Below are 55956 nucleotides of genomic sequence, written 5' to 3'. Positions count from 1 at the left end.
AGCATAAGCGCACTCCACGGGCATTTCCCTGCCGATCCGGAGACTGCCTACGTTTCCGCACCGGACTACCCGCTACCTGAAGGGAGCTGATCGCCGGTGCGGAGGATCTGGCTGTTGATGCTGGGGGCCTTCACCTTGGGGCTCGACGCGTACGTGATGGCGGGCCTCCTGCCCGTGGTCGCGGACGACCTGGACACCACCGTGTCCCTCGCCGGGCAGATGGTCACCGTCTTCACGCTGGCGTACGCGGTGAGCGCGCCGCTCGTCGCGGGCCTGTTCGCGGGCGCCCGGCCGCGCGTGCTGATCATCGCGGCGCTCGCCGTGTTCACGGTGGGCAACGCCTTGACCGCGTTCGCGCCCGGCCTCGCGGTGCTGCTCGTCTCCCGTGCCGTGGCGGGCGTGGGCGCCGGGGTGTACTCGGCGCTGTCCACGGCGGCCGCCGCCGCGCTCGCCGGACCGGAGCGGCGCGGCCGGGCGCTCGCCCTGGTGATGGGCGGGATGAGCTCGGGCACGGTGCTCGGCGTGCCGCTGGGGGTGCTGCTCGCCGACCACACCTCGTGGCGCTCGACCATGTGGCTGGTGACGGGGCTCGGCGCGGTCGCCCTCGCGGGCCTCGCGGCGGGCCTGCCCGAGATCCCCGCGCCGCCCGCCGTGCCGGTGCGGGCGCGGCTCGGGGCGCTCACCGACCGGGCCGTGCTGCCCGTCGTGAGCGTGTCCTTCCTGGGGGCCGTGTCGAGCCTTGGCCTGTACACCTACCTCGCCCCGGTCCTGGACGCGGTGGGCGGCGTCGGCGAGGGCGAGGTGGCGCCGTACCTGTGGGCGTGGGGGATCGGCGGCGTGCTCGGCAGCGTGCTCGCGGGGCCGCTCGTGGACCGCACGGGCCGGGTGCTCGCCCTCGTGACGGGCGTGACGGCGCTCCTGGTCGTCTCGGAGTCCTCGCTTCCGCTCCTCGGGGCGGCGGCCTTCCCCGCGCTCGTGGTCTGGGGCGCCGCGGGCTGGGCCTTCCAGGTCCCGCAGCAGCACCGCCTGTTGGCGCTGAGCGCCGAGCGCGGCACGGTGGCCCTCGCCCTCAACAACTCCGCCCTCTACCTGGGCAGCGCGGTGGGCTCCGGCGTCGCGGGGCTCGCCCTGTCGGCGGGCCTGGACGCGGGCGCGCTGCCGTGGGCCGCGGCCGGGGTCGCGGCCCTGGGGCTCGCCCTGCACCTGGTGACGGGGCGCGGTGCGCGCGGAGCCGACAGCCGCTGCCAGGACGCGCCGGGCGTGAGTACCCTTGGCACCTATGAGCACTCTTGAGCCCGAGCCCGAGCGCGGGGCAGGTACGGGGACCCTCGTAGAGCCGACGCCTCAGGTGTCGCACGGTGACGGCGACCACGAGCGCTATGCGCACTACGTCCAGAAGGACAAGATCATGGCGAGCGCGCTCGACGGGACCCCCGTCGTGGCGCTCTGCGGCAAGGTGTGGGTCCCCGGCCGCGACCCGAAGAAGTACCCCGTCTGTCCCATGTGCAAGGAGATCTACGAGTCCATGGGCGCCGGCGGCGACAAGGACAAGGGCGGCAAGGACGGCGGCAAGAAGTAGCCACCCGCCGACCCGGCTGACCACCGTGGGCCCCCGCCACGCCTGAGGGCGTGCCGGGGGCCCATGCACGTCCGGATCCGCGCGGCGGCACGGGCCGGATCCGCGCGGTGGCATGGGCGGTGCGGCACCCGAGCCCGTCCGGCGTTTGAGGACGAGGCGCGCAGCGCCGGTGGCCGTTCAAGGCCCAGGGGCCAGGCCCCGTTGCATATGCCGCAAAGGCTCTTTTGCCCCGCGCAATGCCGTGGCAGCCTCCTCCCCATGACCTTCGAGCAACTGATCCCCGCGCCCGCACGCGCCGAGAGCGCACCGGGCGGCACCGGCTTCACCGTCGACGGGTCGACCGCGCTCTGGGCGGGCCCGGGCACCGAGACCACCGAACGCTGGCTGCGCGCGACGCTGGGCGGCACGTTCCACCTCCCGCTCGCGCCGGGCGCGGAGACGGCGCCCGGCACCATCGTGCTGCGCGTCGACGACGAGGGCGGGGCGCTGGCGCCGGAGGCGTACCGCCTGACCGTCACCTCCGACCGCGTGACCATCGTCGGCGGCGGCTCGGCGGGCGTCTTCTGGGGTGCCCAGACGCTGCGCCAACTGCTCGGCCCCGAGGCGTTCCGCCGGGCCCCGATCGCCGCGCAGGGCACGCTCACCGTCCCCGAGGGCGTCGTCGAGGACGCCCCCCGGTTCGGCTGGCGCGGCATGATGCTCGACGTGTCGCGGCACTTCATGTCCAAGGAAGGGGTCCTGCGCTATCTGGACCTGCTCGCCGCGCACAAGCTGAACGTCTTCCACTTCCACCTCACCGACGACCAGGGCTGGCGCCTGGAGATCAAGCGCTACCCCCGGCTCACCGAGGTGGGCGCGTGGCGCTCGCGCACCAAGTGGGGCCACCGCCAGTCGGACTTGTGGAACGAGACCCCGCACGGCGGCTTCTACACCCAGGAGGACATCCGCGAGATCGTCGCCTACGCCACGGCCCGGCACATCACGGTCGTACCGGAGATCGAGGTTCCGGGGCACTCGCAGGCCGCCATCGCCGCCTATCCGGAACTCGGCAACGCCGACGTCATCGACACGAACGCGCTGTCCGTCTGGGACAACTGGGGCGTCACGCCGAACGTGCTCGCGCCCACCGACGGCACCCTCCGCTTCTACGAAGGGGTCTTCGAGGAGGTCCTGGAGCTGTTCCCGTCGACGTTCATCCACGTCGGCGGCGACGAGTGCCCCAAGGAGCAGTGGAAGGACTCCCAGGTCGCCCAGGAGCGCATCGAGCAGCTGGGGGTCAGCAACGAGGACGAGTTGCAGAGCTGGTTCATCCGGCACTTCGACAAGTGGCTGGCCGCGCGCGGGCGTCGGCTCATCGGCTGGGACGAGATCCTGGAGGGCGGCCTCGCGGAGGGCGCGGCCGTGTCCTCCTGGCGCGGCTACAGCGGCGGCATCGCGGCGGCCAAGGCGGGCCACGACGTCGTCATGTGCCCCGAGCAGCACGTGTATCTGGACCACCGTCAGCACGGCGGCGCGGACGAGCCGGTGCCCATCGGCTGGGTGCGCACCCTGGAGGACGTCTACCGCTTCGAGCCGGTGCCGGACAAGCTCACCGCCGAGGAGGCCCGGCACGTGCTCGGCACCCAGGCCAACGTGTGGACCGAGGTGATGGAGAACGAGGACCGCGTGGACTACCAGGTCTTCCCCAGGCTCGCGGCGCTCGCCGAGGTCGCCTGGAGCGAGCTCCCGCCGTCCGCCGAGCGCGACTTCGCGGCCTTCGAGGAGCGAATGACGGCCCACTACGCGCGACTTGACGCCCTCGGTGTGTCCTACCGTCCGCCGGGCGGCCCGCTGCCCTGGCAGCAGCGTCCCGGCGTGTTCGGACGCCCGATCGAGGGGGCGCCCCCAATCGTGTGAGGTCCGCCCCGCGCACGTGCTCCTGGCGGCCCGCCCTGCGACTGTGGGCCGCCAGGAGAAAGCCGTACAAGGCTCACCGAAGAGTGGCAATTCCCGCCGACCGGCGAGGGAGTGCGAAAACGGCATATCCCCCAGGTCTGCGGACGAACGTCTCCTAGCGGACCCCCGCGCCGGGGCCCGGTGAAGATGTGCCAGAGTTGCCACGTCCGGGTTGTGAGCACGTACCGTACGGCGGAACAGGCGTAACGGTGAGCGCGGCACGCAAGTGGCCGGGCCATCGGGAAGGGGCAGCCGGTTTTGACCACGCACGCACCGCGGGCGGCGCAGGGGGCGCAGTCTGTGTCGCTGCCCGCCACGCTCGACGAGGCCGTCGCGGCGCTCGCCGCCGTGCCCGCAGCCGTGCCCGTCGCGGGCGGCACGGACCTGATGTCGTCGGTCAACGCGGGCCTGCTGCGCCCCGCCGCGCTCGTCGGCCTCGGCCGCATCAGCGAGATCCGCGGCTGGCAGTACCAGGACGGGCACGCCCTGCTCGGCGCCGGGCTCACGCACGCGCGCATGGGGCGCCCGGACTTCGCGGCGCTCATCCCGGCGCTCGCCGCGGCCGCGCGCGCCGCGGGCCCCCCGCCGATCCGCAACGCGGGCACCCTCGGCGGCAACATCGCGTCCGCCGCGCCGACCGGCGACTCGCTGCCCGTACTCGCCGCGCTCGAAGCCGTGTTGATCATCGTGGGCCCCGGCGGCTCCCGCCGCGAGGTCCCGGTCTCGCACCTGCTCGCGGGCAGGGAGATGCTCCAGCCCGGCGAACTCATCGGATTTGTCCGCGTACCGATCCTGCACGCCCCCCAGGTCTTCCTGAAGGCCACGGGGCGCACCGGGCCCGGCCGCGCCATCGCGTCCGTCGCGCTGGTCCTCGACCCCGCGCGCCGGGGCGTGCGATGCGCGGTGGGGGCGATCGCGCCCATGCCCCTGCGCCCCCTGGAGGCGGAGCAGTGGGTGGCCGGGCTCATCGACTGGGACGGCGAGCGCGGGCTCGTGCCGGAGGCCCTCGCGGCCTTCGGTGACTACGTGGCCGCGGCGTGCATCCCGGACCAGCCGCCCGCCGAGGACGGCAGCGAGCGGCCGCACCCGCCCGCCGTACTGCATCTGCGGCGCACCGTCGCCGCGCTGGCCCGACGAGCACTGGGGAGGGCGCTGTCGTGACCGACGCTCAGAGGAACGGGGCGGGCAGCGGCTGGCAGCCGCACCCGCAGGGCGAGTACGACGCCGACGCCACGGCGTTCGTCCAGCTCCCGGAGGGCGCTGTCGACGCGGTGAGCACGCCGCTCGCCGCCCCCGGACACGGCTATGTGCCGCCGCAGATAACGGTCGCGCCGACCGCCGCGGACGCCACCGACCCCGCCGCCACGGGCGTGTGGGTGCTGCCCCCGGAGATCACCGGGGTCGCGCCCGCGAGTGGCGACGCCCCGGTCGCGAGCTGGCCGGACCCCGCCGCGCAGCCCGGACTCCCGGTCCACGAGGCGTACGACGGGCCGGGCCACGAGCCGCACCAGCCGCACGGTCCGTACGAGCGGCACGTCCAGGACGCCTACGACCCGCGCGCCACCGGCCAGTGGACCTTCCCGGACGCGGTGCCGCCGGAGCAGCCCGCTGCGGGGCATCCGCACGCGCCCGCGCCCGCCGCGCCCGCCGCCCACGACGTGACCGGGCAGTGGTCCATCCCCGTCGCAGATGGTGATCTTCCCGACGAATCGGGCGAGTTCACCACGTCGTCCCTCGCGCAGCAGTGGGGCGGTACGCCGCCCGCGACGCTGCCCGGGGGGGCGCCCGCGCCCTGGGCGTCGGCGCTCGCGGCCATGCCGGAGTCGATGGTTCCGCAAGCGCCGGAGGCCTTCGCCGAGCAGCCGCCGGTGGAGCAGCCCTCTCCTGAGCAGCAGCCCCCCGTGGAGCCGCCCGCCGTCGAGGAGACGCCCTTCGAGCGGACGGCCAAGCTGTTCGTCGTCGAGCGGCGCCCGGACGGGTCGCTCGGGCCGAGGGGAGGGGTGCCGGAGGAGGCGGCGGAGCCGCAGCCGCTGGTCGCCCCGGAGCCGGAGCCGCCGGTGGCCGCCGAGCCCGAGCCTGCCCCCGTGGCCGCCGAGCCCGAGCCGGAGCCCGGCCCCGAGCTTGAGCCTGAGCCCGAGCCGGAGCCCGCCCCCGTGGCGGCCGAGGTCCCTGCCCCGGTCGAACTCCCGGAGGCTCCGGCCCCGGTGGAGCCCGCCGCCGAGGAGCCCGAGGCCCCGGCCCCCGCGCCGGAGCTGGAGCCCGAGGCGGAGCTAGCGCCCGAAGCCGAGCTCGCGGACGACCCCGCCCCGGAGGCCGCCCCGGAACCCACCCCCGCGATCGAAGCGGAAGCTTCGCCTCCGGTCGAGGCCGGGCCCGATGCGGTGGCCGACGTCCAGGAGACGGCCACCGAGGCGGAGCCCGAGCCCCAGCCCGAGCCCCAGCCCGTCCACGACGAGCACCCCCTCGTCTCCTACGTCCTGCGCGTCAACGGCGCCGACCGGCCCGTCACCGGCGCCTGGATCGGCGAGTCGCTCCTGTACGTGCTGCGCGAGCGGCTCGGCCTCGCGGGCGCCAAGGACGGCTGCTCCCAGGGCGAGTGCGGGGCCTGCAACGTCCAGGTGGACGGCCGTCTCGTGGCCTCCTGCCTGGTGCCCGCCGCCACCGCGGCGAGCAGCGAGGTGCGCACCGTCGAGGGCCTCGCCGCCGACGGGCAGCCCTCCGACGTCCAGCGGGCGCTCGCCAACTGCGGCGCCGTGCAGTGCGGCTTCTGCGTCCCGGGCATGGCCATGACGCTGCACGACCTCCTGGAGGGCAACCCCGCGCCCAGCGACCTGGAGACCCGCCGAGCCCTGTGCGGCAACCTGTGCCGCTGCTCGGGCTACCGGGGCGTGCTCGACGCGGTGCGCGACGTCGTCGCCGAGCGCGCGGCCAAGGGCGCCGCCGAGCAGGAGCCGGACGGGCAGGCCGCCGGGCAGACGCGCATCCCGCACCAGGCGGGCCCGTACGGGCAGGACGGAGAGCAGGCGTGACCGGCGTGACCGACGAAGCCGTCACCACCCCCGGAGGGGCCGAGCAGCTGCCGCGCGGCATCGGCTCCTCGCTGCCGTCGGCGGACATCAGGGCCAAGACGGAGGGCACCTTCCCCTACGCCTCCGACCTGTGGGCCGAGGGCCTGCTGTGGGCGGCCGTCCTGCGCTCCCCGCACGCGCACGCGCGCGTGGTGTCCATCGACACCACCCACGCGCGCGAGCTGCCGGGCGTCCGCGCGGTCGTCACGCACGAGGATGTGCCGGGCGCGGCCCTGCACGGCCGGTGGAGCGCCGACCGCCCCGTCTTCGCCGCCGACGTCGTGCGCCACCACGGCGAGCCCATCGCCGCCGTCGCCGCCGACCACCCGGACACCGCCCGCATGGCCGCCGCCGCGATCATCGTCGAGTACGAGGCCCTCGACCCGGTCACCGACCCCGAGCAGGCCTTCGAGGCGCCGCCGCTGCACCCGGACGGCAATCTGATCCGGCACATCCCGCTGCGCCACGGCGACCCGGAGGCGACCGGCGAGGTCGTCGTCGAGGGCCTGTACCGCATCGGCCGCCAGGACCCGGCACCGATCGGCGCGGAGGCGGGGCTCGCGGTGCCGCGCCCGGACGGCGGCGTCGAGCTGTACGTCGCCTCGACCGACCCGCACGGCGACCGCGACCGCGCGGCCGCCGTCTACGGCCTCGCGCCGGACCTGGTGAAGGTCGTCGTCACGGGCGTGCCAGGCGCCACCGCCGACCGCGAGGACCCGGGCTTCCAGCTGCCGCTCGGCCTGCTCGCCCTGAAGACGGGCTGCCCGGTCAAGCTCACCGCGACGCGCGAGGAGTCCTTCCTCGGCCACGCCCACCGCCACCCCACGCTCCTGCGCTACCGCCACCACGCGGACGCCGAGGGCAAGTTGGTGAAGGTGGAGGCGCAGATCCTGCTCGACGGGGGCGCGTACGCGGACACCTCGCCGCAGGTGCTCGCGGCCGCCGTCTCCTTCGCCTGCGGCCCGTACGTCGTCCCGAACGCCTTCATCGAGGGCTGGGTGGTGCGCACGAACAACCCGCCCTCCGGCCATGTGCGCGGCGAGGGCGCCTTCCAGGTCTGCGCGGCGTACGAGGCGCAGATGGACAAGCTCGCCAAGAAGCTGGGTGTCGACCCGGCCGAGGTGCGGCTTCGCAACGCGATGGCGACCGGCGACGTCCTGCCCACGGGACAGACCGTGACGTGCCCGGCCCCCACGGCCGAACTGCTCACCGCCGTACGGGACTTCCCGCTGCCGGAGCTGCCGAAGGACACCCCGCAGGAGGAGTGGCTGCTGCCCGGCGGCCCCGAGGGCGCGGGCGAACCGGCCGCCGTGCGGCGCGGCGTCGGCTACGGCCTCGGCATGGTCCAGCTCCTCGGCGCGGAGGGCGCCGACGAGGTCTCCACGGCCACGGTGAAGGTCCACGACGGCGTGGCGACGGTCATCTGCGCGGCCGTCGAGACCGGCCAGGGCTTCGCGACGCTCGCCCGCCAGATCGTCCAGGAGACCCTGGGCATCGACGACGTGCGGGTGGCCCCCGTGGACACCGACCAGCCCCCGTCGGGCCCGAGCTGCCACGGCCGCCACACCTGGGTGTCGGGCGGCGCGGTGGAGCGGGCCGCGAAGATGGTCCGCACCCAGCTCCTCCAGCCCCTGGCGCACAAGTTCGGCATGTCCACCGAGCTGCTCCAGATCGCCGACGGCAAGATCACCTCGTACGACGGCGTCCTCTCCACGACCGTGGAGGAGGCGATGGAGGGCAAGGAGCTGTGGGCCACGGCCCAGTGCCGTCCGCACCCCACCGAGCCGCTCGACGCCGACGGGCAGGGCGACGCCTTCGTGGGCATGGCCTTCTGCGCGATCCGCGCGGTCGTGGACGTGGACATCGAGATCGGCTCGGTGCGGGTCGTGGAGCTGGCGGTCGCCCAGGACGTCGGCCGGGTCCTCAACCCCGCGCAGCTGCGGGTCCGCATCGAGGCGGGCGTCACCCAGGGCCTGGGCGCGGCGCTCACGGAGAATCTCCGCACCCCGCGCGGCATCGTCCGCCACCCCGACCTGACGGGCTACGCCCTGCCGACGGCCCTGGACGCGCCGGACATCCGCATCGTCAAGCTCGTCGAGGAGCGCGACGTCGTCGCCCCCTTCGGCGCGAAGGCGGCCAGCGCGGTGCCGGTGGTCACCGCCCCGGCCGCGATCGCCTCGGCGGTGCGGGCGGCGACGGGCCGCCCCGTGAACCGGCTGCCGATCCGGCCGCAGGCCGCGGTGGGGGCGGAGCTGGCCTGAGCCGCGTTCCGCCCACCGGAAAAGGAGAGGAGCTCCGGGCCCGCCCTGCGATACGTTCGCGCGCGTGAACGCACACACGGGTACGGACGGCGTCATCCTCATCACCGGCATCATGGCCGCGGGCAAGTCCACGGTCGCGCAGGCCCTCGCGGAACGCCTGCCGCGCGCGGCGCACGTACGGGGTGACGTGTTCCGCCGCATGATCGTCTCCGGCCGCGAGGAGTACGAGCCCGGCGCGGGCGGCGAGGCCGAGGCCCAACTCCGGCTGCGCTACGGCCTGTCGGCGGCCACGGCCGACGCGTACGCGGCCGCGGGATTCACCGCGGTCGTCCAGGACGTCGTCCTCGGCGCGGAGCTGAAGCGCTACGTGGACCTGGTGCGGACCCGCCCCCTGTACGTCGTCGTCCTCGCCCCGCGCCCCGACGCGGTCGCCGCCCGCGAGGCCGCCCGCGGCAAGACCGGCTACGGCGAGTGGACCGTCGAGGCCCTCGACGCCGGTCTGCGCGCCGCGACCCCGCGCATCGGACTGTGGCTGGACAGCTCGGAGTTGACGGCGGATCAGACGGTGACGGAGCTTCTCGCGCGCCTGGACGAGGCCGCGGTGGCCTGAGCGCGGAATGTCTCGTACCGGCGCCCGTACGGTAGCGAGGACGTTCCAGGCTCTCCATGACCGCATAAATCCCTTTTAATTCGGGCGAGTCGCAGGGCACCATCGAAGAGTCCCGAACCACTCACCACACGATCCGACTCGCTACGGGGGAGACACGTCATGGGGGATGACAACGACACGGGCTGGGGCTGACGGCCCCACACTCTGAAGACGCGCAAGGGGCGGCTCCGGTTGGAGCCGCCCTCATTCGTGCTCCGGCCCGCGGTCAGCCCGCGCCCAGGAGGGCCTGGTCGAGGAGGACTTCGGCCGCCGCCCGGGCGTGGCGGCCGTAGTCCGGGTCGTCGAGGACCATGGCGCGGCTGGCCGCGCCGTCCGCGAGGGTGGCCAGCTGTTCGGCGAGCCCGAGGGGGTCGCGGCAGCCCAGCTCCGTCACCAGGGCGGCGATCAGCCGCACCATGCGCAGCTTCTGCTCCCGGGCGTAGGAGTGCACCGCGCTCGCCGGGTCGGGGAACTCCGCGGCGGCGTCGATGAACGGGCACCCGCGCACCGGGGCCGCGCCCGCCGCCGACGGGTCCGCGTCCGTCACCGGCGGGTCGAACAGCGCGCGGATCCGCTCGCGCGGCGGGATGTCCTCGCGGGTCAGCACGCCCTCCAGGGTGGCGCCCGATAGGACGAGGCCCTGCAAGTGGGCGATGACCAGGTCGTTCTTGGTGCGGAAGTGCGCGTAGAGCGTCCGCTTGGACACCGGCGCTTCCTCCGCGATCTGCTCCATGCCGGTCGCGTTGATGCCCTGGGCCGCGAACAGCCGGGCGGCGGCGGCCAGGACGCGCTCGCGCCCGCCGCGCCCGCGCCGCGGGGGTGGTGTGGCGGTCGTACTCGCACTCATGGGGGAAGTATACGCACTCGTTTACTTCGGCCGGAGAGTCGCGTTAGGGTGACACCCGCATGTAAACGATCCCGTTTACATGCGCTCGCTGTCGCCAAGGAGTCCCATGAGCACGTTCGTCGCCACCGAGCTGAGCGGCTGTGCGGAGAAGTTGATACGAGGCCGTCGCGCGACCCGCGCGTTCCGTCCGGAGCCCGTGCCCGAGGACACGCTGCGGAGGATCTTCGCGCTGGCCGCCGCCGCGCCGTCCAACTCCAACACGCAGCCGTGGCAGGTGGAGGTGGTCAGCGGCGCGGCACGGCGGCGCCTGGCCGATGCCCTGCGGACGGCCCACGCCGAGGGGCGCACCTCGGTGGACTTCCCGTACGCCGAGGGGATGTACGCGCCGGTGCACCGGGCGCGCCGGTCGGCGTTCGGCGCCGAGCTGTACGGGGCCCTGGGCATCGGCCCCGACGACCGCGAGGCCCGCGCGGCCTACGACGCGCGGAGCCTGGCCTTCTACGGCGCGCCCCACGTGGCGTTCCTCTTCGTCCACGGCGACGGCGAGGCGCGCCTCGCCGCGGACGTCGGCGCCTATCTGCAGACGCTGCTCCTGGCGATGACCGCGTACGGCGTGGACAGCTGCCCGCAGGGGCTGTTGAGCTTCTACGCCGACACCGTCCGCGCCGAACTCGGCGTCACCGGAGGGAAGCTGCTCGTCGGCGTCTCCTTCGGCCACGCCGACGAGGCCGCGCCGGTGAACCGGGTGCGGACCGGACGGGCCCCGGTCGAGTCGACCACGGCCTTCCATCACTAGGGCCTGCGCGGCCGGACGGTACGCGGTGCGGGGCCTGAGTGTCTTGCTGGAAGTGCCGCGATGGGCCGTCGGTCGTCTGCGGGTACGTCGTGGCTGGTCGCGCAGTTCCCCGCGCCCCTTCGGGGCGCTGCCGAACCGCACCACACTTCCACAGGACCGCTTAGCGCCGCACCGTCACCACCGCGCCCGGCTCAAGGTGCTCGTACACCCAGCGCGCGTCGGCCGAGCGGAGCCCGATGGAGCCCTGGGTGGCGTCCCGCTCGCCGGGCGCGTCCTCCGCGTACGTCAGCGCGAGGATGAAGTTGGTCCGGCCGTCGGGCCCGCGCAGCTCCACCACCCACGGCAAGGACACGTCGTACTCCTGCCCCAGGCCCACCGACTCGCTGGTGAGCCGCTTCACGCGGTACTTGGCGACGACCGTCATCCGGCCCGTGGGCGTCGGGTGGGACTCCGCGCCGGAGGAGACGGGCACGCTCCGGCCGCCCAGGGCCAGCGTGCGCGAGCCGAGGTCGACGGTCGCGGCGGGCGCGGCGGCGGAGCGCGTGGCGGGCGCGGCGGGCGGCGCGGGCCGCGCGTCGGAGCCGTCGCGCACGGCGTGGGTGAGGCCGAACGCGAGGGCGGCCGCGGCGACGGCGGCGCCCCCCGCGAGGGCGGTGTGCCGACGCCGCCGCCGGGCCGTGGCACGGCGGCGGACCTGGGCACCGGCCATGGGCGCGGGCGCCGCACCGCTCCCGGCGAGCGCGCGGAGGGCGGCGGACAGCTCCGGAGCGGACGGTTCCGCGGCGGACAGCTCCGGAGCGGACGGGCCCGGGACCGTGGCGTCGACGGAGGACGGCTCGCGGGACAGGTCATCGGACACGGCCGGTCTCCTTCTCGCTGGGCGGCCCGCCGAGGGCGCCACGGGGCCCGCCGACGGCGCCGGGCCCGCCGACGACGTCGGCCTCGCTCGCGGTCAGGAGCTTCGCGAGCGCCGCGCGCCCGCGCGCGAGGCGGGCCTTGACCGTCCCCGTAGGGGCACCGGTCTCCGCGGCCACCTGGTCCACGCTGAGGTCGCACAGGTGGTGCAGCACGATCGCGAGGCGCTGGGCGTCGGGCAGCTGGCGCAGGGCCTCCACGAGGGCGAGGTGTTCGGGGCCCGGGCCCGGCGCGTGCTCGGGCGGCGGGGTGCGGCGCACGAGGTCGAGCCAGCGCCGGGCCCGCCGCCAGTGGCTGACGGCGAGGCGCAGGGCGACCGTGCGGATCCACGCCTCCGGGGCCTCGGTGGCGAGGAAGTCGCGCCGCCGGTCCCAGGCGCGCACGAAGGCCTCCTGGACGACGTCCTGGGCCTGCCCGTGGTCCCCGGTGAACGCGTACACCTGGCCGACGACGCGCGGGAACGCCGACGCGTAGAACGCGTCGAACTCGTCCTCCGTCATGCCGCCCCCGAGGTCCCGAAAAGTTTCTCGCACGGCATGCAACCCAGTGGCCCCCGGCGTGCGTACAGGTCGCGTACATCGAAGCACACCACACAGGGGGGCTCTGTTGAGCGGGGCGAGCACGGGAACCAGGGGACAGCGCGGGGCCAGGGGCAACGCCCGGATCTGGGGCCGCAGGGGAGCGGCGGCCGCGCTCGGCGCGCTGCTGCTCGCGGGCTGCGGGGTCGGCGGCGAAGAGGGCGGCGCGGGCGGCGCCAAGGGCGGCAAGCCCGCCGCGGCGGCCCCGGCCGCCAAGCCGTCCCCGCGCGCGAAGCCGCTGCCGGAGGCGCTGCGCGAGGGCGCCAAGGTCAACCTCGTCGACGGCCAGACGGTCGGCGTCGGCATGCCGGTGTCGGTGACGTTCGCCCGCCCGGTTCCCGCGAGTGAGCGCGCGGCGGTCGAGAGGCGCCTGAAGGTCACCACGGACAACGGCACGACCGGCTCCTGGAGCTGGGTCAAGGACCGCAACCTGCACGAGGGGCAGCGGATCGACTACCGCCCCGAGAGCTACTGGAAGCCCGGCACGAAGATCACCGTCCGGGCGGGCAGGGCCATCGACACGACGGTCACCGTGGGCCGCTCCCTGGTGGCCACGGTCGACGTGCGCGGCCACACCATGACCGTCGTGAAGGCCGGGGCGACGCGCCGCGTGCCGATCACGGCGGGCGCCCCGGGCATGGACACCTGGAACGGCACGATGGTCGTCTCCGACAAGCAGCGCCGCGTCCTCATGGACTCCCGGACCGTCGGCTACGGAGACGCGTACAAGGGCTACTACGACTACGCGGTGCACCTGACGACGTCGGGCACGTATCTGCACCAGAACCCGAAGGCCAACACGTTCGCGGGGAACAGCAACGTGACGCACGGCTGCATAGGCCTCGCCACGGACGGCACGGCGCGGCGCTTCTACGAAGAGGTGATCCCCGGGGACGTCGTCCGCGTCACCGGCTCCACGGAGACGGTGGCCGCGGGGAACGGGTACGGCGACTGGAACGTGCCGTGGGACCAATGGAAGGCGGGCAGCGCCCTGTAGGCGCCGCCCGCTCCGTCCTAGAGGCCGTGACCGGAATCGAACCGGTGTGCTTCGCTTTGCAGGCGAATCCCTAAACCACTCGGGCACACGGCCAAGCTGTGCTCTCTTGTCCTCGACCGTAGGCGGGGCCGCGACCTCCTTCAAGGCCGCGGCCCGCCTCGCAACGGGACCGCCATACGGCGTTCATGAACCCCGGGAGGGGCTACGGCGTGGGGCCGAGCTTCTTCCAGGGGCGGCTGCCGTCGGCTTCGGCCTTGCCCGGTTCGGTGGTGGTGTACCACTGGGCGTACCAGTAGAAGCCGTCGTGCTTGACGTAGGCGCCGGTGGCACGCTTGGGGTCGCCGGTCAGGATGTGGGTTTCGTGGTCGTTGTCGCCGTTGGCGGCCTCGGCCTCCTGTCCGGTGGCGGCGCGGAGCTTGAACAGCTTGCCGTGGCGTGGTCCGCCGGGCTGGCCCTCGGTGCCGTCGTCGTTCACGGGGACGAACCGCCAGCGCTGGTGCTCGCCGTCACCGCAGTCCCGGGTGGCGAGGTCCTCTCCTGCGTCGGTGGCGGTGAGGCACCTGTCGCCGTTGCCGATGGTGTACCAGCCGTCGCCCGCGTCCTTGACCTGCCAGAACTGGTTGGGGTTGGTCGTGGAGGGGGCCACGAGGTGGACCCGTGACTGGTCGGGGTAGTGGTCCATGTTCATCTGCTGGTACTCGAACTGCCAGCCCTTGTCGCCCTTGTCGAACGCGCCCCAGAGACGGCCCGCCGCGGGCGTGTAGGCCTTGCCGGGCTTCCAGTCGGCGGCGGGGCAGGTGCCCGAGGACGGGGCCGGGGGCTCCACGGTGTCGGTGCCCCGGCGCTTGTCACCGGTGATGCCGTACTCCTCGTCGCCGATCTTGACCGTGGTGTTCGCGGGGCCGGTGATCGGCAGGTAGTACTTGACGTCGATGTCCATGGATTTGCCCGGCGGTATGTCCTCGCAGTAGCCGAGTTCGATGGTCACGCGGTGGAAGTCGGCCTTCAGGCCGCCCTTGTTGGGGCCGGTGCGGCCGGGTTTGACGATCGGCATCTCCTTGTAGTCGCCGTCCTTGATGACGGGCGGGGCGGAGGTGGGGATGTCGAAGGAGATCTCGGTGCCCTGGCCGAGGGTCTGGCCGCTGTTGTTGGTGATGCGCAGCTTGGGCTGGAGGGGGTAGAAGTCCTTCTCGGCGGTGGGGAAGTCGACCAGGTCGACGTCGGCGTCGATGACCTTCCGGGGCAGGGTGCGGCCCGCGCCCGCCTTGGTCGCCCCGTAGGGGCCCGCGGCGCGCAGGGACTTGTCCAGGCGGGTCGTCAGGTCGTAGCCCATGCCGTACTCGCCGCCGGGGCGCTCGGCGTAGTCACCCGCCAGTTCCCACAGCATGACGCCGCCGATGCCGTTGTCCTTCACGTACTCGGCCTTGGCGTCGATGGACCGCTCGTTCTCGGTGGACAGGAACACCTTCTTGTCCGCGTTCCACAGCCACGGGGCCTCAAGATCGGAGCTGTACTTCTCCTCGTAGCGGCCGCGCAGCCTGTTCTCCTGCTTCGCCGTGTCGAGACCGTAGGACTTCAGATAGCCGGGGGTGGTGCCGCGCTGGAGGTTCTTGGCGTGCCACAGCGGGTTGGAGCCCGCGGCGACCTCCTTGCCGTCCTCGACGTCGTGCCAGACGTTGTCGATGCCGACGGCGCCCGCGCCGCAGTCCGAGTGGCCGCCCCGGCCGCCTGTGCCCAGCGGGCAGTCGCCCTGCTGGGGCAGGGAGGCGGTGCCCCACAGGCCGTCCTGGCCGCCCTGTACGTCGCGCCAGCCGCGCGTGTAGTAGGGCAGACCGAGGTTGATGCGGCCCGCGGGCAGCGCGCCGCGGTAGTAGCGGTAGGCCCAGTCGGTGTTGAAGTAGCCGTGCTTCTGGAAGTCCTTGGTGTCCGCCTTCTGGTCGTCGTAGATGCCCGCGTCGGCCAGCTCGTTGTCCTTGCCGTCGTCGTACAGCGGCGCCTGCGGGCCGACGTACTTGTTCCAGGAGCCGTGCAGGTCGTACGACATGACGTTGACGAAGTCCTGGTACTGCAGGGCCTGGCCGGAGTCGAGGCCGCGCACCAGGTAGCCGGAGGAGGAGCCCGCGGAGGTCAGCTGGAAGTACCGGCCCTTGTCGGCCCCGGCCCGGTCGAGCTTCTCCCGCAGGGTCTTCATCAGGGCGTTGTAGCCCTTGGTCAGGCCCTTGCGGCGCGGGTCGGAGACGTCCCAGTCCTTGGGGTTGCCGGTCTTGGGCAGCGCGGTGGGGTACTCGTAGTCGATGTCCACCCCGTCGAACCCGTACCGCTGGAGGAAGTCGACCACCGAGTCCGCGAAGGTGTCGATGCCGCCCTGGTTGACCGACCCGTCCGCGTTGGTGGCCATCGAGTAGAACTCGCGGGTCTCCGCCCAGCCGCCGACCGAGATCAGCGTCTTCACCGACGGGTGCCGCTTCTTGTACTTGTTCAGGAGGTTGAAGTGCCCCTTGTACGGCAGCGAGTCGTCCATCTCGGCGCGCGGGTTGCCCGGCCAGGTCATCCCGGTCGCCGGGTTCTTCGGGTCCGAGGTGTCCCCGACCGAGATCTTGTCGTCCTTCACGTGCGCGAACGCGTAGTTGATGTGCGTGACCTTGGTCCAGGGGATGTTGCCGACCAGGTACTTCGGGTCGCCCTTCGCGCCGGTGCGCCAGCCCGTGAAGTAGCCGACCACGCGCCGCGAGCGGCCGTTGCCGAGCCATTCGCGGCCCTGCTCGTCGTACACGTCGCAGTACGGCGTGTCCACCCCGGCCGTCTTCGCCATCCCGTCGGGGCGGCAGTCCCCGGAGGCGGCGGGCTTGTCGTCGCGCACCGGTTCCCCGTCGTCGTACGGGTCACCGGCGTCGCCGCCCTTGTCGTCGTCGTCCGGCTTCTCCGGAGTGACTCCGGGGGCCTTCCACCGCTGCCCGGCGTCGTCGGACGCGCAGTCCTTGAGGGCCAGCGTCTCGTCCTCGGTGGCGGCCGTCAGACACAGGCCGCCGTTGAGCAGGCGCGTCCAGCCGTCGCCCGCGTCCTCGGCCTGCCACAGCTGGCCCTTGTCCCCGTCGTCGTCCTTGGCGAGCCGGGCCTCGTGCTTGCCGGTGTCGTGCGCCAGGACGGGGGCGCCGTCCAGGGCGCTGATGATCTGCCACCCCTCGGGCGTGGCCCGCGCCCGCCACTTCTGCGCGGGGTGGTCCTTGGACGCGAGCGCCTTCACCCGGGTGCCCGGGTCCGACCACGCGTTGTCGACGTCCGCGACGAGGTCGTCCTTGGCGGACTGGAGGTGGCCGGTGCGGTGGGTGGGCTGGGGGCGGGGGGTGATCTTGATGTCGGCGTTCTTGATGTCCCACAGCTGGAACACGGAGGAGCCGCACGGTCGCAGCGAGCCCCAGAGGACGGAGCCGGGCTCGTAGGCCAGGCACCACTTCTCGTCATCCGCGGTGATGCGGAACGAACCGTTCTCCGGCTTGATCTTCCAGGTGCGAGGCGTGTCGGTGACGGACGCCCACTGCCACGATCGCCCGCCGTCTCCCTGCAGGTACTGCCCCGTCCGGTTCCTGATGGTCGTCTCCAGCTCCTGGCCCTCCTTCAGGTCACCGATGATGTACCACCGTCCCGTGTCGGCGTCGTCCGCGCCCGCGGACACCCACTTGGAGCTGGTTCCGTGGCGCTGCAGCACGCCCTGGGGCCCGGCGTCGCCGCCCACGCCCTGATTCTGGAACCAGGAGGAGATGCGCACGGAGTGCTCCGGCCCTACGCCGTCATTGCCCCTGCCCGGAGTGCCCACACACGTCGACGTCCGCGCCTGCCCCGACACACCCGACCGCGCAAACGCGGCCAGACACGTGCCGAGCGCCTTCTGCCCGTACGCGTTGGGGTGGATGGCCTCCTGCTTCGCTCCCTGGGACCCCCACAGCCAGTTCTGGGTGGTGTCGACCATGAACGGAATCCACCGAACCCATTCGGCGTCCTCGTCCGGCAGCGGATTGGCGCGCGAGTTGGCTTTGGTGGCCTGCTTGGTGCCCTGTCGGCACAGCTCGTGCCCGTTGAACGCGTTCTCCACGTTCAGCAGGGAAGCGGTGGCGTCCTTTGCCGCGCCGCGCAGCATGGAGGTGATGCCCGGCATGAGCTCGTCGCGAGCCCAGTTCACGTCGGTGTTGCGGAAGGGGCAGCCCCCGACCGAATAGCGTTCTGTACCTTCTTCATGGACGTCGTACTTCATCCGCGCGCTTTCGGGCAGTGGATTCGGATACGTGCTCAGTACCAGGTCGTACTCGTCGCGCGCGTACCCGGCGTCCGTCATGACGGAGCGGATCTTCTCCAGGGCCTTGACGACGTCGCCCCGCGTCGTGGCCAGCTTCTCCTTCAGCTCCGCGTTTGCGGAGTTCGTGTTGCAGGAGCCGCCGAGCGGCCAGCCCCAGTAGCGCCAGACGCAGTCGGTGATGATCTTGGAGAAACCCAGGTCGTTGCCGCCGATGGACACCACGATCATCTTGACGTCGTAGTCCTTCGCCAGCTGCGCGAGCCGCTCGGCTTGCGGCTCCTCGCCCTTGAACTTCTCCGAGGTGATGTGTTTCGTCTCGGCCCCGGAACAGGCGATGTTGAAGCGGCGCTCCCGGGGGATGCCGTCGATCGCGGCGCTCTTGATGGGCGCGACGTCGGATCGGTCGCAGCCGGTTCCGCCGTCGTACGAGGTCTCTCCGTAGACGCAGTCCTTGCCGTCCTGGCAGTCGGCCCTGCGGTCGGTGCCCCACACGTCGCCGTTGGGGCTGGTGTTGGCGTTGCCCGCCCACCGGCCGCCTTCACCGGAGATGTAGCTGTCGCCCATGGAGACGACGGCGTCCATGTTGTTCTCACAGGCGTCCCCCGCGGCGGCCCGGGCGGTTCGGCCCGCGGGGTTGTACACGGTGCTGGACTCCCAGCCGACTGGATTGCACAGGGCCCTGTCGGCGGGGGCGAACCGCACCGGCCAGTGGTCCGAGCCGCCGTTGGCGCTCCTGATGGACACGTTCAGGTTTCTGAGCTGGTCGTGGGCGACCATGAAGTCCAGGGCTCCCGCGTTCAACTGCGTAGGCGCGGCCGGACCGACAGGGTTTCCGTTCGTAGTGGCGTAGAAGGTGTGGTAGAGCGCCAGGGGAGGCGGCCCACCCTTGAAGGTGTCGGCCAGGCTGTTGAAGTCCCCCATGACCTGCCACGGCTCGCCCTGCTTCTCATTGCGGACGGCGTTCACGAGGTCGCGCGTGTGGGCATTGACGTTGCGCGCATTGCGGATCGACGCGGCGTGGATGTTGTAGTACCACGTACCCTCGACCTTGATTCCGAACGCGGGGCGAGACCTGACCCACCGATTGTTGCCCACGGTCGGCGTCACGAGGTCGAGGCGACCCCTTTCCAGCTGTTCGGTCGCGGCTTTTTCCTCGGCCACGGGCGCGAGGGGCTTGCGGACCCAGATCGCCATCGACTTCGGTGCGTTGCTGCCGGCGTCGGGGTCCTCGTCGGCGGCCCCGTTGTCGAGTCCCCACTCCTTCTTGTCGAGGATCTTCAGGTAGTACAGAATGCCCTGCACCCCATTGCGCTTCTGGTTGAGCGGCGCCGTGTACAGCCGGTACTTCAGGCTGGGCTGACCCCTCGGGTCGACCGCCGGATCCAGTTCATTGGAGGCCCACTCCAACTGGCGCGTGGGGGCGGGCGCCGGCAGGGTGGTCGCCTCCTGCAACACGATGATGTCGGCGTCGGGCATCAGGGACTTGACGGTGGTCCACTTGTTGCCGCCCTGCATGTTGAACGTGATGACACGCAACTGCGGGTCGGCCAGCGCCGCCGCTGGAGTCGGGCTCAGCAAGGTGATGAGTGAGCCCAGCAGGCCGACGAGTGCCGCTGTCACGGCCGACCGTCCCCAGCGCCCTCTCGGGCGGGCAGAGGGCAGGAACCCCCACCGTCTCGCACGGCTCCGGACAGGCGAGCCGCCGCGCGGCGGACGCGTACTCGGTGGTGATCTGTGCATGGTTCCTTCTCGGGTCGAAGAGCGGGCCTGGCCAGCCGAGAAAGGTATGCGGGGCGGATCAACAAGCGGTCAACACGCAGTGACCGGCCAGGCGGCGCCGCCCCTACCCGCCGCAGCCGAGCTCCGCCCAGACCGTCTTGCGTGGCTCCGGCCCCACCTCCGTGCCCCACCGGTCCGCGAACGCCGCCACCAGGGCCAGGCCCCGGCCCGACTCGTCGTCCGGCCCCGCCGCCCCCGGGGCGCGGGGCAGCCGCTCGGCGCACGTGTCGCTCACCTCCACCCGCAGCACCCCACTCGCCGCGAGCCGCAGCGTCAGGCGGAAGTTCCGCCCCGGCACGTGCCCGTGCCGCACCGCGTTGCTCGCCAGCTCGGCCACGACGTGCTCCGCCCGCTCGTACGGCCGCTCCCACGCCATGAGTTGGCGTACGACGGCCCGCCGGGCCAGGTGCGCCCCTCGCGGGCTCGACGGCATCAGCGCGGTGAACTGCCGTACGGGGGCCATGGCTTGTGTGGTCTCTGTGTTCATGCGCCTCAGCGTGGCGCAAGCCGCCTAGCCTGCACCGTGGTGCGACGCGCACGTACGGTGACTGTCCCGTCGCTGTCCGGTGCTGTCCCGGCTGTCCGGGGTGTCGTACGGGTACGGCTGCGCGTTGGAGCGGGGCGGCACTTCGGAGGTGGGCGTAGATGAGCGCGGACGGCGACAGTGTGGACGGGGCTGGCTGGGACGTCGAGCCCGAGGACGAGATCGCGTCGGCCGTGGAGGCCCTGGGCCACCAGCAGAAGCGCTGGCGCGAGGCCGCGGGCCTGAGCGCGGCGGAGCTGGGCGAGGCGATCGGCTACGGCGAGGACCAGGTGCGCAAGGTGGAACGCGGGGCGAGGATCCCGCGCCCCGAGTACCTGGACGCGGTGGATCGGGTCCTCGGCGCGAACGGCTTCATCTCGGCGATGAAGGAGGAGATGGCGAAGGCGAGGTACCCGAAGAAGGTGCGGGAACTGGCGAAGCTGGAGGAGCGGGCCGTTGAGGTGTGCCTCTACAGCAACCACAACATCCATGGGCTGCTCCAGACAGAGGAGCACATGCGGGCGCTGTTCGAAGGCTGGCTTCCCGCCTACACGGAGGAGGAACTGGAACGCGCAGTGGCTGGCCGCCTGGCGCGGCGATCGATCTTTCAGAGGAAGCCCGCACCGGCCCTCAGCTTCGTGCAGGAGGAGGTGACGCTACGCCGCCCGGTCGGAGGCACAATGGTATGGCGCCAGCAACTGGAACGCCTCTTGGAGGTGGGCAAGTTGCGCAACGTCTCGCTCCAAGTCCTGCCAACTGCAAGCGAGGAACACCCCGGAACTGGGGGCCTGATCGAAGTGCTGAAGTTCCCTGATGGGACGGCGTTGGGCCGCTCTGAAGGGGCGTTCGGCAGCCGACCGGTCTCCGACCCGAAGCAACTCCGGGTCTTGGAGTTGCGCTTCGGCATGATTCGGGCCCAGGCTCTATCGCCACGCAAGTCGCGCGCCTTCATCAAGCACATGCTGGGAGAAACATGATCCACACGCTCTCCGCTAGGGAAGCTTCCGATCTGGAGTGGTTCAAGAGCAGCTACAGCAGCAGTGGCGATGGCAACGACTGTGTCGAAGTCGCGCTGGAGTGGACCAAGAGCAGCTACAGCAGCAGTAGCAACGGTGAGGACTGCGTCGAGGTCGCCGCGACCCCCGGCACCGTCCACATACGGGACTCCAAGAACAAGCAAGGCCCCCGCCTTGCGTTCGCGGCGGGGGCCTGGTCGGCCTTCGTGGCGGGGTACGCGGCTCGATAGCGCCCCGAAGGGGCGCGGGGAACTGCGCGACCAGCCGCGACGAACCCGCAGGCGAAAATCGGTCCGTCGCGGCAGGCTCCAGCGGAGCGCTCAGGCGGCCACGTCGTAGGTGTAGTACCGCGTGTGGTCCAGCATGTCGGCCGGGGTCACGTTGGACCACGGGCGCATCGTGTCGTGGAGGTCGACGACGTCGCGGGTGCCCGCGGCGGGCAGGTAGGGCGCGTTGGGGTGCCGCGACTGCCACTGGGTCCACAGCTTGTCGACGTAGGCGTGGTGGAGCCAGAAGACGGGGTCGTTGGGGGAGGCCCCGGTGGCCATGTGGCCGCCGACCCAGACGTGGACGCGGTTGTGGAGGTTCACGCCGCGCCAGCCTTCGAGGTGGTTGCGGAAGCCGTCGGAGGCGCTGTTCCACGGCGCGGCGTCGTAGACGGGCATGGCGAGGACGGAGTCGACCTCGGCCTTCGTGGGGAGCTGGAGGCCGTTGGAGCCGAGGCTGCGGCGGAGGAAGTCGCGGCCGTCGACGCGGACGTTGATGCGCCAGCCGTTGCCGGAGGAGGCGAAGGCGCCGTCGGTGACCTGGCCGTCGCGGGGACGCCCGGTGCCGCCGAGGAAGTCGGGGGCCCACAGGGAGGCGGCGGGGGTGCGGTCGGTGGTCCAGTCCCAGTAGGGGAGGGCGACGGAGGGGTCCACGGACTGGAGGGCCTGCTCGAACTGTATGAGGAAGCGGCGGTGCCAGGGCAGGAAGGAAGGGGAGCGGTGGCCGACGCGGTCGCTGTCGTCGCGGTCGCTCATGATGAAGTCGTTGTGGGTGGAGACGAAGGAGTCGTAGCGCCCGTCGCGCTTCAACGCGAGCAGCGCGTTGACGAAGCGGCGCTTCTCGTCGGCGGTGAGCTGGGCCTGGTTCTTGCGTACGGTCATGGCGGCGGGGCTCCGGATCAGCGGGTGGCGGGGGCGAGCGGGACGAGGGCCGCGCCCTGGAGGTCGTCGACGGCGGCGCGGGCGAGGGCGCGGGGCGTGGCCTGCGGGTCGTAGTGGTTGATGACGCTGATCCAGGTGCCGTCGGCGTTGCGCATGATGTGGAGCTCGTCGCCGTCGATGCGGACGGAGTAGCCGCCGCCGTGGTCGGCGTGGTGGCCGCCGTGGCCTGAGGTGGGCCCGCCCTGGATGCGGCGGCCGAGGTAGACCTCGTCGAAGGAGCCGGGCTCGGCGCCGTGGCCGACGGCGACGGCGGAGCCCTGGGCGGCGCCGACACCGACGACGGCGGCCCCGGCGACGGCGCTCGCGGCGCCGATGGCCTGGCGGCGGGTGATTCCGGACATGCGTAAAACCCCCAAGTGTGCGTGGCGGAAAGGCGGTTCCGGTGGTCGGGCGGAACTGCCGGGACCATGCGTACAGGGAGGGAGATGTACGGCCGTAATCGACGCGAAGGGTTGCCCGTCAATACGGACACCTGCGGATAAATAGTGCATTCTTGAACGACGCCGATCCTGCGGCGCGTTCACCCGCGCGGGGCACGGACCGCAGATCCTGCGGCAGAAGTGACGATACCGTGAAAGATCTTCACGACCGCACCACGGCCCGTGCCCGGCGTCACAAGGAAAACGTGTCCGAAAAGCCGTGCCGCGTGAGTAGCCCCTGAGTACCCGTACTCAAGGCCGTTTCCGGGCTGTTGGTGACACTGGTGCGTATGACGACACCGCCCTCGCAGGCCCCGGTTCCCCCTCCGCCTCCCTACGCGCCGCCGCAGCCGCCGCAGCCGGGGCGGTCGGGGCGGTCGGGGCGGTCGCGGCGGCGGGGGATCGTCGCGGTCGTCGTCGTGGCGCTGGTGGGTGCCGGGCTCGGGGCCTGGTGGTGGAGCAGGGGCGGGGACGACGATCCGTTGGCGGGGCGGCCCTGGGAGACGGATCTGAAGGCCGGGGTCTCGTACCGGCTTCCCGAGGGGTGGAAGCGGGACAAGGGGGACCTCGTCGACGCCTTCACCAGCTCGATCCGGACGGAGGGCGAGACGGAGGGCGGCGACGGCGAGCGGTTCGGCATGGTCGTCACCGGGCGCGGGGGCGCCGTCGCGGAGTCGGACCTGAAGGCGCAGACGGAGCGCGCCGCCCGGTCCAACGCGGAGTTCTTCAACCCGGACGGGTCGGCGGAGCAGACCGAGTCCGAGGCGACCACGGTCGGCGGGCACCCCGCCCACACCGTCGTCCTCGTGATGAAGGGCGGTGAGGGCGGCGAGACCCGGCTGCGCCTGACGGTGATCAAGGCGGATGCCGCGCGGTCGGTGTTCCTCATGGGCATGGCGAAGCCGGGCGCGGGCGACGAGCAGGAGACGGCGGACGCGGTCCTGGAGAGCGCGAAGGTGCTGTGAGCCGGGCGGGCTGACCCGCCGGGCCTCGTTCCGGGTACCGAGAGAGCAGCCCCGCGACCCCCGTGGAAGAGGCCGGGGGCGTACGACCAAGGGACCAGGCGGGGCCCGTCCCAAGGCAGGCGTCACGTGTCAGTGGTCGCTCCTACGCTGACGGGCATGACCACCCACCACTCCCGCGATACCGATGTCGTCGCCGCGCAGGCCGCGCCCCCCGAGGTGCCCGAGGGCGGTGTGCTCGCGAAGCCGTATCGGGCGCTGAGCATCGGGATGGTCTCCGTCGTGCTGCTCATCGCCTTCGAGGCGACCGCCGTCGGCACGGCGATGCCGGTGGCGGCCCGCGAGCTCGACGGGGTGTCGCTGTACGCGTTCGGGTTCTCCGCGTACTTCACGACCAGCCTGTTCGGGATGGTCCTCGCCGGGCAGTGGGGGGACCGGCGCGGACCGCTCGGCCCGCTGACCACGGGCATGTCCGCGTTCGCGGCGGGCCTGCTCCTGTCCGGCACGGCGGGCGCGATGTGGCAGTTCATCCTGGGCCGCGCCGTGCAGGGCCTGGGCGGCGGCCTCGTCATCGTGTCCCTGTACGTGGTGGTGAGCAGGGCGTATCCGGAGCGGCTGCGCCCGGCGATCCTGGCGTCGTTCGCGGCGGCCTGGGTGGTGCCGTCCGTGGTCGGCCCCCTGGTGTCGGGCACGGTGACGGAGCACCTGGGCTGGCGGTGGGTGTTCATCGGCGTCCCGGTCCTAGTCGCCGCGCCCCTCGCGCTCGCGCTGCCCGCGATCCGCCGCGACGCCTCGGGCCCGCTGGACCCGGACGCCCCCGCCGAGCCCCTGGACCGCCGCCGCGTCCGCCTCGCCCTCGGCATCTCGCTCGGCGCGGGCCTGCTCCAGTACGCGGGACAGGACCTGCGCTGGCTGTCCCTGCTCCCCGCGGCGGGCGGCGCGGCCGTCCTGGTGCCGTCCGTGCTCGGCCTGCTGCCGCGCGGCACCTACCGGGCCGCGCGCGGGCTGCCCTCCGTGGTGCTGCTGCGGGGCGTGGCCGCCGGGTCCTTCGTCGCCGCCGAGTCGTTCGTGCCGCTGATGCTGGTCAGCGAGCGCGGCCTGTCGCCGACGCTCGCGGGCCTCTCGCTCGCGGCGGGCGGCGCGACCTGGGCCCTCGGCTCGTACGCGCAGTCGCGGCCGCGCCTGGAGGCCCACCGGGAGAAGCTGGTGGTCGTCGGCATGGTGCTCGTCGCCGCGGCCATCGCCACCGCGCCCAGCGTGCTGATCGACGCCGTCCCGGTGTGGACCGTCGCGGTCGCCTGGGGCGTCGGCTGCCTCGGCATGGGCATGGTCATCGCCTCGACCAGCGTGCTGCTGCTCCGCCTGTCGCCCCCGGTGGACGCGGGCACGAACTCCGCCTCGCTCCAGATATCCGACGGCCTGTCCAACGCCCTCCTGCTCGCCGCGGGCGGCGCCGCCTTCGCCGCGCTCGGCGGCGGCATGATCGGCGCCCACGGCTCGGGCACCGGGGCCGCGGGCTCGCACCCGGGCGCCTTCACCGCGGTGTTCCTGCCGATGGCGGCCGTGGCCCTCGCCGGAGCGTGGCTCGGCACCCGGCTGCGGGGGCCCGCCGCGAAGGCCTGACGCGCCCGGCGGAGGGGTGTGAACCGCGTCGCACCCCGGGGCGGACCCGAGCGTCAGCCCCGGAGTGCGGTCATCCCACCGGTAGGGTGGCCCGGTTGTCGTACGTACCCCAGCGTCAAAAACGGAGACCGTGACTACCACCGCCGCCTCCAACCACCACCTCTCGCCCGCCTTCCCGGGGCGCGCTCCCTGGGGCACCGCCAGCAAGCTGCGCGCCTGGCAGCAGGGGGCGATGGAGAAGTACATCCAGGAGCAGCCGCGCGACTTCCTCGCGGTGGCGACGCCCGGCGCCGGCAAGACCACCTTCGCGCTGACGCTCGCGTCCTGGCTGCTGCACCACCACGTGGTGCAGCAGGTCACCGTGGTCGCCCCCACCGAGCACCTGAAGAAGCAGTGGGCCGAGGCCGCGGCGCGCATAGGCATCAAGCTGGACCCGGAGTACAGCGCGGGCCCGCTCAGCAGGGAGTACCACGGCGTCGCCGTGACGTACGCGGGCGTCGGCGTCCGGCCCATGCTGCACCGCAACCGCTCGGAGCAGCGCAAGACCCTCGTCATCCTCGACGAGATCCACCACGCCGGTGACTCCAAGTCCTGGGGCGAGGCCTGCCTGGAGGCCTTCGAGCCCGCGACCCGGCGCCTGGCCCTCACCGGCACGCCCTTCCGCTCCGACACCAACCCCATCCCCTTCGTGACGTACGAGGAGGGGAACGACGGCATCCGCCGGTCCTCCGCCGACTACACGTACGGATACGGCAGCGCGCTCGGCGACGGCGTCGTGCGGCCCGTCATCTTCCTCTCCTACAGCGGCAACATGCGCTGGCGCACCAAGGCCGGTGACGAGATCGCCGCCCGGCTCGGCGAGCCGATGACCAAGGACGCGGTCTCGCAGGCCTGGCGCACCGCCCTCGACCCGCGCGGCGACTGGATGCCGAACGTCCTGCGGGCCGCCGACCGCCGCCTCAGCGAGGTCCGCAAGGCCATCCCCGACGCGGGCGCCCTGGTGATCGCCTCCGACCAGGAGTCGGCGCGCGCGTACGCCAAGCTCATCCGGGAGATCACCGGGACGAAGGCCACCCTCGTGCTCTCCGACGACACCGGGGCCTCGCAGCGCATCGACGACTTCAGCGGCAGCGACGACCGCTGGATGGTCGCCGTCCGCATGGTGTCCGAGGGCGTCGACGTGCCCCGGCTCGCGGTCGGCGTGTACGCGACGACGATCTCGACCCCGCTGTTCTTCGCCCAGGCCGTGGGCCGCTTCGTGCGCTCCCGGCGGCGCGGCGAGACCGCGTCCGTCTTCCTGCCCACGGTTCCCGACCTGCTCGGCTTCGCCAACGAGATGGAGGTCGAGCGCGACCACGCCCTCGACAAGCCGAAGAAGCAGGGCGAGGACGAGGACCCGTACGCCGAGTCCGAGAAGGAGATGGACGAGGCGAACAAGCAGCAGGACGAGGACACCGGCGAGCAGGAGCAGTTCTCCTTCGAGGCCCTGGAGTCCGAGGCCGTCTTCGACCGGGTGCTCTACGACGGTGCCGAGTTCGGCATGCAGGCCCACCCCGGCAGCGAGGAGGAGCAGGACTACCTCGGCATCCCGGGGCTCCTGGAGCCCGACCAGGTGCAGCTCCTGCTCCAGAAGCGGCAGGCCCGCCAGATCGCCCACAGCAAGAAGAAGCCCGCCGAGGAGGCCGACCTCCTGGAGCTGCCCGCGGAGCGGCGGCCCGTGGTCTCCCACAAGGAGCTCCTCGAACTGCGCAAGCAGCTGAACACGATGGTCGGGGCGTACGTCCACCAGAGCGGGAAGCCGCACGGTGTGGTCCACACCGAGCTGCGGCGGGTGTGCGGAGGCCCGCCGTCCGCGGAGGCTACCGCGGGGCAGCTGCGGCAGCGGATCGCCAAGGTGCAGGAGTGGGCTACGCGTATGCGGTAGCCCGCGCTGGGGTGGGGTTCGCCGTCCTTGTCTGCGGGTCGTTCTGGGTTGCTCGCGCCCACGCGGCGGAGCCGCATATAGATACAGCCCCGCGCCCCTGAAGGGGCGCTACTGCGGAGCCCCTTCGTTACCGGAAGGTCGGGAAACGTGCGCAGTGCGTGCAGGCATTGTGCGTTCCGCATACACATACGGGGGTGCGTATCAGGATGATCCGGACCGTCTTTCCGTCCCCTTGACCGGATTCTGGACGGAGTCTTCCGCTGAGCGGGACGCCCTCGCTACTGTCCCCGCTACACAACGCCCCGTGGCAGCGCCGCCCCGGAGCGCAGCCGGTGCCCGCCGCAGAGGGGGCCGTCGACCCTCACGACTAAGGAGTGGGCGTCGTGACCGCGGAGACATCTCAGACGCTCGACCGAGGACTGCGCGTCCTCAAGCTGCTCGCCGACACCGACCACGGCCTGACCGTCACCGAGCTGTCCAACAAGCTCGGCGTCAACCGGACCGTCGTGTACCGGCTCCTCGCCACCCTTGAGCAACACGCCCTCGTACGACGCGACTTGGGCGGCCGGGCCCGGGTGGGCCTCGGGGTCCTGCGGCTCGGCCGCCAGGTGCACCCGCTGGTGCGCGAGGCCGCCCTTCCCGCCCTGCGCTCCCTCGCCGAGGACATAGGGGCCACGGCCCACCTGACCCTGGTCGACGGCACGGAGGCGCTCGCCGTCGCCGTGGTCGAGCCGACGTGGACCGACTACCACGTGGCGTACCGGACCGGGTTCCGCCACCCCCTGGACCGGGGCGCCGCGGGCAAGGCCATCCTCGCCGCCCGGCAGGGGCACATCACCGACCCCGGGTACGCGCTCACCCACGGCGAACTGGAGGCCGGGGCCAGCGGCGCCGCCGCCCCCCTGGTCGGCGTGACCGGCCTGGAGGGCAGCGTGGGCGTGGTCATGCTCGCGGACTCGGTGCCCGAGCGGGTGGGGCCGCGGGTGGTGGACGCCGCCCGAGAGGTCGCGGAGGCCCTGCGCTGAGGAGATCTAGCCCGTCCGGCGATTGAGGACGAGCAGGCCGCAGGCCGCGATCCCCCGCGCCGCGGCTGAGCCATTACATTTGAGGCTGTGCTGTCCCGCCTCGCTCGTTTGAGCCGCCCCAAAGTCCTCGCCCTGGCTGCCGCGCCGGTCGTCGCCCTCCTGGCCGTTGCTGGGCTCGCGCCCCTCCCGTTCGCGGTGGCGCAGCCCGGCGGCACCGCGAACGTGCTGGGGGAGTACGAGGGCAAGCCCGTGCTCACCGTGACGGGGATGCCCACGCGGAAGACCGAGGGCCAGCTGCGGATGACGACGATCGTGGCGACGGGGCCGCGGATGACCGTGCGGCTCGGCGACGTGATCGACGGCTGGTTCCGCACGGACCGGGCCGTGATGCCCAAGGACTCGGTCTACCCGGACGGCGACGACGAGAAGAAGGTCGAGGAGCGCAACCTCGGCGACATGCGCGAGTCGCAGGACGACGCCACGAAGGCGGCGCTGCGCTATCTGCGCGCGGACGGCGTGGACGGCACCGACAAGGTCAAGGTCAACGCCGACCTGGGGAAGATCGGCGGGCCGAGCGCCGGGCTCTTCCTCGCGCTCGGCATCATCGACAAGCTGGACGGGAACGGCAGCGGCGGCGACCTGACCGGCGGCCGCACGATCGCCGGGACCGGCACGATCAAGGCGGACGGCACAGTGGGCGCCGTCGGCGGCGTCTCCCTGAAGACGCAGGCCGCCGCCCGCGACGGCGCCACCGTCTTCCTCGTACCGAAGGCCGAGTGCTCGGACGCCGAGGCGGAGAAGCCGAAGGGGCTTCAGCTGGTCCCGGTCACCACGCTGTCCGGCACGGTCGACGCGCTGCGGGCGCTGCAGAAGGACGAGAAGGTCCCGAGCTGCTGACAAGCGGGCCTCCGGGGCGGGGGCTACTCCGTCACGAACCCCTGCTCCACCATCCAGTCCTTCGCCACCTCGTGCGGATCCTCGCCGTCCACGTCGACCTTCGAGTTCAGGTCCTGCGCCACCTTGTTGTCGAGCTTCTTCGTGATGGGCGCGAGGACCTCCGCGATCTCCGGGTACTTCCTGAGGGTCTTGCTGTTGATCTCGGGGGCCGCGTTGTAGTTGGGGAAGAAGTGGCGGTCGTCCGCCATCGGTGTGAGGTTCATGGCCTTGATGCGGCCGTCCGTCGTGAAGACCTCGCCGTACGTGCAGGTGCCCTTCCGCGCCTGGGTGTAGATGATCCCGGTGTCCATCTGCGTGATGTTCCCGGCCGGGAGCTTCATCCCGTACGCCTTCTGCATGCCGGGCATACCGTCCGCGCGGTTGGCGAACTCGCCCTCCACGCACACCGTGACGGCCTTGGGGTCCTTCTTCGCCAGGGCGGCGACGTCGGAGAGCGTCTTGGTGCCGTACTTCTTGGAGTTGGACTCGTTCATCGCCAGGGCGTAGGTGTTGTTGAGGGAGGCGGGCGGCAGCCAGGTCAGGCCGTTCTTCGCGTCGGCCTCGCGGACCACCTCCCACTGCTGGCGCGGGTCGGTGACGGGCTTGGCGTTGCCGAGGTAGGTGATCCACGCGGTGCCCGTGTACTCGTACATGGCGTCCGCGTCCCCGCCCTTGACCGCCTCCCGCGCGCCGATCGAGCCCTGGATCCCGGTGCGGTCCAGGACGTCCGCGCCCGCCGCCTGGAAGGCGATGCCCATGATCGCGCCGAGGATCAGCTGCTCGGTGAACTCCTTCGAGGTGACCGTGAGGTCGGCGCCCTTCAGGGGCTGCCCCCGGCCGACGGTGCCGGGCTTCACGTCGTCCACCATCGGCGAGCCGCTGGTCAGACCGCAGCCGCCCGCGGCCAGGAGGACCCCGGCCACCGCGCCCCACGCCTTCGTACGCGCTGTGAGCCTCATGAGCGCACCTCCAGACCGCGCGGGCTGAGGACCACTTCGGCGAGCGAGGCCAGCCAGTCCACCAGCAGGGCGAGGACCACCGTCAGGATCGAGCCGAGCATCAGGACCGGCATGCGCTGGTTGGTGATGCCCGTGGTGATCAGGACGCCGAGGCCCCCGCCGCCGCCGAAGGTCGCGAGCGTCGCCGTGCCCACGTTCAGGACGAGCGCGGTGCGCACGCCCGCGAGGATCAGCGGGACGGCCAGCGGGAGTTCGACCCGGGCGAGCACGCCGAGCGGGGACATGCCGATGCCCCGCGCGGCTTCGAGGAGGGTGGGGTCGTTCGCCTTGAGGCCCGCGATCGTGTTGGAGAGCACCGGCAGGACGGCGTAGATGATGATGCCCGTCAGGGCCGCCTTCTCGCCGATGCCCATCCAGATCACCAGGAGGGCGAGCAGGCCGATCGCGGGCGTCGCCTGGCCCATGTTCGCCAGGGCCATGGCCACCGGGGCGCCCTTGCGGAAGCGGCGCCGGGTCAGCAGGATCCCCAGCGGGATCGCGATGATCAGCACGAAGAAGGTGGAGATCGCCGTCAGCTCGACGTGCTGCCGCAGGGCCTTGCCCACCTGGCCGTTGGAGAGCGCGTTCTTGGAGATCTCGTCCAGGTCGGCCTGCTCGAACCAGATCCAGGTGGCGATCAGGACCGCCGCGAGCAGCGCGGGCAGGAACGTCAGCTTCTGCCAGGTCACCCGGCGCGGCTCGCGCGCCACCGGGGTCGCGGGCGCCTCCTGCCCGGCCTCCCCGTCGTCGCGGAAGGCCAGGCCCTTGACCTCGTGCTCGCCGCGCGGGCGCGCCGCCTGCCGGGCGGCGTGCCCCCGCTCGGGGACGCGCGGCTCGTTGCCGGGCACCGGGCTCACGCCTTCGCCTCCCCGCCGTCGCCTTCCTGCTCCTTCTGCGTCAACTGGGCGCGCTGCTCCTCCAGTTCGTGCTGGTGCTCCAGGGCGTCGAGCCGGTCGGCCTCCAGCATCTCGTGCACGCAGTTCATCAGCGTCTCCATGTCGACGACGCCCGTGTACTCGCCGCGCCGCCCGGTCACGGCGACCCGGCCCGCGTTGTCGGTGAGGACCGCCTCCAGGGCGTCGCGGAGCGTCGCGTCCCGCGTGACCGTGTCGTGCACGAGGGTGCCCGCGCGGGCGAGGGAGCCCTTGGCGCGCATCAGGTCGCCGCGCCTGAGCCACTTGTAGGGGCGGCCGCGCTTGTCGAGCAGGAGCAGTTCGTTGGTGCCGCTCGCGCGCAGCTTGTCGAAGATGGTCTGGAGCGGGTCGTCGACCGTCACCGTCGGCACGTCGGCCATCTCCACGTCCCGTACGCGCGTCAGGTTCAGCCGCTTCAGGGCCGCGCCCGCGCCGACGAAGCCCGACACGAAGTCGTCGGCCGGGTTGGTGAGGATCGCCTCGGGGGTGTCGAACTGCGCGATGTGCGAGCGCTCGCGGAGCACGGCGATGCGGTCGCCCAGCTTGATGGCCTCGTCGAAGTCGTGCGTGACGAAGACGATCGTCTTGTGCAGCTCGTGCTGGAGCCGGATCAGCTCGTCCTGGAGGTGGTCGCGGGTGATCGGGTCGACCGCGCCGAACGGCTCGTCCATGAGGAGCACCGGCGGATCGGCCGCGAGCGCCCGGGCCACGCCCACGCGCTGCTGCTGGCCGCCGGAGAGCTGGCGCGGATAGCGGCCGTGGAACTCGGCCGGGTCGAGCCCGACCAGGTCCAGCATCTCCTCCACCCGCTCCTTGATCCTGGCCTTGCCCCAGCCCACCATCTTCGGGACGAGCGCGATGTTCTGAGCGACCGTCATGTGCGGGAAGAGGCCGGAGGACTGGATGGCGTAGCCGACCTTGCGGCGCAGCTTCACCGGGTCGATGTCGGTGACGTCCTCGCCGTTGATGCGGATGCGGCCGCTGGTCGGCTCGATAAGGCGGTTGATCATCTTCAGCGTGGTCGACTTGCCGCAGCCCGAGGGGCCGACGAAGATCACGATCTCGCCCGCCTTGATCTCCATGTTCACGCTGTCCACGGCCGGTTCGGAGCTGCCGGGGTAGCGCTTGGTGAGGCTCTCCAGCTCGATCGTCGCCCCGGTGGTGGCCGTGGCCCCGGAGGCGGGCGAGGTGGCGGTGGAGCCCGCCTGGTCGGCGGTGGAGCCCGCCGCGCCGGGCGCGGGGGACGGGGCGGGCCTCTCCGGAGTCTCAGACACGGATCCCCCTCGGAATCGTCAGACGGCCGATCAGGACGTACGCGGCGTCGAAGAGCAGCGCCAGGACGATGATCCCGAGCGTGCCCGCGAGCACTTGGTTGAGCGCGTTCTTGCTGCCGAGCGAGGCGATGCCGCGGAAGATCTCGTTGCCGAGCCCCGGCCCGGAGGCGTAGGCGGCGATCGCGGCGATGCCCATCAGCATCTGCGTGGAGACCCGGATGCCGGTCAGGATCGGCGGCCACGCCAGCGGCAGCTCGATCCGCACGAGCCGGTGCAGCCGGGACATCCCGATGCCCTTCGCGGCGTCCACCAGGGTCGGGTCGACGCCGCGCAGGCCCACGATGGAGTTGCGCACGATCGGCAGGAGGCCGTACAGCGTCAGGGCCGTCACCGTCGGCGCGACGCCGAGGCCCACGACCGGGATCAGCAGACCGATCATGGCCAGCGACGGGATGGTCAGGATCGTGGAGGTCGCGGTCGTGGCGAGGTTGCCCGCCCACTCGCTGCGGTACGTGACCACACCGATCAGCACGCCGATGACCGTGGCCACCACCATGCACTGGAAGACCGCGCTGGCGTGCTGGTACGCGTCCATCAGCAACTGCTGGTGCCGGTTGCCGAGGTAGTCCCAGAAGTTCACCGTGCCGCTCACCTCGCGGGGTGCGCCAGACGGCGCGGGGAGTCTCCCCGCGCCCGCGTGCGTCGTACGGGTGGATCGCCCTACTCCCTACCCACCCGCACGCCGCTCGTGCCGTCAGCCGCCGGACGCCTGCTCCACCAGCGGGATGATCCGCAGCGGAACGGGGTTCTCCATGACGATCGCCGTGGAGGCCCGGACGATGCCATCAAAACCCACCACCCGGTCGATCACACGTTGGAGATCCGCGTTGGAGCGGGCCACCAGACGGCACAGCATGTCGCCGTGCCCGGTGATGGTGTGCAGTTCGAGGACCTCCGCCACGCCCGCCAAGTGCGCCCGCACGTCGGCGCCCTGGCCCTGTTTGATCTCCAGGGTCGCGAACGCCGTGACCGGGTAGCCGAGCGCCGCCGGGTCCACCTCGGGGCCGAAGCCGCGGATGACTCCGTTCGACTGAAGCCGGTCCATGCGGGCCTGCACCGTGCCGCGCGCGACGCCGAGCCTGCGGGACGCCTCCAGGACGCCGATCCGCGGCTCGCGCGCGAGCAGCACGATGAGCCTGCCGTCCAGATGATCGATCGCCATGCTGCCTCCGAAGTGGTCAGGATGTACAGAACGCCCGGCATTCCTCGGCGTTCGCTGTGCACATTGCCCAGTGAATACGCGAACTATTGCGCATCTTGCGGTTCGGCGGGAGCCTCGGAGTATGACTCAGACCACACACACCACGCCCGAAACCGCGCGCGAGGCCGACCCCTTCCCGGTCAAGGGAATGGACGCGGTCGTCTTCGCCGTGGGCAACGCCAAGCAGGCCGCGCACTACTACTCCACGGCGTTCGGCATGAAGCTCGTGGCCTACTCCGGACCGGAGAACGGCAGCCGCGAGACCGCCAGTTACGTCCTGGAGAACGGCGCCGCGCGGTTCGTCTTCACCTCCGTCATCAAGCCCTCCACCGAGCGGGGCGCCTTCCTCGCCGAGCACGTGGCCGCGCACGGCGACGGCGTCGTCGACCTCGCCATCGAGGTGCCGGACGCCCGCGCCGCGTACGCGTACGCCGTCGAGCACGGCGCGCGCGGCATCGACGAGCCGTACGAGGTCAAGGACGAGAACGGCACGGTGGTCCTCGCGGCCATCGCGACGTACGGCAAGACCCGCCACACCCTGGTCGAGCGCACCGGCTACGACGGCCCGTACCTGCCCGGCTTCGTGGCCGCGTCGCCGATCGTCGAGCCGCCCGCCAAGCGGACCTTCCAGGCCATCGACCACTGCGTGGGCAACGTCGAGCTCGGCAAGATGAACGAGTGGGTCGGCTTCTACAACAAGGTCATGGGCTTCACGAACATGAAGGAGTTCGTGGGCGACGACATCGCGACCGAGTACTCGGCGCTGATGTCGAAGGTGGTGGCCGACGGGACCCTGAAGGTGAAGTTCCCGATCAACGAGCCCGCCATCGCCAAGAAGAAGTCCCAGATCGACGAGTACCTGGAGTTCTACGGCGGCGCGGGCGTCCAGCACATCGCGCTCGCCACGAACGACATCGTCGCCACGGTGCGCACCATGCGCGCGGCGGGCGTGCAGTTCCTCGACACCCCCGACTCCTACTACGACACCCTCGGCGAGTGGGCCGGTGAGACCCGGGTGCCCGTGGAGACCCTGCGTGAGCTGAAGATCCTGGTCGACCGCGACGAGGACGGCTACCTGCTCCAGATCTTCACCAAGCCGGTCCAGGACCGGCCGACGGTCTTCTTCGAGATGATCGAGCGACACGGCTCGATGGGCTTCGGCAAGGGCAACTTCAAGGCGCTGTTCGAAGCGATCGAGCGCGAACAGGAAAAGCGCGGCAACCTCTGAGCCGGGTCTTTCCCACCCTCCCACCCGTAGCACCTGGGCTTCCGCCCGCCCGGCCCCGACGCGGGGCGCCGCCCGTGGCCCGTCGGCTGTCCGCCGCTAGCGCAGGGGGGACACCGCCCTGTCCTCTGTGGGCAATCGTCCCGCAGGGCAAGCGGGGTCTCCCCTGCTCGAGCGGAGCCGAGAGCTTGGGGAAGGGTGGGCACAGCCCAGGTGCCGCTCAGCGTTGGGCTCGGGCCGGGGTGGGGAGCTTCGGCACCGGGGCTCCCGGTGGGGCGTAGACCTGCGCCGGGCCGCCCTCGGGCGGGTCGCCCAGGGCCGCCAGGGCGCGGCGCGCCGCCGCGGAGCCCAGCGGGGAGAAGTACGGGTTCACCCGCAGGGCCTCCGTGAGGTGCCGCCGCGCGGCCCCGTACCGCCCGAGCCCCCGCTCGATCTCCCCCCGGTGATAGGCGAACACCGCACTGCGCGGCCCCTTCTTCATCGCCCGCTCCGCCAGCTTCAGCCCGGCCTCCGGATCCCCGGCCCGGTGCAGCGCCCACCCCAGCGCGTCCGCGTTCTCCGGGCTCCCGTGCCGCGCGAACTCCGCCCGCAGCCGCCGCACCGCGGCCTCCGGATCCCCGTGGTCCGCCTCGAAGAGCCCGAGCACCCGCTCGTCGTTCACGCCGCCGCGCCCGGCGTCCCGGACCCGCGCCCGCACCAGGTCGTACTGCGCCCGCGCGGCGGGCATCAGCTTCAAGGACTCGTACAACTCGCCCAGCTCCAGGGCGTACCGCGGCTCCGGCCACTTGGCGAGCGCGCCCCGATACGCCCGCAGCGCCTCCGAGGTGCGGCCGAGCGCGGCGAGGGCGCGCCCCTGCGCCGCGAGCACGGGAGGCTGCCCCGGGTCGGCCGCGAGCGCCGCCTCGGCGTAGCGCAGGGCCTGCGCGGGCTCACCGCGCTCCCAGGACAGCTCCCCGACCCGGTGGAGCGCCGCGGCCCGCTCGGCGGGGCCCTCGGCGAGCGCCGCCGCGTCGCTCAGCGCGGCCGCCGCGTCCTCGCGCCAGCCCCGGTCGCGGTAGACCGCCCCGGCCCGGGCCCTGACGGCCGCGCCGGACCTCAGCTTCTGGAGCGTCTCCAGGGAGCGGGCCACGCCCTTGGCGTCACCGAGGCCCCGGTAGGCGTCGATGAGCACCGGATACGTCGTCCACCGCTTCGGCGCGAGCCGCGCCGCCCGCTCGCCCCACGTCCGCGCGGCCCGGTAGTCGTGCCGGGCGGCGGCGAGGGCCGCGAGCCCGGCGACGGCGTCCACGTTCCCCTCGGGCCGCGCCTTCAGGGAGGCGCGCAGCGCGTGCTCGGCCTTCGGGTAGGCCGTGAAGTCCCCCGTCCGCGCGCCCTGTTCGACGTAGGCCGAGCCGAGGACCGCCCACGACTGGTCGTCTCCGGGGTGCGCCCGCAGATGGGCCTCGCGCTCGCCGATGAGCGCGGCCAGATCGGGCAGCGCGGCCGGGACCCCGGTGCCCGCGGCGGCCAGGGCCCGCCCGGCGGGCCCTGGCGCGGGCGGCGCGGCCCGCTCGCCCGAGCCGGGCACCAGCACCAGCACGAGCACGCCGCCGAGCACGGCGGCGCCCGCCACGGCCCCGACGAGGATCCGCCGCGGGCCGCGTCGGCGCGGCCGCCGCTCCCCGGCGAGCCCGTCGAGCAGCCGGGCCACGGACCCGGCGGGGCCGAGCGCCGGGGCCCGGCCCTCGGCGGGGCTCGCGGCCTGCTCCTCGCACGCGCCGGTCTTCTCGCTCTCCATGGCGCTCACTGTGCGTCAATACGAAGATCGCGTCGTGGCACGCGAAGAGCGTCGTACACGGGTTCACACCGATGGCCCCGAGTGCGAGGCTGTGATCATGAGCAGCGCCCTCATCGAGGCCCTCCGGGCGGGCCTCCCCGCCGACGCGGTCCTCACCGACCCGGACGTCACGTCCTCGTACGCGCACGACATGGCGAGCTTCTGCGCGGCGGGCAGCCCGGCCGCGGTCGTCCTGCCCCGCACCGTCGAGCAGGTGCAGCACGTCATGCGCACGGCCACCGAGCTGCGCGTGCCCGTCGTGCCGCAGGGCGCCCGCACGGGCCTGTCCGGCGGGGCCAACGCCAGCGACGGCTGCGTCGTGCTCTCGCTCGTCAAGATGGACCGCATCCTGGAGATCAACCCCGTGGACCGCGTGGCCGTCGTCGAGCCGGGCGTCGTCAACGCCGCCCTCTCGCGCGCGGTCGCCGCCCACGGCCTCACCTACCCGCCCGACCCCTCCAGCTGGGAGACGTGCACCATCGGCGGGAACATCGGCACCGGGTCGGGCGGCCTGTGCTGCGTGAAGTACGGCGTGACGGCCGAGTACGTCCTCGGCCTCGACGTCGTCCTCGCCGACGGGCGCCTGCTGCGCACCGGCCGCCGCACCGCCAAGGGCGTCGCCGGATACGACCTGACGCGCCTGTTCGTCGGCTCCGAAGGCAGCCTCGGCATCGTCGTCCGGGCGATCCTCGCGCTCAAGCCGCAGCCGCCCCGGCAGCTCGTCCTCGCGGCCGAGTTCGGCTCGGCGGCCGCGGCCTGCGACGCCGTGTGCCGGATCATGGAGGGCGGTCACGTGCCGTCGCTCCTCGAACTGATGGACCGCACCACGATCCGGGCCGTCAACTCCCTCGCCCGCATGGGCCTGCCGGAGACCACCGAGGCCCTGCTCCTGGCCGCCTTCGACACCCCGGACCCGGCCGCGGACCTCGCCGCCGTCGGCGCCCTGTGCGAGGCGGCGGGCGCCACCCAGGTCGTCCCGGCGGAGGACGCGGCCGAGTCCGAACTCCTGCTCCAGGCGCGCCGTCTGTCGCTCACCGCCCTCGAAGCGGTCAAGGGCACCACGATGATCGACGACGTGTGCGTGCCGCGCTCCCGGCTCGGCGACATGCTCGACGGCGTCAAGCGCGTCGCGGACAAGTACGCCCTGACCATCGGCGTGTGCGCGCACGCGGGCGACGGCAACACGCACCCCACCGTCTGCTTCGACGCCGCCGACCCCGACGAGTCCCGGCGCGCCCGCGAGTCCTTCGACGAGATCATGGCCCTCGGCCTCGAACTCGGCGGCACCATCACCGGTGAGCACGGCGTCGGCGTCCTCAAGAAGGAGTGGCTGGCGCGCGAGCTCGGACCCGTCGGCGTCGAGATGCAGCGCGCCGTCAAGGCCGCCTTCGACCCGCACCACCTCCTCAATCCGGGCAAGCTCTTCTGAGAGCCCTCGCTCTCACCCACCCCCGCGGTGGGCTCCCCCGTGACGCTCGCGCTCACTCACCGTCCTTGGACTCGTCAGAGGGCCACGGGTCCCGCAGCCACAGCTCGTCGGCGCGGCCGGGGGTGGGAGCGAGCAGCTCGGCGAGGCCGTCGTCGATGCCGAGCCGCTCGGCCTCAGAGCCCGGAGGGACCACCCGCAGGGTGCGCTCCAGCCAGGCCGACACGGCGGGCGCCGGGGCCTCCAGGAGCGCGTCCCCGTCGGGGGAGCTCAGCGCCATCAGGACCACGGACTTGCCGTCGACCTTCGTCGGCCACACCCGCACGTCGCCGTGGCCGCACGGCCGGAACACCCCCTCCACGAGCAGCTCCCGGGCGAACGTCCAGTTCACGGGGTTCTCGGAGCCGATGTGAAAGGCGATGTGGACGGCGTACGGATCGTCGGTGCGGTAGCTGAGCCGGGCCGGCACGGGGATCGAGCGCTCCGGCGAGAGGACCAGTTTCAGCTCCAGCTCGCGTTCCACCACTGTGTGCATATCGCTCGCGCTTCCTTTCTCTGTTCTCTGTTCCGCGCGGACCCGGAACAGGCCCGCAGAGAGTCAGAGCGCGAGGGGCGCCGAGCATTACGCGACTTCGGGAAAGTTTTTCGGCGAACTTTCGAAGGGGTTCGTACGGGCCCCGTACGAGCCCTTCGTACGAGGTCGGGGAGGAACCGTGCACGGAAGGGGGCGGTGCGGCGGGAGCCCCCCGGCGGGACGCGCCGGTCTGATAGATGTGGAGCCGCACACGACCCCCGAGCAGATACGGGACGACGGACATGAGCGCCCCAACCCCGGCCCCCGGCGACGACAGGCCCCGCGAGGGCTACTACCCCGATCCGTCCATCCCCGGCTACGTCCGGTACTGGAACGGCGCCGCCTGGGTGCCCGGTACGAGCCGCCCGGCGCCGTCCGACGGTGAGCCCCTGCCCGCCCCGCCGCGCTCGGCGGCCGCCGCGGCGCCCGCGCCCGCCCCGCAGGTCGAGGAGACGGGGCCCGTCTTCTTCGACGAGGATCCTGAGGGCGTCGCCCAGTCCGAGGAGCCGGGGCCCGACGCCGATCAGGAGCCCGCGTCGGCCTGGGGCGCGGACGCCGCCCGGCAGAGCGGGCTCGGCGGCGAGCAGGACCAGCGGGTGGTGTGGGGCGCGCCCGGACAGCGGGACCCCAGGCTGTCGGCCGAGCCCGCGGCCCGCCCCGACACGGCCGCGCCGGGCGCCGCCCAGGGCACCGCGAACCGCGTGCCCGCGCAAGGACGCCCCGAGGACTCCGCCCCGGCACCCGGCGTCAAGGCGGGCCCTCCGCAGCCCCCCTCCGGCGAGGGAACGGTCACCTTCCGCCGCCCCACCGGACCGGTGAAGCCCGGTGGCCCCGCCATGCCCGGCCCGTCCGGCAGCCCCGAGGGCACGATGGCGATCAGGGCGCTGCGCCCCAAGCCCGCACCGGGGTCCGCGGCGCCCGCCGCACCGTCCGCGCCCACGGTGCCTGCCGTGCCTTCCGCGCCTACCGCGTCCTCCGCGTCCTCCGCGCCTTCCGTGCCGCAGCAGACCGGTGCCCCCGGGAGCGGGGGAGTGGTCACCCCCGGCCCCGGCGGAGGTGCCGCCTCCTGGGCGCAGCAGGTGCACCAGCTCGCCCAGCCGCCCGCGGCCCCGCAGGGCGACGGGCCCGTCGTGCCGTGGAAGCCGGTGGCCACGGACCCCTTCGCGGCGGCGGCCCAGGCCCAGGCCGAGGCGCGGCCCGCCGCGCTCGGCAAGCGGCTCGTGGCGCGGCTCATCGACACCGTCGTCCTCGCCGCGGTCACCGCGGGGGCCGCGCTGCCCCTCGGCGCGCGGGCCGCGGACCACATCGACAGCAAGATCGACGCGGCGAAGCTGTCCGGCGAGAAGGTCACGGTCTGGCTGCTCGACGGCACCACCGCGGGCTACCTCGGCATCGTCCTCGCCGTGCTGCTGCTCTTCGGCGTCCTGTACGAGGCGCTGCCGACGGCCAAGTGGGGGCGCACGCTCGGCAAGAAGCTGTGCGGGATCCAGGTGCGGGGCATCGAGGGGCACGGGGCGCCGTCCTTCGGGGCGGCCCTGCGGCGCTGGCTCGTGTACGCCGTGCCCGGGATCCTGGTGGTGGGGGTGCTCGGCGTGCTGTGGTGCCTGTTCGACCGGCCGTGGCGCCAGTGCTGGCACGACAAGGCCGCGAAGACGTTCGTCGCCTCCTGACCGGGGAGCGCGCCCTGCAAGGGGCGCGGGGCTGTGCCGATATGCGGCTCCGCCGCGCGGGCGCGCCCAGCCACGACGGACCCGCGGACGCGATAGACGTGGAGGTAACCCGGACAGCCGCCCATCACATGCAGGGCCTTCCACTTCGAGGTGCACTCACCCCATGAGCACCGAACCGCCGCCCTACCCCACAGGACCGGACCCCGACGACAACGATCCGTTCAGGAAGCAGCCACCCCCGCCGGGCCCCGGCGGCGGATCGCCCTACGACACCCCGCCCCCAGGCGGCGGCCCGGGCGGCGGCGGCCCAGGCGGCGGTGCCCCGCCCCCGCCCCCGCCCTACGGCGGTGACCCCTACGGCGCCCCCGACCCCCTCGCGGGCATGCCCCCCTTGGCCGACAGCGGCAAGCGCGTCCTCGCCCGCATCGTCGACATGATCGTCGTCGGCATCGTCGTCTGGGCGCTCACGTGGCTGTTCGGCACGCACGAGTACGACCTGGACCCCGACAAGGTGGACGCGGGCAAGTCGTTCGGCCAGTCGCTCCTGGCCGCTGTGCTGTACATCGCCTACGACAGTTACTTCATCTCCAAGTCCGGCCAGACGCTGGGCAAGAAGTGGCTGAATCTGCGGGTGGCGAACCTCAACGACGGGGCCACGCCCACCCTCCAGTCGGCGCTCGCCCGCGCCGCGGTCCTGTGGATCCCCTTCGCGTTCTGCTGCGCGTGCATCTGGACGGCGATCTGCGGCGGCTGGAGCTTCTTCGACAAGCCGTACAAACAGGGCCTGCACGACAAGGCGGCCAAGACCGTGGTGGTCAGCACGGGCTGAGCCGCGCGCGGCGGACGGCGGCCGCGGGGCAGGTGGAAGCGGCGCCCGTGCGATGCGGGGCGCTCGTCAACCGGCGGGTTCGTGGAGGTGGTTCACGATCCCGCCGGTTCTGTATGCGTATGTCCGTACGGAACCGTCAAGGACCGGCGGGTTCCCGTACGGAGGCGGAGGCGGCGGCCGCGCTGGCCCGCGAGGGCTCCCGCGTCGGCACGGGCGCGATGACCGTGCGCTGGGCGGGGACCTGGTGCTCCGCGGGGGCGGCGGTGGTCTTGCCGCGCCCCTGCTTGGGCAGCGGAACCGTTAAGGCGACGAGCAGTCCGAGCCCGAGCGCCGCCAGGGTTATGACGGCGATTCCCGGTGGTGACGTCGCCTGGGACAGGAGCAGCATGGCGAGGGTGGAACAGATGACGGTCGCGGAACCATACGAGAGCTGTGCGACGGTCGGACGAGGCATGGGGCGAGGCATGGCGTGATCCGTCCTCGGGACAGCGGATGCGGGGGTGATCCTGGGGCTATGGGGGTTGTGGGTGGGGCATAGCGGAACGTATACGAATCGAAGGGGGCTTTTTGGCGTCGGCTTGGATGCCTTGCCGAGCACCCGCGCCTGCCGTTGATTTGGCGCCGTTCTCCAGGGTCTGGCTCTATTTGCCTCCATGCCCGACGCGACCACGCGGTAAGCGTGACCTTACCCACGGCGCCGGAGCACGGGGGGCGCATAGATTCATGCGTTCCATCAACTGGACGGTCGCACGCGCCGGTTGACGATGCAATATGCCGCTCGGTCGTGCCGCCGCCACACACCGCGTGCGTCCGGATAGTGGACAGGCGCGTCTGCATAGAGCATTTGGCCTGTTCAAGTCAAGGTCTGTCTTTTCTCTTCACCCTCCGGTCGAATGTCGTCACTTATGACGCGCTTACCGCGCGCGGACCTCCTTGACCGGGACACCTCCGGTTCCGCGGCGGGAGCGGGGGAGGAAACCATCAAGTGAGAGTCAAGAGACGGACGTTCCGCGCCGCGGCCGCCACGGTCGCGGTGGCCGCGGCCACCGCGACGTTCTCGGCGTACGGGGTGGCGGTCGCCGACGACGGCGCGAAGGCGCCCTCGGCCAAGGACGGACAGGCCGTTGACCGCCGCGATCCGGCGGACGCCAAGACGGGTGTCGACCACGACCTGGACGGGCCCTTCAGCAAGCAGCAGGCCCAGCAGCGCAAGGCCGCCCTGGAGCAGGTCGTGGCGGGCGAGGCCGAGGTCAAGAAGCGCGGCGGCTCCAACGTCGTCAAGCTCGACGACAAGAAGTACGTCGAGCTGGGGCGCGAGAAGACCGACAAGATCTTCACGATCCTGGTGGAGTTCGGGGACAAGGTGGACGACACCACCATGTACGACCCCGACGGCCCCGACGGGCCCGAGCAGCCGGTCAAGAAGTACGGCGGCACGCCCGGCCCGCAGCACAACAAGATAGCCAAGCCGGACCGTGCGAAGGACAACAGCACGGCCTGGCAAGCCGATTACAACCGCAAGCACTTCCAGGACCTGTACTTCGGCAAGGGCAAGGACAGCAAGGGCAAGGCCAAGCACTCGCTGAAGACGTACTACGAGAAGACCTCCTCCGGGCGCTACTCGGTCGACGGCACGGTCTCCGACTGGGTCAAGGTCGACTACAACGAGGCCCGTTACGGCTCGAACTACTGCGGCGACAACAACTGCGCCAACGTCTGGGACGCGGTGCGCGACGGCGTCACGGCCTGGGAGAAGGACCAGAAGGCCAAGGGCCGTACGGACGCGCAGATCAAGGCGGACCTCGCGAAGTATGACAAGTGGGACCGCTACGACTTCGACAACGACGGCAACTTCAACGAGCCCGACGGCTACATCGACCACTTCCAGATCGTCCACGCCGGTGAGGACGAGTCCGCGGGCGGCGGCGCCGAGGGCCCCAACGCCCTGTGGGCGCACCGCTGGTACGCCTACGGCGACGACGCGGGCAAGACGGGCCCCGGCAACAACAAGGCGGGCGGCACCCAGATCGGCAAGTCCGGCATCTGGGTCGGCGACTACACGATGCAGCCGGAGAACGGCGGCCTCGGCGTCTTCGCCCACGAGTACGGCCACGACCTCGGCCTGCCGGACCTCTACGACACGACGGGCCCCGGCGCGGCCGGTGAGAACTCCGTCGGTTTCTGGTCGCTGATGTCGGCGGGCTCCTGGCTCGGCACCGCCAAGAACGCCATCGGCGACCTGCCCGGCGACATGACCTCCTGGGACAAGTTCCAGCTGGGCTGGCTCAACTACGCCAAGGCGAAGGCCGCGACGAAGTCCACGCACAAGCTGGGCGTGTCCGAGTACAACACCCGCAACAAGCAGGCGCTGTTCGTCACGCTGCCCAAGAAGTCGGTCACCACGACGGTCGTGAAGCCCACCGAGGGCGCAGGCCAGTGGTGGAGCGGCCAGGACGACGACCTCAGGAACACCCTGACCCGGTCCGTCGACCTCACCGGCAAGTCGAAGGCCGAACTGTCCCTCGACGGCTGGTGGGACATCGAGCGGAACTACGACTACCTCTACACCGAGGTCTCGACGGACGGCGGCGCCAGCTTCACGCCCGTCGACGGCACCGCCGACGGCAAGCAGATCACCCGTGACGGCGGCGACAAGCCCGCGCTCACCGGCTCGTCGACGAAGTACCAGAAGCTCGTCTACCCGCTCGACGCCTACGCGGGCAAGAAGATCGACATCCGTTTCCGCTACGCCACGGACGGCGGCAACGCGCTCAAGGGCTTCACCGCCGACCAGATCACGCTGACCGCGGACGGCGCCAAGCTGTTCACCGACGGCGCGGAGAACGGCGACAACGGCTGGAAGGTGAAGGGCTTCTCGCGCATCGGCGAGTCCTTCACGAAGAAGTACGAGCAGTACTACTTCGCCGAGAACCGCCAGTACGTGTCGTACGACAAGACCCTCAAGGCGGGTCCGTACAACTTCGGCTTCTCCACGACGCGTCCGGACTGGGTGGAGCACTACCCGTACCAGACCGGCCTGCTGGTCTGGCAGTGGGACACCTCCCAGAAGGACAACAACGTCAGCAAGCACCACGGCAAGGGTCTGATCCTGCCGGTGGACGCGCACGCCAAGCCGCTGAAGTGGACGGACGGCACGCTCCTCCGGAACAAGATCCAGCCGTACGACGCGCCGTTCTCGAAGTACCGCACCGACGCCTTCACGCTCCACAACGCGGACGTCGCGCTCAAGCTGAAGTCGCGCGCCGGGGTCTCGGCCTTCGACGACCACAAGGGCACCTACTGGTACCCGGAGAACCCCACGGGCAGCGTCAAGGTCACTGACACCAACACCAAGATCAAGATCGTGAAGCAGCCGAAGGACGGCTCCTCGATCACGGTCCAGGTGGGCCCCTCCGTCCGATAATTTTGCGTTACCCCAGGTCAGAGGCGTATTTCTGACCGAATGGCCGTCGCCCCCTAGCGGGCGGCGGCCGTTCGTGTTTAGGTGCGTCCTGTGGATTCCTTATTGACGCGACGTCTCACGGGGGTGTGACACGGCATGGCCGCAGGAGGCTTCTGCAAGCTGCCGAACGGCAGTGTGGTGGTGGCACTGACCCTGCCGAGCCCCGGCGCTCCGGCGGGCGGCGCCGCGCGGGTACGGGTGCTCGTGCACGCCGTGAACCGGGCGCGGGCCCTGACCCGGCTGCGGAACCTCGGCCTGCGGGCGGTGTACCTCCGCGGCAACGCGGAGCCGCCCACCCCCGACGAGGTCACGGCGGTCCTCCACCACCCCGACGGCCTCATATGGCGCACGGCCCCCATGCAGGGCACCCAGGAACTGTGGCACCCGATCAGGGCCCTGCTGCGGCGGGCAGCGGCGTAGCCCTGCCGGGCACCTCGCCCTCATCGGCCTTCGGCCTCGTCCTCAAACTCCCCCAAGCTCTTAAGGAGCAGGGGGTACCCCCTCGACGGGCTGGATCTGTCGCCGGTCGCGGCAGAGATCTCAGCCTCTCCGGCGTTTGAGGAGCGGGGGTCTGGGGGCGGAGCCCCCAGGAATCGGGAAGGGGGCTACACCACCGGCTTGCCCGTCAGCTCGACGCCCGCCGCGCGCAGCTCCTCCAGGGCCCGCTCCGTCGTGGCCTCGGCGACGCCCGCCGTGAGGTCGAGCAGGACATGGGTGCGGAAGCCCTCGCGGGCCGCGTCGAGCGCCGTGGCCCGCACGCAGTGGTCCGTCGCGATCCCCACCACATCCACCTCCCGCACCTGCCGCTCCCGCAGCCACCGCGCCAGCGGCACCCCGTTCTCGTCGACCCCCTCGAAGCCGGAGTACGCCGCCGAGTGCTCCCCCTTGGAGAAGACGGCGTCGACGGCCCCGGAGGCCACGGCGGGCGCGAAGTTCGGGTGGAAGCCGACGCCCTCGGTCCCGGCCACGCAGTGCGGCGGCCAGGAGTCGACGTAGTCGGGCGTGGCGGAGAAGTGGTCGCCGGGCGCGATGTGGTGGTCACGGGTGGCCACGACGTGGCGGTAGCAGGCGGACGTCTGGCCGATGAGGTCGGTGATGGCGGCGGCCACGTCCGCCCCGCCCGCCACCGCCAGGCTGCCCCCCTCGCAGAAGTCGTTCTGCACGTCTACGACAATCAGGGCGCGGCGCATGGCGGGTGTCCTTCGTTAGCTGGATGAATCGAGCGTAGAGACTTCACGTCCGTTGCGGGAGGGGGCGGCGGTCACACGAACTCCGTGGGGATGACGGCCTCGCCCCGCGAGAGCTGGGTCGCCGAGAGCGGCAGCGCGGCCCGGGCGGCCGCGTGCCGGTCACGGACGGTGTCCAGGGGCTCGCGGGCGAGCACCGCCCCGCCCTTGATCAGCTCGACGTGGAGCTGGTGGTCGGCCAGGTCCGCCGGGACCGGGCCGGTGCCGACGACCTCGGCCTCGGCGACCCCCTGGGCGTCGGGGCGGCGCGCGGCCCACTTGCGGCCGCCCAGGGACGACTTGGCGCCGAGCGACTTCTTCGCGACGGGTTCGAGGGGCGCCTCGGGGTCGGCGGAGCGGGCGCGGGCGACCAGCTTGTAGACCATGGAGCAGGTGGGGTGCCCGGAGCCGGTGACCAGCTGGGTGCCCACGCCGTAGGCGTCCACGGGCGCGGCCGCCAGCGAGGCGATGGCGTACTCGTCCAGGTCGGAGGTGACGACGATCTTGGTCTGCGTCGCGCCGAGCTCGTCCAGCTGCTGCCGCACCCGGTGCGCGACCAGGAGGAGGTCGCCGGAGTCGATGCGGACGGCGCCGAGCTCCGGGCCCGCGATCTCGACGGCCATCCGGACGGCCTCGCCGACGTCGTAGGTGTCGACGAGCAGGGTCGTGCCGCGGCCGAGGGAGTCCACCTGGGCGCGGAAGGCGTCGCGCTCGCTGTCGTGGACGAGGGTGAAGGCGTGCGCGGAGGTGCCGACGGTCGGGATGCCGTAGCGGAAGCCCGCGGCGAGGTCGGAGGTGGTGGTGAAGCCGCCGACGTAGGCCGCCCGGGACGCGGCGACGGCCGCCAGCTCGTGGGTGCGGCGCGCGCCCATCTCGATCAGCGGCCGCCCGCCCGCGGCGGAGGCCATCCTGGAGGCGGCCGCGGCGATGGCCGAGTCGTGGTTGAGGATCGACAGGATCACGGTCTCCAGGAGCACGCACTCCGCGAAGCTGCCCTCGACCCGCAGGATCGGCGAGCCGGGGAAGTACACCTCGCCCTCCGGGTAGCCCCACACGTCCCCGCTGAAGCGGTACGAGGCGAGCCACTGAAGGGTCGGCTCGTCCACGACGCCGCGCTCGCGCAGGAAGGAGAGGACGTCCGCGTCGAAGCGGAAGTTCTCCACGGCGTCCAGGACCCGGCCGGTCCCGGCGACCACTCCATAGCGACGGCCCTCGGGCAGGCGGCGCGTGAACACCTCGAAGACCGAGCGGCGGTGCGCGGCGCCGGACTTGAGGGTGCCCTGCAACATCGTCAACTCATAGTGATCCGTGAAGAGCGCGGTCGACGGCACGTCGACCGGCAGCCCCAGGTCATGCTCCCCAGAGTTCATACGACGGATGCTACCCCTCATCTCGTCACTCTGACGATTTCAGGGGTCCGTTTGTGCGGTCGCCCCGTGCGGGTGGCAGCATGGGACAGGTGAGTAGCGCGGCTCCTGCAGAGATCACCCGCCCGGACGCGGACGAAGAGACCTCCGTGGTCCCCGAACCCGACGTTCCCTGGATCACCCTGGTGCACAACGACCCGGTGAATCTCATGAGCTATGTGACGTACGTCTTCCAGACGTACTTCGGGTACTCCAAGGACAAGGCGACCAAGCTCATGCTCGACGTCCACCACAAGGGCCGCGCCGTCGTCTCCTCGGGCAGCCGCGAGGAGATGGAGCGCGACGTGCAGGCGATGCACGGGTACGGGCTGTGGGCCACCCTCCAGCAGGACCGGAAGTAGCGACGCGACCGATGCCAGGACACTTCGAACCGATCCCGGGGGGCGGCGCGGCCGTCGCGCTCGACGAGGTCGAGATCTCCATCATCCGCTCCCTCGCCGTCCAGCTCCTGGAGCTGATCGGCCCCGGCGACGAGCCCGCGGGCGCCGACGACGACCTCTTCGCCGAGCTCTTCGCGCCGGGCCCGAGCGAGCCGCCAGCCGACCCGGTGCTCAAGCGGCTGCTCCCGGACGCGTACGGCGGCCCCGGCACCGAGGACGCCTCCGAGGCGCAGGCCGCCGAACTGCGGTCGTACTCCGCGGAGTTCCGCCGCTTCACCGAGAACGACCTGCGGGCGCGCAAGCGGGACGACGCCCTCGCGGTGGTCCGCTGCCTGGACGCGCTGACCGTCGCGGGCGAGGGCGGCGCGGTCCTGAAGCTGTCCGCCGACGACTCGCGCCGCTGGCTCGGCGCGCTCAACGACCTGCGGCTCGCGATCGGCACCCGCCTGGAGGTCACCGACGAGGAGGACACCGACATCCTCTACCGCCTGCCGGACTCCGATCCGCGCAAGCCGATGGTGATGGCGTACCTGTGGCTGGGGGGACTCCAGGAGACCCTCGTCGACACGCTGACCGGATGAGGCGGGACTCGGCCGGGGGGCGCGGGGCCCGGACGGGGCGGCGCGGGGCCCGGCCGGGCGTGAAGTTCTTCCGATGGCCGGTGTGAAGGTTTTCTGTCGGACGAGGTGACGGTTTCCCGCCGTCCGCGTGACGTCTCCTTGAAGATCGCGGCCGTTCGCTCAACGGACGCTCAAATCCGGATAACGATCAGGTCACCGCACCGTCCGCATATGCGACCTAGTGGGAGTTTTGTCCGCTTCTTCCTGTGGTGTGCGCCATAAAGGACTCATTCGATCACTGTGACGGTCGTGATAAATGTTCACGACCGCTCGGTGACGCCACCCATGTCGCCGACGGCACGCCAGGGGCCGACTGACCGTCGGCGGCACTCCATCACCATTCGGGGGATCACGACCTGGTCCGCGGCGAAACCGCAGTTCGCGGCGCGGATCAGCATGGAGAAAGGCGTCACCATGACCTCAGTGCGGGTCGAAGAGCATCACGACGGCAATGGGGCCGCGGCGGGCGCGGACGCGTCCGGCGAGAACGAGGGTTATCAGCGCGGGCTCGGTGCCCGGCAGATCCAGATGATCGCGATCGGCGGTGCCATCGGCACCGGCCTGTTCCTCGGTGCGGGCAAGGCCATTCACAAGGCCGGGCCGAGCCTCATCCTCGCTTACGCCATCGCGGGCCTCGTCATCTTCTTCATCATGCGCGCGCTCGGCGAGCTCCTGATGTACCGGCCCGTGTCGGGCTCGTTCTCCGAGTACGCCCGCGAGTTCGTCGGCCCGTTCTTCGGCTTCGTGACCGGTTGGACGTACTGGCTCTTCTGGGTCGTCACCGGCATCACCGAAGTCACGGCGGCCGCCCAGTACATGCAGTACTGGACGCACAACTCCATTCCGCAATGGGCGTACGCGCTGATCTTCACGGTCATCCTGTACGGCGCCAACCTGATCTCCGTGAAGCTCTTCGGCGAGCTGGAGTTCTGGTTCTCCATGGTCAAGGTCACCGCCATCATCGGCATGATCCTGATCTGTGCCGGAATCCTCACCATCGGCTTCTCCGACGCCGGTGACAGCGCGTCCGTCACGCACCTGTGGGACAACGGCGGCTTCTTCCCCAACGGCATCGGCAACACGCTGATGACCCTCCAGATCGTGATGTTCGCCTTCCTGGCCGTGGAGCTCGTCGGCGTCACCGCGGGTGAGTCCAAGGACCCGAAGAAGACCCTGCCCAAGGCGATCAACACCGTGCCGTGGCGCATCGCCGTCTTCTACGTCGGCGCCCTGATCATGATCCTCTCGGTCGTCCCGTGGACGTCCTTCCAGCCCGGTGTCTCCCCGTTCGTCGCGGCCTTCGAGAAGATGGGCCTCGGCATCGGCGCCGCGATCGTGAACTTCGTGGTCCTGACGGCCGCGCTCTCCTCCTGCAACTCGGGCATGTACTCCACCGGCCGCATGCTGCGCGACCTCGCGCTCAACGGCCAGGGCCCGAAGTTCTTCACCAAGCTCACCAAGAACGGCCTGCCGCTCGTCGGCACCACCGCGTCCGCCGCGCTGATGCTCGTCGGCGTGTGGATCAATTACCAGTGGCCGGGCGAGGCGTTCAACTACGTCGTCTCCTTCGCCACCATCTCCGGCATGTGGGCCTGGATCATGATCCTGGTCTCCCAGATCAACTACCGCCGCAAGGCCGACCGCGGCATCCTGCCGCAGTCCACCTTCCGCGCCCCGGGCGCCCCGTACACGAGCTGGTTCGCGCTCGCCTTCATCGGCATGGTCATCGTGATGATGGGCATCGACAAGGACGCCCGGATCTCGCTGTACTGCGCCCCGATCTGGGCCGCCATCCTGTGCGTGTCCTACCTGGTCCTCAAGAGCCGCAACCCGGAGGCGGCGGCCTTCAAGAAGCGCCAGCACGCTGCCGCTGTGCCTGGGGCCAAGGGCTGACCTCTGCGTTTCCCGGATCTGCGGGCCGTTTGTGGCTGGTCGCGCAGTTCCCCGCGCCCCTTCGGGGGCGCTGTCGAACCGCGGCGCACGTCCACGATATGGTCCGTCGCGTATCACATGTTGGTACGCGGCGGCCCTTTCGTACGTCCGTGCTGCATATCCTGGCCCACATGCTGACCATCACCCAGGCCCTGCGGGACGAGATCGTCGCGCACGCGCGCAAGGACCACCCCGACGAGGCCTGCGGCGTCGTCGCGGGCCCGGCGGGCACGGACCGCCCCGAGCGGTTCATCCCGATGCTGAACGCGGCCCGCTCGCCCACGTTCTACGAGTTCGACTCGGCGGACCTGCTCAAGCTGTACCGCGAGCTCGACGACCGCGACGAGGAGCCCGTGGTCATCTACCACTCGCACACCGCCACGGAGGCCTACCCCTCCCGCACGGACATCTCGTACGCGAACGAGCCCGGCGCCCACTACGTCCTGGTGTCCACCGCCGACGCCGACGACGCGGGCCCCTTCCAGTTCCGCTCGTTCCGCATCGTGGACGGAGAGGTCACCGAGGAGGACGTGCAGGTCGTACAGGCATACTGAAGCCGACCTTCGAGGCGGCAGGAGCCAGGAAGCCGGTGTGAGTCCGGCGCGGTCCCGCCACTGTGACCGGCACGCGCGCGTGCCGGGAGTCAGGAACTGACCTGCCGCCTCCTCCCACTTGACGCAGGGGACGCGGAAATCCCCTGGAGGAGGACCGCACAGTCATGCGCATCCGCGTGCTGCTCGTCGCCGCGGCGACCCTGCTCCCGCTCACGGCCTGCTCGGCGTCGTCCGACGACGCCGACGCCTCGGCCGCAAGGCCCCGGGCGGACGGATTCCCGTACACCGTCACCAACTGCGGGGTGAAGACGACGTACAAGGCGCCCCCCGAGCGCGCCGTGCCCATGAACCAGCACGCCACGGAGATCCTCCTGGAGCTGGGGCTCAAGGACAGCATCGCCGGGACCGCCTACCTCGACGACAAGGTGCTCCCCCGGTACCAGAAGGCGTACGCGTCCCGCCCGGTGCTCGCCAAGGAGTACCCCTCGTACGAGAAGCTCCTCGCCGCGAACCCCGACTTCGTCTACGGCGGCTACTCCACCGCCTTCGCCGCCGGTGAGGGCCGCTCCCGCGAGGCCCTCGCCAAGTCCGGGATCAACAGCCGTCTGAACATCGAGGGCTGCGCCAAGAAGCCGGTCACGATGGACGACCTCTACCGCGAGGTCCGCGAGACCGGCGCCACCTTCGGCGTCCGCGACCGCGCCGAGAAGTGGGTGCGCTCCGCCGAGGCCGAGCTGGCCCGCGCCGCGAAGAAGAACCGGGGCGGCAAGGCCCCGTCGGTCTTCGTCTACGACAGCGGCGACAAGACCGCCTTCACGGCGGGCGGCAAGGGCATCGGCAACGACATCATCAAGCGCGCCGGCGGCCGCAACGTGATGGCCGACCTCGACAAGTCCTTCGGCGACGCCTCCTGGGAGACGGTGGTCGACCGCAGCCCCGACGTCGTCCTCATCTACGACTACGGCGCGACGACCGTGGCCCAGAAGAAGAAGCGCCTCCTCGACGACCCGGCCCTCAAGGACGTCCCCGCCATCAAGAACAAGCGCTTCGCGGTCCTGCCCCTGTCGGACGTGGTCCTCGGCGTACGAGCCCCAAAGGCGGTGGAGAAGCTGGCGGAGCAGCTGCGGTGACCCAGACCGAGAAGTCCGCCCCGGGCACCCTCCAGCCCGTCCGGCGTTTGAGGACGAGCCGCGGAGCGGCGATAAGGGGGTCCGGGGGCGGAGCCCCCGGCTTCGGGAAGGGGCGGGCTTGGGGAGCCCCCGGCAGGACCCGCTACGCCGTCCTCATGGCCACGCTCACACTCGCCCTAGCGGCCGCAGGCATCGCCGCGCTGACGTACGGCTCCGTCAAGATCCCGCCCGCCGAGGTCCTCGACATCCTCACGGGCAGGGCCGAAGGCCCGTCCCCGTACCGGACCATCGTCCTCGACGTCCGCCTCCCCAGGGTCCTGCTCGGCGCAGCCGTCGGCGCGGGGCTCGCCGTCATCGGCACCACCCTCCAGGCCCTGGTCCGCAACCCCCTCGCCGACCCCTTCCTGCTCGGCGTCTCCTCCGGCGCCTCCGCGGGCGCGGTCGGCGTGATCGTGCTCGGCTGGGGCGCGGGCCTGGCCACCACGGTGACCATCCCGGCGGCGTCCTTCGCGGGCGCGTTCCTCGCGCTGCTCGTGGTGTACGTACTGGCCAGGGAGCCCGGCGGCGGCTTCACCACCGGCCGCCTGGTCCTCGCGGGCGTGGCCGTCTCCTACGTCCTGTCCGCCCTGACCAGCCTGATCCTGGTGGTCTCGGCCCGCGCCGACCACCTCCAGGAGGTCCTGTACTGGACGCTCGGCGGCCTCGGCAGCGCCCGCTGGGACATGCTCGCCGTGCCCCTGACCGTGCTCGCGCTCGGCACGGCCGTGCTCCTCGCGATCGCCCGGCCGCTCGACCTGCTGCTTGTGGGGGAGGAGGGCGCCACCGTCCTCGGCCTGGACACGGCCCGGTTCCGCGCGGGCGTCTTCGTGCTCGCCTCGCTGGTCACCGGCGTCCTCGTCGCGCACAGCGGGGCCATCGGCTTCGTCGGCCTGATGGTGCCGCACGCGGCCCGCATGCTGGTCGGCGCCGGACACCGGGCGCTGCTCCCGGTGGCGGCGCTGATGGGCGCGGTGTTCCTGGTCGTCGCCGACCTCGCGGCGCGCACGCTGGCGGCGCCGCAGGACATCCCCGTGGGCGTGCTCACCGCGCTCACCGGCGGCCCGTTCTTCCTGTGGCAGCTGCGCCGGGGCCGGACGCACGAAGGGGTGACGGCATGACCGAAGGACGACGACCGCCCGCCGGAGCCGCGGGCCCGCTCCCCGGCGCCGGGTGCCTGCGCGCCGAGGACCTCACGTACGACACCCCGTCCGGCCGCCGCCTCGTCGACGGCGTCTCGCTCACCGTCTCCGCGGGTGAGACGGTCGGCATCGTCGGCCCCAACGGCAGCGGCAAGACGACGCTGCTGCGCTGCGTCTACGGCGCGCTCGCGGCCACCGCGGGGCGGGTCCTGCTCGACGGCGCCGACCTCGCCGCGGCCGGGGTCAAGGCGCGGGCCCGCCGCGTCGCCACCGTGCCGCAGGACGGCCACGCGGGCTTCGAGCTCACCGTCCGCCAGGTGGTGGCCATGGGCCGCTCCCCGCACAAGCGCTTCTGGGAGGCCGACACCACCACCGACCGGGCCATGGTGACCGACGCCCTGGAGCGCGTCGGCGCGGCGGACCTCGCCGACCGCCCCTTCGGCCAGCTCTCCGGCGGCGAGCGGCAACGGGCCCTGCTCGCCCGCGCGTTGGTGCAGGAGCCCGCCGTCCTCGTGCTCGACGAGCCCACCAACCACCTGGACATCCGCTACCAGCTGGAGATCCTCGGCCTGGTCAAGGAGCTCGGCACGGCGAACCTGCTCGCCCTGCACGACCTGACCCTGGCCGCGTACTACTGCGACCGCCTGTACGTGCTCGACGGCGGCCGCGTCGTCGCGTCCGGGCCCCCGGGCACGGTCCTGACCGGCGAACTCCTCGCGGAGGTGTACGGCGTCACGGCCGAAGTGGCCGTCCACCCGGCCACCGGAGCCCCCACCGTCACGTATCTGCCGGGCCGCTCGCGGCGCGTCCCCGCGCCCTGAGCGGCCCGCCCGCGTCCGGGTGCCGAGCCGGATCCGTCCGGTATCCGAGATCACATTCCGGGGCCCGGACCGGGAATCGATACGATGACCCCATGGTTTCGAACGACGTGAGCATCGATACGACGCCGGGCGCCCTGCTCGTCGGCCGGCTGCACGTCGACCTGTGCCGTCTCGCCAGCGCCATCTGTCGGCGCTGAGGCGCCGCCGGGCGCCGGGCCGCGCCCCGCGCTCCCGGGCACCGGTCGGCCCGGCGTCCCGCACCCGCGCGGCCCCGCAGCGCTCGTACCTCTCACACTTCTCGCACCTCTCGCAGTTCCGGTAGTCCGCCCCTCCCGACAGGAGCCCATCGCCATGGCCATCGAGGTCCGCATCCCGACCATCCTCCGCACCTACACCGGCGGCGAGAAGGCCGTCGAGGGCAACGGCGACACCATCGCCGCACTCTTCGCCGACCTTGAGACCCGGCACGCGGGCATCCAGGAGCGCCTCATCGACAAGGACAAGGGCAACGAACTGCGCCGGTTCGTGAACGTGTACCTGAACGACGAGGACGTCCGCTTCCTGGCGGGCGTCTCCACCGAGCTCACCGACGGCGACAGCGTCACGATCCTGCCCGCCGTCGCGGGCGGCATGGTCTGACGGCCGCGGCCGCCGCATGCGTTACGACTCCCCGCTCGCGGCCGTCGGCAACACGCCGCTGGTCCGCCTGCCGCGCCTGTCCCCGTCCGCCGACGTCCGCGTCTGGGCCAAGCTGGAGGACCGCAATCCGACCGGCTCCATCAAGGACCGGCCCGCGCTCCACATGATCGAACAGGCCGAGAAGGACGGCCGGTTGACCCCCGGCCGCACCATCCTCGAACCGACCTCGGGCAACACCGGCATCTCGCTCGCCATGGCGGCCAGGCTCAAGGGCTACCGCATCGTGTGCGTCATGCCGGAGAACACCTCGCGGGAGCGGCGCGAACTCCTCACGATGTGGGGCGCCGAGATCGTCCCGTCGCCCGCGGCGGGGGGCTCCAACACCGCCGTGCGCGTCGCCAAGGAGCTGGCGGCCGAGCACCCCGACTGGGTGATGCTCTACCAGTACGGCAACCCGGACAACGCGGGCGCCCACTACGCCACCACCGGCCCCGAGATCCTCGCCGACCTGCCCTCGATCACCCACTTCGTGGCCGGGCTCGGCACCACCGGCACCCTCATGGGCGTCGGCCGCTATCTGCGCGAGCACAAGCCCGACATCAAGATCGTCGCCGCGGAGCCGCGCTACGACGACCTCGTCTACGGCCTGCGCAACCTCGACGAGGGCTTCGTCCCCGAGCTGTACGACGAGTCGGTCCTCACCACCCGCTTCTCCGTGGGCTCCGCCGACGCGGTGACCCGCACGCGCGAGCTGCTCAAGGAGGAGGGCATCTTCGCCGGAGTCTCCACCGGCGCGGCCCTGCACGCGGCCATCGGCGTCGGCCGCAAGGCCGTCAAGGCCGGGGAGCAGGCGGACATCGCCTTCGTCGTGGCCGACGGCGGCTGGAAGTACCTCTCGACGGGCCTGTACACGGCCCCGACGACGGAGGAGGCCATCGCCACGGTCCAGGGCCAACTTTGGGCGTAGCCCTGGGGGCGCCCTGGAACCGGTCGATCGGCCTTCGGCCTCGTCCTCAAACTCCCCCAAGCTCTTAAGGAGCAGGGGGTACCCCCTCGACGGGCTTGATGGTGCCGCTGCGGGCCGCATCTCGCCTGCGGGCGGACGGGATCCGGGCCGCACCGGAGACTTTCAGCCCGTCCGGCGCTTGAGGACGAGGCGCGAAGCGCCGATAAGGGCGGGGGCCCGGGGGCGGCAGCACCCGGTTCGGGAAGGGGCGGGCCTGGGGCGCACCGCGAGGGTTAGCCGCCGAGGTAGCGGACCTGGTCCC

At 72.0% G+C, this 55956-nt stretch carries 51 protein-coding genes, 1 tRNA gene and 1 riboswitch (1 of these 53 only partly in view); of the genes, 32 read left to right on the top strand and 20 right to left on the bottom strand.

Annotated features, from left to right (window positions below; genetic code table 11):
- The first annotated feature begins 96 nt into the window (after positions 1 to 96).
- The 7 genes from ACIG3E_RS09570 (at position 97) to ACIG3E_RS09540 (ending at position 9453) form a co-directional block, all read left to right on the top strand.
- The gene (locus ACIG3E_RS09570) at positions 97 to 1293 is read left to right on the top strand and encodes an MFS transporter (protein ID WP_399613352.1); all 1197 of its coding nucleotides are present in this window, start codon (positions 97 to 99) and stop codon (positions 1291 to 1293) included.
- Complete coding sequence (locus tag ACIG3E_RS09565) at positions 1280 to 1579, top strand: DUF3039 domain-containing protein (RefSeq protein ID WP_037825937.1); 300 nt, start codon at positions 1280 to 1282, stop codon at positions 1577 to 1579. Before ACIG3E_RS09570 ends, ACIG3E_RS09565 begins: the two co-directional genes overlap by 14 nt.
- A 258-nt stretch (positions 1580 to 1837) precedes the next feature.
- Positions 1838 to 3475, top strand: coding sequence for a beta-N-acetylhexosaminidase (locus ACIG3E_RS09560; protein WP_399613348.1), 1638 nt, complete (start codon positions 1838 to 1840; stop codon positions 3473 to 3475).
- 297 nt (positions 3476 to 3772) lie between these two features.
- Positions 3773 to 4675, top strand: coding sequence for an FAD binding domain-containing protein (locus tag ACIG3E_RS09555; protein WP_399613346.1), 903 nt, complete (start codon positions 3773 to 3775; stop codon positions 4673 to 4675).
- Complete coding sequence (locus ACIG3E_RS09550; protein WP_399613343.1) at positions 4672 to 6543, top strand: 2Fe-2S iron-sulfur cluster-binding protein; 1872 nt, start codon at positions 4672 to 4674, stop codon at positions 6541 to 6543. Before ACIG3E_RS09555 ends, ACIG3E_RS09550 begins: the two co-directional genes overlap by 4 nt.
- A 5-nt stretch (positions 6544 to 6548) precedes the next feature.
- A complete protein-coding gene (locus ACIG3E_RS09545) occupies positions 6549 to 8843 on the top strand; it encodes a xanthine dehydrogenase family protein molybdopterin-binding subunit (RefSeq protein WP_399613537.1) in 2295 nt (764 codons plus the stop codon).
- Between the two features lie 64 nt (positions 8844 to 8907).
- Positions 8908 to 9453, top strand: coding sequence for an AAA family ATPase (locus tag ACIG3E_RS09540; protein WP_399613340.1), 546 nt, complete (start codon positions 8908 to 8910; stop codon positions 9451 to 9453).
- Positions 9454 to 9718: 265 nt separating this feature from the next.
- Here ACIG3E_RS09540 and ACIG3E_RS09535 read toward each other — a convergent pair whose 3' ends face one another.
- Positions 9719 to 10339 (bottom strand): TetR/AcrR family transcriptional regulator, encoded by a 621-nt coding sequence (locus ACIG3E_RS09535; protein ID WP_399613337.1) that lies wholly within the window; start codon positions 10337 to 10339, stop codon positions 9719 to 9721.
- A gap of 106 nt (positions 10340 to 10445) precedes the next feature.
- On the opposite strand from ACIG3E_RS09535, the gene ACIG3E_RS09530 reads away from it, so the two are divergent.
- Positions 10446 to 11135, top strand: coding sequence for a nitroreductase family protein (locus ACIG3E_RS09530; RefSeq protein ID WP_399613335.1), 690 nt, complete (start codon positions 10446 to 10448; stop codon positions 11133 to 11135).
- A 160-nt stretch (positions 11136 to 11295) separates the two neighbouring features.
- On the opposite strand, the gene ACIG3E_RS09525 is transcribed toward ACIG3E_RS09530, so the two are convergent.
- Positions 11296 to 11994, bottom strand: a complete 699-nt coding sequence (locus ACIG3E_RS09525; RefSeq protein WP_399613333.1) for a L,D-transpeptidase — start codon at positions 11992 to 11994, stop codon at positions 11296 to 11298.
- Positions 11984 to 12550 carry a SigE family RNA polymerase sigma factor gene (locus tag ACIG3E_RS09520; protein WP_399613331.1) on the bottom strand — a complete coding sequence of 189 codons (567 nt, stop codon included), beginning with the start codon at positions 12548 to 12550 and terminating at the stop codon, positions 11984 to 11986. Before ACIG3E_RS09520 ends, ACIG3E_RS09525 begins: the two co-directional genes overlap by 11 nt.
- A 106-nt stretch (positions 12551 to 12656) precedes the next feature.
- Between ACIG3E_RS09520 and ACIG3E_RS09515 the strand changes: the two genes are divergently transcribed.
- A complete protein-coding gene (locus tag ACIG3E_RS09515) occupies positions 12657 to 13625 on the top strand; it encodes a L,D-transpeptidase (RefSeq protein ID WP_399613328.1) in 969 nt (322 codons plus the stop codon).
- Positions 13626 to 13646: 21 nt separating this feature from the next.
- On the opposite strand, the gene ACIG3E_RS09510 is transcribed toward ACIG3E_RS09515, so the two are convergent.
- From ACIG3E_RS09510 to ACIG3E_RS09500, 3 genes are all read right to left on the bottom strand, one after another.
- Positions 13647 to 13718: transfer RNA gene (locus tag ACIG3E_RS09510), tRNA-Cys, on the bottom strand.
- 109 nt (positions 13719 to 13827) lie between these two features.
- Positions 13828 to 19536, bottom strand: coding sequence for a glycosyl hydrolase family 18 protein (locus tag ACIG3E_RS09505; RefSeq protein ID WP_399613325.1), 5709 nt, complete (start codon positions 19534 to 19536; stop codon positions 13828 to 13830).
- Between the two features lie 223 nt (positions 19537 to 19759).
- Positions 19760 to 20182, bottom strand: a complete 423-nt coding sequence (locus ACIG3E_RS09500) for an ATP-binding protein (protein ID WP_399613322.1) — start codon at positions 20180 to 20182, stop codon at positions 19760 to 19762.
- 158 nt (positions 20183 to 20340) lie between these two features.
- Between ACIG3E_RS09500 and ACIG3E_RS09495 the strand changes: the two genes are divergently transcribed.
- Both ACIG3E_RS09495 and ACIG3E_RS09490 read left to right on the top strand, forming a co-directional pair.
- Positions 20341 to 21195, top strand: coding sequence for a helix-turn-helix transcriptional regulator (locus ACIG3E_RS09495; protein WP_399613319.1), 855 nt, complete (start codon positions 20341 to 20343; stop codon positions 21193 to 21195).
- Complete coding sequence (locus ACIG3E_RS09490; protein WP_399613316.1) at positions 21192 to 21464, top strand: DUF397 domain-containing protein; 273 nt, start codon at positions 21192 to 21194, stop codon at positions 21462 to 21464. The genes ACIG3E_RS09495 and ACIG3E_RS09490 overlap by 4 nt, the downstream gene beginning before the upstream one ends.
- A 90-nt stretch (positions 21465 to 21554) precedes the next feature.
- On the opposite strand, the gene ACIG3E_RS09485 is transcribed toward ACIG3E_RS09490, so the two are convergent.
- Together ACIG3E_RS09485 and ACIG3E_RS09480 are read right to left on the bottom strand one after the other, a co-directional pair.
- Positions 21555 to 22382: a tyrosinase family protein gene (locus ACIG3E_RS09485; protein ID WP_399613313.1), complete on the bottom strand. Its 828-nt coding sequence runs from the start codon at positions 22380 to 22382 to the stop codon at positions 21555 to 21557.
- Positions 22383 to 22399: 17 nt separating this feature from the next.
- A complete protein-coding gene (locus ACIG3E_RS09480; RefSeq protein ID WP_399613310.1) occupies positions 22400 to 22783 on the bottom strand; it encodes a tyrosinase cofactor in 384 nt (127 codons plus the stop codon).
- Positions 22784 to 23151: 368 nt separating this feature from the next.
- On the opposite strand from ACIG3E_RS09480, the gene ACIG3E_RS09475 reads away from it, so the two are divergent.
- From ACIG3E_RS09475 to ACIG3E_RS09455, 5 genes are all read left to right on the top strand, one after another.
- The gene (locus ACIG3E_RS09475) at positions 23152 to 23826 is read left to right on the top strand and encodes a hypothetical protein (RefSeq protein WP_399613308.1); all 675 of its coding nucleotides are present in this window, start codon (positions 23152 to 23154) and stop codon (positions 23824 to 23826) included.
- Positions 23827 to 23982: 156 nt separating this feature from the next.
- The gene (locus ACIG3E_RS09470; protein WP_399613305.1) at positions 23983 to 25446 is read left to right on the top strand and encodes an MFS transporter; all 1464 of its coding nucleotides are present in this window, start codon (positions 23983 to 23985) and stop codon (positions 25444 to 25446) included.
- Positions 25447 to 25576: 130 nt separating this feature from the next.
- Positions 25577 to 27370, top strand: coding sequence for a DEAD/DEAH box helicase (locus tag ACIG3E_RS09465; RefSeq protein ID WP_242718581.1), 1794 nt, complete (start codon positions 25577 to 25579; stop codon positions 27368 to 27370).
- A 383-nt stretch (positions 27371 to 27753) separates the two neighbouring features.
- Entirely contained in the window at positions 27754 to 28395 is a 642-nt protein-coding gene (locus ACIG3E_RS09460) for an IclR family transcriptional regulator (RefSeq protein ID WP_030680755.1), read from the top strand.
- Positions 28396 to 28482: 87 nt separating this feature from the next.
- Entirely contained in the window at positions 28483 to 29292 is an 810-nt protein-coding gene (locus ACIG3E_RS09455; RefSeq protein WP_399613301.1) for a S16 family serine protease, read from the top strand.
- A gap of 23 nt (positions 29293 to 29315) precedes the next feature.
- Here the strand turns inward: ACIG3E_RS09455 and ACIG3E_RS09450 are convergent, their stop codons facing one another.
- The 5 genes from ACIG3E_RS09450 to ACIG3E_RS09430 all read right to left on the bottom strand — a co-directional run bounded on the left by ACIG3E_RS09450 (position 29316) and on the right by ACIG3E_RS09430 (position 33739).
- Positions 29316 to 30290, bottom strand: a complete 975-nt coding sequence (locus ACIG3E_RS09450; protein ID WP_399613298.1) for a glycine betaine ABC transporter substrate-binding protein — start codon at positions 30288 to 30290, stop codon at positions 29316 to 29318.
- A complete protein-coding gene (locus ACIG3E_RS09445; protein WP_399613535.1) occupies positions 30287 to 31177 on the bottom strand; it encodes an ABC transporter permease in 891 nt (296 codons plus the stop codon). Before ACIG3E_RS09445 ends, ACIG3E_RS09450 begins: the two co-directional genes overlap by 4 nt.
- 5 nt (positions 31178 to 31182) lie before the next feature.
- Positions 31183 to 32391: a betaine/proline/choline family ABC transporter ATP-binding protein gene (locus ACIG3E_RS09440; RefSeq protein WP_399613532.1), complete on the bottom strand. Its 1209-nt coding sequence runs from the start codon at positions 32389 to 32391 to the stop codon at positions 31183 to 31185.
- A 118-nt stretch (positions 32392 to 32509) separates the two neighbouring features.
- Positions 32510 to 33157, bottom strand: a complete 648-nt coding sequence (locus tag ACIG3E_RS09435) for an ABC transporter permease (RefSeq protein ID WP_030680772.1) — start codon at positions 33155 to 33157, stop codon at positions 32510 to 32512.
- A gap of 114 nt (positions 33158 to 33271) precedes the next feature.
- Positions 33272 to 33739, bottom strand: coding sequence for an Lrp/AsnC family transcriptional regulator (locus tag ACIG3E_RS09430; protein WP_138959968.1), 468 nt, complete (start codon positions 33737 to 33739; stop codon positions 33272 to 33274).
- Between the two features lie 121 nt (positions 33740 to 33860).
- On the opposite strand from ACIG3E_RS09430, the gene hppD reads away from it, so the two are divergent.
- A complete protein-coding gene (gene hppD / locus ACIG3E_RS09425; RefSeq protein WP_399613293.1) occupies positions 33861 to 35006 on the top strand; it encodes a 4-hydroxyphenylpyruvate dioxygenase in 1146 nt (381 codons plus the stop codon).
- Between the two features lie 217 nt (positions 35007 to 35223).
- Here hppD and ACIG3E_RS09420 read toward each other — a convergent pair whose 3' ends face one another.
- Positions 35224 to 36780, bottom strand: a complete 1557-nt coding sequence (locus ACIG3E_RS09420; protein WP_399613290.1) for a tetratricopeptide repeat protein — start codon at positions 36778 to 36780, stop codon at positions 35224 to 35226.
- Between the two features lie 97 nt (positions 36781 to 36877).
- On the opposite strand from ACIG3E_RS09420, the gene ACIG3E_RS09415 reads away from it, so the two are divergent.
- Positions 36878 to 38248 (top strand): FAD-binding oxidoreductase, encoded by a 1371-nt coding sequence (locus tag ACIG3E_RS09415; protein WP_399613288.1) that lies wholly within the window; start codon positions 36878 to 36880, stop codon positions 38246 to 38248.
- Between the two features lie 52 nt (positions 38249 to 38300).
- On the opposite strand, the gene ACIG3E_RS09410 is transcribed toward ACIG3E_RS09415, so the two are convergent.
- A complete protein-coding gene (locus ACIG3E_RS09410; RefSeq protein ID WP_399613286.1) occupies positions 38301 to 38780 on the bottom strand; it encodes an SsgA family sporulation/cell division regulator in 480 nt (159 codons plus the stop codon).
- Between the two features lie 281 nt (positions 38781 to 39061).
- Between ACIG3E_RS09410 and ACIG3E_RS09405 the strand changes: the two genes are divergently transcribed.
- Positions 39062 to 40489, top strand: a complete 1428-nt coding sequence (locus tag ACIG3E_RS09405; RefSeq protein ID WP_399613284.1) for an RDD family protein — start codon at positions 39062 to 39064, stop codon at positions 40487 to 40489.
- 163 nt (positions 40490 to 40652) lie between these two features.
- Complete coding sequence (locus ACIG3E_RS09400) at positions 40653 to 41318, top strand: RDD family protein (protein ID WP_399613282.1); 666 nt, start codon at positions 40653 to 40655, stop codon at positions 41316 to 41318.
- A 136-nt stretch (positions 41319 to 41454) separates the two neighbouring features.
- Here ACIG3E_RS09400 and ACIG3E_RS09395 read toward each other — a convergent pair whose 3' ends face one another.
- On the bottom strand, positions 41455 to 41772 hold the full coding sequence (locus tag ACIG3E_RS09395; RefSeq protein ID WP_399613280.1) for a hypothetical protein: 318 nt from the start codon (positions 41770 to 41772) through the stop codon (positions 41455 to 41457).
- A 531-nt stretch (positions 41773 to 42303) separates the two neighbouring features.
- On the opposite strand from ACIG3E_RS09395, the gene ACIG3E_RS09390 reads away from it, so the two are divergent.
- Positions 42304 to 44742 carry an immune inhibitor A domain-containing protein gene (locus tag ACIG3E_RS09390; protein WP_399613278.1) on the top strand — a complete coding sequence of 813 codons (2439 nt, stop codon included), beginning with the start codon at positions 42304 to 42306 and terminating at the stop codon, positions 44740 to 44742.
- Positions 44743 to 44877: 135 nt separating this feature from the next.
- Positions 44878 to 45201: a hypothetical protein gene (locus ACIG3E_RS09385; protein ID WP_399613275.1), complete on the top strand. Its 324-nt coding sequence runs from the start codon at positions 44878 to 44880 to the stop codon at positions 45199 to 45201.
- 185 nt (positions 45202 to 45386) lie between these two features.
- On the opposite strand, the gene ACIG3E_RS09380 is transcribed toward ACIG3E_RS09385, so the two are convergent.
- Both ACIG3E_RS09380 and ACIG3E_RS09375 read right to left on the bottom strand, forming a co-directional pair.
- Positions 45387 to 45971, bottom strand: coding sequence for an isochorismatase family protein (locus ACIG3E_RS09380; RefSeq protein WP_399613273.1), 585 nt, complete (start codon positions 45969 to 45971; stop codon positions 45387 to 45389).
- Between the two features lie 71 nt (positions 45972 to 46042).
- Positions 46043 to 47377: a nicotinate phosphoribosyltransferase gene (locus ACIG3E_RS09375; protein ID WP_399613270.1), complete on the bottom strand. Its 1335-nt coding sequence runs from the start codon at positions 47375 to 47377 to the stop codon at positions 46043 to 46045.
- Positions 47378 to 47457: 80 nt separating this feature from the next.
- Here ACIG3E_RS09375 and clpS point away from each other — a divergent pair, with 80 nt between their 5' ends.
- On the top strand, positions 47458 to 47775 hold the full coding sequence (gene clpS / locus ACIG3E_RS09370; protein ID WP_399613267.1) for an ATP-dependent Clp protease adapter ClpS: 318 nt from the start codon (positions 47458 to 47460) through the stop codon (positions 47773 to 47775).
- Between the two features lie 11 nt (positions 47776 to 47786).
- Positions 47787 to 48395, top strand: a complete 609-nt coding sequence (locus ACIG3E_RS09365; protein ID WP_399613264.1) for a DUF2017 domain-containing protein — start codon at positions 47787 to 47789, stop codon at positions 48393 to 48395.
- A gap of 299 nt (positions 48396 to 48694) precedes the next feature.
- On the opposite strand, the gene ACIG3E_RS09360 is transcribed toward ACIG3E_RS09365, so the two are convergent.
- The gene (locus ACIG3E_RS09360) at positions 48695 to 48850 is read right to left on the bottom strand and encodes a hypothetical protein (RefSeq protein WP_161624867.1); all 156 of its coding nucleotides are present in this window, start codon (positions 48848 to 48850) and stop codon (positions 48695 to 48697) included.
- Between ACIG3E_RS09360 and ACIG3E_RS09355 the strand changes: the two genes are divergently transcribed.
- The 8 genes from ACIG3E_RS09355 to ACIG3E_RS09320 all read left to right on the top strand — a co-directional run bounded on the left by ACIG3E_RS09355 (position 48849) and on the right by ACIG3E_RS09320 (position 55655).
- Complete coding sequence (locus ACIG3E_RS09355) at positions 48849 to 50327, top strand: amino acid permease (protein WP_399613261.1); 1479 nt, start codon at positions 48849 to 48851, stop codon at positions 50325 to 50327. The genes ACIG3E_RS09360 and ACIG3E_RS09355 overlap by 2 nt on opposite strands.
- Before the next feature lie 170 nt (positions 50328 to 50497).
- Positions 50498 to 50920 carry a Mov34/MPN/PAD-1 family protein gene (locus ACIG3E_RS09350; protein ID WP_399613259.1) on the top strand — a complete coding sequence of 141 codons (423 nt, stop codon included), beginning with the start codon at positions 50498 to 50500 and terminating at the stop codon, positions 50918 to 50920.
- Positions 50907 to 51040, top strand: a riboswitch (cobalamin riboswitch). It overlaps the preceding gene by 14 nt.
- Before the next feature lie 44 nt (positions 51041 to 51084).
- Positions 51085 to 52050: an ABC transporter substrate-binding protein gene (locus ACIG3E_RS09345; protein WP_399613256.1), complete on the top strand. Its 966-nt coding sequence runs from the start codon at positions 51085 to 51087 to the stop codon at positions 52048 to 52050.
- A gap of 155 nt (positions 52051 to 52205) precedes the next feature.
- Positions 52206 to 53207, top strand: coding sequence for a FecCD family ABC transporter permease (locus ACIG3E_RS09340; protein ID WP_399613254.1), 1002 nt, complete (start codon positions 52206 to 52208; stop codon positions 53205 to 53207).
- The gene (locus tag ACIG3E_RS09335; RefSeq protein WP_399613252.1) at positions 53204 to 54049 is read left to right on the top strand and encodes an ABC transporter ATP-binding protein; all 846 of its coding nucleotides are present in this window, start codon (positions 53204 to 53206) and stop codon (positions 54047 to 54049) included. The genes ACIG3E_RS09340 and ACIG3E_RS09335 overlap by 4 nt, the downstream gene beginning before the upstream one ends.
- A gap of 92 nt (positions 54050 to 54141) precedes the next feature.
- Positions 54142 to 54246 (top strand): putative leader peptide, encoded by a 105-nt coding sequence (locus tag ACIG3E_RS09330; RefSeq protein WP_318783814.1) that lies wholly within the window; start codon positions 54142 to 54144, stop codon positions 54244 to 54246.
- 154 nt (positions 54247 to 54400) lie between these two features.
- Entirely contained in the window at positions 54401 to 54688 is a 288-nt protein-coding gene (locus ACIG3E_RS09325) for a MoaD/ThiS family protein (RefSeq protein ID WP_138959951.1), read from the top strand.
- A gap of 16 nt (positions 54689 to 54704) precedes the next feature.
- The gene (locus ACIG3E_RS09320; protein ID WP_399613249.1) at positions 54705 to 55655 is read left to right on the top strand and encodes a PLP-dependent cysteine synthase family protein; all 951 of its coding nucleotides are present in this window, start codon (positions 54705 to 54707) and stop codon (positions 55653 to 55655) included.
- A 272-nt stretch (positions 55656 to 55927) separates the two neighbouring features.
- Here the strand turns inward: ACIG3E_RS09320 and ACIG3E_RS09315 are convergent, their stop codons facing one another.
- Positions 55928 to 55956, bottom strand: partial view of a type II toxin-antitoxin system PemK/MazF family toxin gene (locus ACIG3E_RS09315; protein WP_399613247.1) — the end only. It continues 406 nt past the right edge of the window; 29 of the gene's 435 nt are visible here — the last part of the coding sequence; the start codon falls outside the window, past its right edge; it ends in the stop codon at positions 55928 to 55930.

The organism is Streptomyces sp. NPDC053474, from assembly GCF_044544845.1.
In the GTDB taxonomy this organism is placed as follows: domain Bacteria; phylum Actinomycetota; class Actinomycetes; order Streptomycetales; family Streptomycetaceae; genus Streptomyces.
This window is presented reverse-complemented; position numbering and strand designations above follow the sequence as displayed.

Excerpts from the sequence above, each read along its gene's own strand:
- ACIG3E_RS09360 (WP_161624867.1), bottom strand. The coding sequence starts at position 48,850 with ATGGTGACGCCTTTCTCCATGCTGATCCGCGCCGCGAACTGCGGTTTC.
- ACIG3E_RS09385 (WP_399613275.1), top strand. The coding sequence starts at position 44,878 with ATGGCCGCAGGAGGCTTCTGCAAGCTGCCGAACGGCAGTGTGGTGGTG.
- ACIG3E_RS09495 (WP_399613319.1), top strand. The coding sequence starts at position 20,341 with ATGAGCGCGGACGGCGACAGTGTGGACGGGGCTGGCTGGGACGTCGAG.
- ACIG3E_RS09375 (WP_399613270.1), bottom strand. The coding sequence starts at position 47,377 with ATGAACTCTGGGGAGCATGACCTGGGGCTGCCGGTCGACGTGCCGTCG.
- ACIG3E_RS09340 (WP_399613254.1), top strand. The coding sequence starts at position 52,206 with ATGGCCACGCTCACACTCGCCCTAGCGGCCGCAGGCATCGCCGCGCTG.
- ACIG3E_RS09320 (WP_399613249.1), top strand. The coding sequence starts at position 54,705 with ATGCGTTACGACTCCCCGCTCGCGGCCGTCGGCAACACGCCGCTGGTC.
- hppD (WP_399613293.1), top strand. The coding sequence starts at position 33,861 with ATGACTCAGACCACACACACCACGCCCGAAACCGCGCGCGAGGCCGAC.
- ACIG3E_RS09485 (WP_399613313.1), bottom strand. The coding sequence starts at position 22,382 with ATGACCGTACGCAAGAACCAGGCCCAGCTCACCGCCGACGAGAAGCGC.
- ACIG3E_RS09400 (WP_399613282.1), top strand. The coding sequence starts at position 40,653 with ATGAGCACCGAACCGCCGCCCTACCCCACAGGACCGGACCCCGACGAC.
- ACIG3E_RS09535 (WP_399613337.1), bottom strand. The coding sequence starts at position 10,339 with ATGAGTGCGAGTACGACCGCCACACCACCCCCGCGGCGCGGGCGCGGC.
- ACIG3E_RS09475 (WP_399613308.1), top strand. The coding sequence starts at position 23,152 with ATGACGACACCGCCCTCGCAGGCCCCGGTTCCCCCTCCGCCTCCCTAC.
- ACIG3E_RS09355 (WP_399613261.1), top strand. The coding sequence starts at position 48,849 with ATGACCTCAGTGCGGGTCGAAGAGCATCACGACGGCAATGGGGCCGCG.
- ACIG3E_RS09420 (WP_399613290.1), bottom strand. The coding sequence starts at position 36,780 with ATGGAGAGCGAGAAGACCGGCGCGTGCGAGGAGCAGGCCGCGAGCCCC.
- ACIG3E_RS09490 (WP_399613316.1), top strand. The coding sequence starts at position 21,192 with ATGATCCACACGCTCTCCGCTAGGGAAGCTTCCGATCTGGAGTGGTTC.
- ACIG3E_RS09365 (WP_399613264.1), top strand. The coding sequence starts at position 47,787 with ATGCCAGGACACTTCGAACCGATCCCGGGGGGCGGCGCGGCCGTCGCG.
- ACIG3E_RS09325 (WP_138959951.1), top strand. The coding sequence starts at position 54,401 with ATGGCCATCGAGGTCCGCATCCCGACCATCCTCCGCACCTACACCGGC.
- ACIG3E_RS09415 (WP_399613288.1), top strand. The coding sequence starts at position 36,878 with ATGAGCAGCGCCCTCATCGAGGCCCTCCGGGCGGGCCTCCCCGCCGAC.
- ACIG3E_RS09530 (WP_399613335.1), top strand. The coding sequence starts at position 10,446 with ATGAGCACGTTCGTCGCCACCGAGCTGAGCGGCTGTGCGGAGAAGTTG.
- clpS (WP_399613267.1), top strand. The coding sequence starts at position 47,458 with ATGGGACAGGTGAGTAGCGCGGCTCCTGCAGAGATCACCCGCCCGGAC.
- ACIG3E_RS09405 (WP_399613284.1), top strand. The coding sequence starts at position 39,062 with ATGAGCGCCCCAACCCCGGCCCCCGGCGACGACAGGCCCCGCGAGGGC.
- ACIG3E_RS09335 (WP_399613252.1), top strand. The coding sequence starts at position 53,204 with ATGACCGAAGGACGACGACCGCCCGCCGGAGCCGCGGGCCCGCTCCCC.
- ACIG3E_RS09430 (WP_138959968.1), bottom strand. The coding sequence starts at position 33,739 with ATGGCGATCGATCATCTGGACGGCAGGCTCATCGTGCTGCTCGCGCGC.
- ACIG3E_RS09480 (WP_399613310.1), bottom strand. The coding sequence starts at position 22,783 with ATGTCCGGAATCACCCGCCGCCAGGCCATCGGCGCCGCGAGCGCCGTC.
- ACIG3E_RS09410 (WP_399613286.1), bottom strand. The coding sequence starts at position 38,780 with ATGCACACAGTGGTGGAACGCGAGCTGGAGCTGAAACTGGTCCTCTCG.
- ACIG3E_RS09470 (WP_399613305.1), top strand. The coding sequence starts at position 23,983 with ATGACCACCCACCACTCCCGCGATACCGATGTCGTCGCCGCGCAGGCC.
- ACIG3E_RS09345 (WP_399613256.1), top strand. The coding sequence starts at position 51,085 with ATGCGCATCCGCGTGCTGCTCGTCGCCGCGGCGACCCTGCTCCCGCTC.
- ACIG3E_RS09565 (WP_037825937.1), top strand. The coding sequence starts at position 1,280 with ATGAGCACTCTTGAGCCCGAGCCCGAGCGCGGGGCAGGTACGGGGACC.
- ACIG3E_RS09520 (WP_399613331.1), bottom strand. The coding sequence starts at position 12,550 with ATGACGGAGGACGAGTTCGACGCGTTCTACGCGTCGGCGTTCCCGCGC.
- ACIG3E_RS09450 (WP_399613298.1), bottom strand. The coding sequence starts at position 30,290 with ATGAGGCTCACAGCGCGTACGAAGGCGTGGGGCGCGGTGGCCGGGGTC.
- ACIG3E_RS09330 (WP_318783814.1), top strand. The coding sequence starts at position 54,142 with ATGGTTTCGAACGACGTGAGCATCGATACGACGCCGGGCGCCCTGCTC.
- ACIG3E_RS09560 (WP_399613348.1), top strand. The coding sequence starts at position 1,838 with ATGACCTTCGAGCAACTGATCCCCGCGCCCGCACGCGCCGAGAGCGCA.
- ACIG3E_RS09500 (WP_399613322.1), bottom strand. The coding sequence starts at position 20,182 with ATGAACACAGAGACCACACAAGCCATGGCCCCCGTACGGCAGTTCACC.
- ACIG3E_RS09380 (WP_399613273.1), bottom strand. The coding sequence starts at position 45,971 with ATGCGCCGCGCCCTGATTGTCGTAGACGTGCAGAACGACTTCTGCGAG.
- ACIG3E_RS09350 (WP_399613259.1), top strand. The coding sequence starts at position 50,498 with ATGCTGACCATCACCCAGGCCCTGCGGGACGAGATCGTCGCGCACGCG.
- ACIG3E_RS09395 (WP_399613280.1), bottom strand. The coding sequence starts at position 41,772 with ATGCCTCGTCCGACCGTCGCACAGCTCTCGTATGGTTCCGCGACCGTC.